This is a genomic window from Actimicrobium sp. GrIS 1.19 (assembly GCF_035984655.1).
Taxonomy (GTDB): domain Bacteria; phylum Pseudomonadota; class Gammaproteobacteria; order Burkholderiales; family Burkholderiaceae_D; genus Actimicrobium.
In genome coordinates, this window is sequence record NZ_JAXCHT010000002.1 from 226,811 (window position 1) to 283,872 (window position 57,062).

The 57,062-nt window shown below is 61.2% G+C and carries 53 protein-coding genes (2 of these 53 running past the window's edge); 28 read left to right on the forward strand and 25 right to left on the reverse strand.

Translation table 11 applies throughout. The features are described from left to right. Positions 1–2,211: the 3' portion of an EAL domain-containing protein gene (locus tag RCH09_RS02690; RefSeq protein WP_326939491.1), read on the forward strand. The gene continues 267 nt to the left of window position 1, outside the view; the window shows 2,211 of its 2,478 coding nt (coding positions 268–2,478); the start codon falls outside the window, past its left edge; the stop codon is at positions 2,209–2,211. A 15-nt stretch (positions 2,212–2,226) separates the two neighbouring features. Here RCH09_RS02690 and RCH09_RS02695 read toward each other — a convergent pair whose 3' ends face one another. Both RCH09_RS02695 and RCH09_RS02700 read right to left on the reverse strand, forming a co-directional pair. Next, positions 2,227–3,561, reverse strand: coding sequence for a putative bifunctional diguanylate cyclase/phosphodiesterase (locus RCH09_RS02695; RefSeq protein WP_326939492.1), 1,335 nt, complete (start codon positions 3,559–3,561; stop codon positions 2,227–2,229). Then, positions 3,561–5,060 carry an HD-GYP domain-containing protein gene (locus RCH09_RS02700; protein ID WP_326939493.1) on the reverse strand — a complete coding sequence of 500 codons (1,500 nt, stop codon included), beginning with the start codon at positions 5,058–5,060 and terminating at the stop codon, positions 3,561–3,563. The genes RCH09_RS02695 and RCH09_RS02700 overlap by 1 nt, the downstream gene beginning before the upstream one ends. Before the next feature lie 199 nt (positions 5,061–5,259). Between RCH09_RS02700 and RCH09_RS02705 the strand changes: the two genes are divergently transcribed. After that, a complete protein-coding gene (locus RCH09_RS02705) occupies positions 5,260–6,141 on the forward strand; it encodes an acyl-CoA thioesterase (protein WP_326939494.1) in 882 nt (293 codons plus the stop codon). On the opposite strand, the gene gshA is transcribed toward RCH09_RS02705, so the two are convergent. The 3 genes from gshA to RCH09_RS02720 are packed head-to-tail and all read right to left on the reverse strand — an operon-like array spanning position 6,115 to position 9,513. Beyond that, positions 6,115–7,704, reverse strand: a complete 1,590-nt coding sequence (gene gshA, locus RCH09_RS02710) for a glutamate--cysteine ligase (RefSeq protein WP_326939495.1) — start codon at positions 7,702–7,704, stop codon at positions 6,115–6,117. The two genes, RCH09_RS02705 and gshA, sit on opposite strands and share 27 nt — an antisense overlap. Next, the gene (locus tag RCH09_RS02715) at positions 7,701–8,000 is read right to left on the reverse strand and encodes a hypothetical protein (RefSeq protein WP_326939496.1); all 300 of its coding nucleotides are present in this window, start codon (positions 7,998–8,000) and stop codon (positions 7,701–7,703) included. Before RCH09_RS02715 ends, gshA begins: the two co-directional genes overlap by 4 nt. Positions 8,001–8,016: 16 nt before the next feature. Further along, the gene (locus RCH09_RS02720; RefSeq protein ID WP_326939497.1) at positions 8,017–9,513 is read right to left on the reverse strand and encodes a glycine betaine ABC transporter substrate-binding protein; all 1,497 of its coding nucleotides are present in this window, start codon (positions 9,511–9,513) and stop codon (positions 8,017–8,019) included. Positions 9,514–9,657: 144 nt separating this feature from the next. On the opposite strand from RCH09_RS02720, the gene RCH09_RS02725 reads away from it, so the two are divergent. The 5 genes from RCH09_RS02725 (at position 9,658) to RCH09_RS02745 (ending at position 13,726) form a co-directional block, all read left to right on the forward strand. Beyond that, positions 9,658–10,854 carry an acyl-CoA dehydrogenase family protein gene (locus RCH09_RS02725; RefSeq protein ID WP_326939498.1) on the forward strand — a complete coding sequence of 399 codons (1,197 nt, stop codon included), beginning with the start codon at positions 9,658–9,660 and terminating at the stop codon, positions 10,852–10,854. A 7-nt stretch (positions 10,855–10,861) separates the two neighbouring features. After that, positions 10,862–12,001 carry an acyl-CoA dehydrogenase family protein gene (locus RCH09_RS02730; protein WP_326939499.1) on the forward strand — a complete coding sequence of 380 codons (1,140 nt, stop codon included), beginning with the start codon at positions 10,862–10,864 and terminating at the stop codon, positions 11,999–12,001. Positions 12,002–12,017: 16 nt separating this feature from the next. After that, the gene (locus RCH09_RS02735) at positions 12,018–12,473 is read left to right on the forward strand and encodes a MaoC family dehydratase (RefSeq protein ID WP_326939500.1); all 456 of its coding nucleotides are present in this window, start codon (positions 12,018–12,020) and stop codon (positions 12,471–12,473) included. 55 nt (positions 12,474–12,528) lie between these two features. Next, complete coding sequence (locus RCH09_RS02740; protein WP_326939501.1) at positions 12,529–12,984, forward strand: MaoC family dehydratase; 456 nt, start codon at positions 12,529–12,531, stop codon at positions 12,982–12,984. 124 nt (positions 12,985–13,108) lie between these two features. Beyond that, entirely contained in the window at positions 13,109–13,726 is a 618-nt protein-coding gene (locus RCH09_RS02745; protein ID WP_326939502.1) for a response regulator, read from the forward strand. A 142-nt stretch (positions 13,727–13,868) separates the two neighbouring features. Here the strand turns inward: RCH09_RS02745 and RCH09_RS02750 are convergent, their stop codons facing one another. After that, a complete protein-coding gene (locus tag RCH09_RS02750) occupies positions 13,869–14,480 on the reverse strand; it encodes a response regulator (RefSeq protein ID WP_326939503.1) in 612 nt (203 codons plus the stop codon). Positions 14,481–14,670: 190 nt separating this feature from the next. Between RCH09_RS02750 and RCH09_RS02755 the strand changes: the two genes are divergently transcribed. From RCH09_RS02755 to RCH09_RS02770, 4 genes are all read left to right on the forward strand, one after another. Next, entirely contained in the window at positions 14,671–16,299 is a 1,629-nt protein-coding gene (locus RCH09_RS02755; RefSeq protein WP_326939504.1) for a methyl-accepting chemotaxis protein, read from the forward strand. 254 nt (positions 16,300–16,553) lie between these two features. Beyond that, positions 16,554–17,408 (forward strand): ABC transporter substrate-binding protein, encoded by an 855-nt coding sequence (locus tag RCH09_RS02760; RefSeq protein WP_326939505.1) that lies wholly within the window; start codon positions 16,554–16,556, stop codon positions 17,406–17,408. Positions 17,409–17,411: 3 nt separating this feature from the next. Continuing rightward, positions 17,412–19,991: a hybrid sensor histidine kinase/response regulator gene (locus RCH09_RS02765; protein ID WP_326939506.1), complete on the forward strand. Its 2,580-nt coding sequence runs from the start codon at positions 17,412–17,414 to the stop codon at positions 19,989–19,991. Continuing rightward, the gene (locus RCH09_RS02770) at positions 19,988–21,022 is read left to right on the forward strand and encodes an HD domain-containing phosphohydrolase (protein WP_326939507.1); all 1,035 of its coding nucleotides are present in this window, start codon (positions 19,988–19,990) and stop codon (positions 21,020–21,022) included. The genes RCH09_RS02765 and RCH09_RS02770 overlap by 4 nt, the downstream gene beginning before the upstream one ends. A 17-nt stretch (positions 21,023–21,039) precedes the next feature. Here the strand turns inward: RCH09_RS02770 and RCH09_RS02775 are convergent, their stop codons facing one another. From RCH09_RS02775 to RCH09_RS02800, 6 genes are all read right to left on the reverse strand, one after another. Further along, positions 21,040–21,996 (reverse strand): chemotaxis protein, encoded by a 957-nt coding sequence (locus tag RCH09_RS02775; RefSeq protein WP_326939508.1) that lies wholly within the window; start codon positions 21,994–21,996, stop codon positions 21,040–21,042. An 83-nt stretch (positions 21,997–22,079) separates the two neighbouring features. Further along, positions 22,080–22,775, reverse strand: coding sequence for a glutathione binding-like protein (locus RCH09_RS02780; RefSeq protein ID WP_326939509.1), 696 nt, complete (start codon positions 22,773–22,775; stop codon positions 22,080–22,082). 80 nt (positions 22,776–22,855) lie between these two features. Then, positions 22,856–24,118: an acyl-CoA dehydrogenase family protein gene (locus tag RCH09_RS02785; protein WP_326939510.1), complete on the reverse strand. Its 1,263-nt coding sequence runs from the start codon at positions 24,116–24,118 to the stop codon at positions 22,856–22,858. A 17-nt stretch (positions 24,119–24,135) separates the two neighbouring features. Then, on the reverse strand, positions 24,136–25,197 hold the full coding sequence (locus RCH09_RS02790) for a phosphotransferase family protein (protein ID WP_326939511.1): 1,062 nt from the start codon (positions 25,195–25,197) through the stop codon (positions 24,136–24,138). Positions 25,198–25,270: 73 nt separating this feature from the next. Beyond that, positions 25,271–25,975, reverse strand: coding sequence for a histidine phosphatase family protein (locus RCH09_RS02795; protein ID WP_326939512.1), 705 nt, complete (start codon positions 25,973–25,975; stop codon positions 25,271–25,273). Next, complete coding sequence (locus tag RCH09_RS02800; RefSeq protein ID WP_326939513.1) at positions 25,972–26,751, reverse strand: oxepin-CoA hydrolase, alternative type; 780 nt, start codon at positions 26,749–26,751, stop codon at positions 25,972–25,974. Before RCH09_RS02800 ends, RCH09_RS02795 begins: the two co-directional genes overlap by 4 nt. 440 nt (positions 26,752–27,191) lie before the next feature. Between RCH09_RS02800 and RCH09_RS02805 the strand changes: the two genes are divergently transcribed. Together RCH09_RS02805 and RCH09_RS02810 are read left to right on the forward strand one after the other, a co-directional pair. Further along, positions 27,192–29,018: a type IV pilus assembly protein FimV gene (locus RCH09_RS02805; protein ID WP_326939514.1), complete on the forward strand. Its 1,827-nt coding sequence runs from the start codon at positions 27,192–27,194 to the stop codon at positions 29,016–29,018. Between the two features lie 64 nt (positions 29,019–29,082). After that, positions 29,083–29,739 carry a glutathione S-transferase family protein gene (locus RCH09_RS02810; RefSeq protein WP_326939515.1) on the forward strand — a complete coding sequence of 219 codons (657 nt, stop codon included), beginning with the start codon at positions 29,083–29,085 and terminating at the stop codon, positions 29,737–29,739. Between the two features lie 17 nt (positions 29,740–29,756). Here RCH09_RS02810 and RCH09_RS02815 read toward each other — a convergent pair whose 3' ends face one another. The 3 genes from RCH09_RS02815 to RCH09_RS02825 form a co-directional block, all read right to left on the reverse strand. Beyond that, positions 29,757–30,896 carry an HD-GYP domain-containing protein gene (locus RCH09_RS02815; RefSeq protein ID WP_326939516.1) on the reverse strand — a complete coding sequence of 380 codons (1,140 nt, stop codon included), beginning with the start codon at positions 30,894–30,896 and terminating at the stop codon, positions 29,757–29,759. A gap of 125 nt (positions 30,897–31,021) precedes the next feature. Further along, a complete protein-coding gene (locus RCH09_RS02820; RefSeq protein WP_442784993.1) occupies positions 31,022–32,197 on the reverse strand; it encodes a pyridoxal phosphate-dependent aminotransferase in 1,176 nt (391 codons plus the stop codon). Next, positions 32,197–32,646 carry a putative toxin-antitoxin system toxin component, PIN family gene (locus RCH09_RS02825; RefSeq protein ID WP_326939518.1) on the reverse strand — a complete coding sequence of 150 codons (450 nt, stop codon included), beginning with the start codon at positions 32,644–32,646 and terminating at the stop codon, positions 32,197–32,199. Before RCH09_RS02825 ends, RCH09_RS02820 begins: the two co-directional genes overlap by 1 nt. A gap of 33 nt (positions 32,647–32,679) precedes the next feature. Here RCH09_RS02825 and yaaA point away from each other — a divergent pair, with 33 nt between their 5' ends. Then, positions 32,680–33,456 (forward strand): peroxide stress protein YaaA, encoded by a 777-nt coding sequence (yaaA, locus tag RCH09_RS02830; RefSeq protein ID WP_326939519.1) that lies wholly within the window; start codon positions 32,680–32,682, stop codon positions 33,454–33,456. A gap of 47 nt (positions 33,457–33,503) precedes the next feature. On the opposite strand, the gene RCH09_RS02835 is transcribed toward yaaA, so the two are convergent. Beyond that, the gene (locus RCH09_RS02835; protein WP_326939520.1) at positions 33,504–34,307 is read right to left on the reverse strand and encodes an outer membrane protein assembly factor BamD; all 804 of its coding nucleotides are present in this window, start codon (positions 34,305–34,307) and stop codon (positions 33,504–33,506) included. 153 nt (positions 34,308–34,460) lie between these two features. Here RCH09_RS02835 and RCH09_RS02840 point away from each other — a divergent pair, with 153 nt between their 5' ends. Then, positions 34,461–35,390, forward strand: coding sequence for an RluA family pseudouridine synthase (locus RCH09_RS02840; protein WP_326939604.1), 930 nt, complete (start codon positions 34,461–34,463; stop codon positions 35,388–35,390). Between the two features lie 55 nt (positions 35,391–35,445). Further along, positions 35,446–36,150 carry a peptidoglycan editing factor PgeF gene (gene pgeF, locus RCH09_RS02845; protein ID WP_326939521.1) on the forward strand — a complete coding sequence of 235 codons (705 nt, stop codon included), beginning with the start codon at positions 35,446–35,448 and terminating at the stop codon, positions 36,148–36,150. On the opposite strand, the gene RCH09_RS02850 is transcribed toward pgeF, so the two are convergent. Beyond that, positions 36,147–36,371: a hypothetical protein gene (locus RCH09_RS02850; RefSeq protein WP_326939605.1), complete on the reverse strand. Its 225-nt coding sequence runs from the start codon at positions 36,369–36,371 to the stop codon at positions 36,147–36,149. The two genes, pgeF and RCH09_RS02850, sit on opposite strands and share 4 nt — an antisense overlap. Before the next feature lie 63 nt (positions 36,372–36,434). Between RCH09_RS02850 and phaC the strand changes: the two genes are divergently transcribed. The 6 genes from phaC (at position 36,435) to RCH09_RS02880 (ending at position 43,076) form a co-directional block, all read left to right on the forward strand. Beyond that, positions 36,435–38,132, forward strand: coding sequence for a class I poly(R)-hydroxyalkanoic acid synthase (gene phaC / locus RCH09_RS02855; RefSeq protein WP_326939522.1), 1,698 nt, complete (start codon positions 36,435–36,437; stop codon positions 38,130–38,132). 26 nt (positions 38,133–38,158) lie between these two features. Continuing rightward, positions 38,159–38,899 carry an acetoacetyl-CoA reductase gene (gene phbB, locus RCH09_RS02860; RefSeq protein ID WP_326939523.1) on the forward strand — a complete coding sequence of 247 codons (741 nt, stop codon included), beginning with the start codon at positions 38,159–38,161 and terminating at the stop codon, positions 38,897–38,899. A 174-nt stretch (positions 38,900–39,073) separates the two neighbouring features. Then, entirely contained in the window at positions 39,074–39,634 is a 561-nt protein-coding gene (gene phaR, locus RCH09_RS02865; protein ID WP_326939524.1) for a polyhydroxyalkanoate synthesis repressor PhaR, read from the forward strand. An 81-nt stretch (positions 39,635–39,715) separates the two neighbouring features. Beyond that, positions 39,716–41,080 (forward strand): 30S ribosomal protein S12 methylthiotransferase RimO, encoded by a 1,365-nt coding sequence (gene rimO / locus RCH09_RS02870; RefSeq protein ID WP_326939525.1) that lies wholly within the window; start codon positions 39,716–39,718, stop codon positions 41,078–41,080. Positions 41,081–41,101: 21 nt separating this feature from the next. Beyond that, on the forward strand, positions 41,102–42,283 hold the full coding sequence (locus RCH09_RS02875) for a cystathionine beta-lyase (protein WP_326939526.1): 1,182 nt from the start codon (positions 41,102–41,104) through the stop codon (positions 42,281–42,283). 52 nt (positions 42,284–42,335) lie between these two features. Then, positions 42,336–43,076, forward strand: coding sequence for a GNAT family N-acetyltransferase (locus RCH09_RS02880; RefSeq protein ID WP_326939527.1), 741 nt, complete (start codon positions 42,336–42,338; stop codon positions 43,074–43,076). A 103-nt stretch (positions 43,077–43,179) separates the two neighbouring features. Here the strand turns inward: RCH09_RS02880 and RCH09_RS02885 are convergent, their stop codons facing one another. From RCH09_RS02885 to RCH09_RS02900, 4 genes are all read right to left on the reverse strand, one after another. Further along, the gene (locus RCH09_RS02885; RefSeq protein ID WP_326939528.1) at positions 43,180–44,298 is read right to left on the reverse strand and encodes a cytochrome-c peroxidase; all 1,119 of its coding nucleotides are present in this window, start codon (positions 44,296–44,298) and stop codon (positions 43,180–43,182) included. A 152-nt stretch (positions 44,299–44,450) separates the two neighbouring features. Continuing rightward, complete coding sequence (locus RCH09_RS02890) at positions 44,451–44,891, reverse strand: FixH family protein (RefSeq protein WP_326939529.1); 441 nt, start codon at positions 44,889–44,891, stop codon at positions 44,451–44,453. A 136-nt stretch (positions 44,892–45,027) separates the two neighbouring features. Next, positions 45,028–45,687 carry a DJ-1/PfpI family protein gene (locus RCH09_RS02895; RefSeq protein ID WP_326939530.1) on the reverse strand — a complete coding sequence of 220 codons (660 nt, stop codon included), beginning with the start codon at positions 45,685–45,687 and terminating at the stop codon, positions 45,028–45,030. Positions 45,688–45,749: 62 nt separating this feature from the next. Beyond that, complete coding sequence (locus tag RCH09_RS02900) at positions 45,750–45,893, reverse strand: hypothetical protein (RefSeq protein ID WP_326939531.1); 144 nt, start codon at positions 45,891–45,893, stop codon at positions 45,750–45,752. A gap of 215 nt (positions 45,894–46,108) precedes the next feature. Between RCH09_RS02900 and RCH09_RS02905 the strand changes: the two genes are divergently transcribed. After that, positions 46,109–47,287 carry a tetratricopeptide repeat protein gene (locus RCH09_RS02905; protein ID WP_326939532.1) on the forward strand — a complete coding sequence of 393 codons (1,179 nt, stop codon included), beginning with the start codon at positions 46,109–46,111 and terminating at the stop codon, positions 47,285–47,287. 215 nt (positions 47,288–47,502) lie between these two features. After that, complete coding sequence (locus RCH09_RS02910; RefSeq protein ID WP_326939533.1) at positions 47,503–47,943, forward strand: hypothetical protein; 441 nt, start codon at positions 47,503–47,505, stop codon at positions 47,941–47,943. A 22-nt stretch (positions 47,944–47,965) separates the two neighbouring features. Here the strand turns inward: RCH09_RS02910 and RCH09_RS02915 are convergent, their stop codons facing one another. From RCH09_RS02915 to mfd, 3 genes are read right to left on the reverse strand one after another with little or no spacing between them, the layout of a single operon-like run. Further along, a complete protein-coding gene (locus RCH09_RS02915) occupies positions 47,966–48,841 on the reverse strand; it encodes a putative bifunctional diguanylate cyclase/phosphodiesterase (protein WP_326939534.1) in 876 nt (291 codons plus the stop codon). Positions 48,842–48,851: 10 nt separating this feature from the next. Then, positions 48,852–49,697, reverse strand: coding sequence for a phosphoserine phosphatase SerB (gene serB, locus RCH09_RS02920; protein WP_326939535.1), 846 nt, complete (start codon positions 49,695–49,697; stop codon positions 48,852–48,854). A gap of 24 nt (positions 49,698–49,721) precedes the next feature. Continuing rightward, entirely contained in the window at positions 49,722–53,168 is a 3,447-nt protein-coding gene (gene mfd / locus RCH09_RS02925; RefSeq protein ID WP_326939536.1) for a transcription-repair coupling factor, read from the reverse strand. Here mfd and RCH09_RS02930 point away from each other — a divergent pair. From RCH09_RS02930 to ispF, 3 genes are read left to right on the forward strand one after another with little or no spacing between them, the layout of a single operon-like run. After that, positions 53,149–53,361, forward strand: a complete 213-nt coding sequence (locus RCH09_RS02930) for a hypothetical protein (protein WP_326939537.1) — start codon at positions 53,149–53,151, stop codon at positions 53,359–53,361. The two genes, mfd and RCH09_RS02930, sit on opposite strands and share 20 nt — an antisense overlap. Next, positions 53,358–54,053, forward strand: coding sequence for a 2-C-methyl-D-erythritol 4-phosphate cytidylyltransferase (ispD, locus tag RCH09_RS02935; protein ID WP_326939538.1), 696 nt, complete (start codon positions 53,358–53,360; stop codon positions 54,051–54,053). The genes RCH09_RS02930 and ispD overlap by 4 nt, the downstream gene beginning before the upstream one ends. After that, positions 54,050–54,541, forward strand: coding sequence for a 2-C-methyl-D-erythritol 2,4-cyclodiphosphate synthase (gene ispF, locus RCH09_RS02940; protein WP_326939539.1), 492 nt, complete (start codon positions 54,050–54,052; stop codon positions 54,539–54,541). Before ispD ends, ispF begins: the two co-directional genes overlap by 4 nt. A 54-nt stretch (positions 54,542–54,595) precedes the next feature. Here ispF and RCH09_RS02945 read toward each other — a convergent pair whose 3' ends face one another. After that, complete coding sequence (locus tag RCH09_RS02945; RefSeq protein WP_326939540.1) at positions 54,596–55,753, reverse strand: iron-containing alcohol dehydrogenase; 1,158 nt, start codon at positions 55,751–55,753, stop codon at positions 54,596–54,598. 213 nt (positions 55,754–55,966) lie between these two features. Here RCH09_RS02945 and RCH09_RS02950 point away from each other — a divergent pair, with 213 nt between their 5' ends. After that, positions 55,967–57,062 carry the 5' portion of a DUF1800 domain-containing protein gene (locus RCH09_RS02950; protein ID WP_326939541.1) on the forward strand. The gene runs 476 nt beyond the window's last position, so only the first 1,096 of its 1,572 coding nucleotides appear in the window; the start codon lies at positions 55,967–55,969; its stop codon lies off the right edge, out of view.

Genomic DNA, 57,062 nt, shown 5'->3' on the forward strand with positions numbered 1-57,062 from the left:
GCCACCGGCTGGCTGCGCGCCGGATTCGATGATGTCTTGCGCCTGCCGTTGAACAAGGATGACTTGCTGGCGCGCCTGGAAGCCTTCCTGCGCTTGCGACAGCATTCCGCCGACCTTCTTACCGAAGGCAGATTGCGCTACCAGGCAACCTTCGATCTGGCCCCGGTGGGGATCGTACATGCCTCGCTGGGTGGCAAGATCACGCTCGTCAATCTGCACGTCGGCGCGATTCTGGGCATGACGACGGCGATGCTGTCCGGGCGCCGGCTGGTCGATCTTGTCGAGGCCGCTCACTGCGCCACGATGCAGGCCGCGCTGGACGCCGTCCTGGTGGCGCCGGGTGCGCAGCCCGCCTTCGACCAGCTCCTGTGCCGTCACAATGGCGCGCCGCTGTGGAGCAGCGTGACGGTGTCGCTGGCGCGCGACGCCGACGGCGTGCCACGCTACCTGATCGTCATCATTGAAGATATCAGCGTGCGCAAACAACTTGAGCTGGAGTTGCGTGAATCGGAGCGCTTCGCGCGCGCCACGATCGATGCCCTCAACGAGCAGATTTGCGTGGTTGACGAGACTGGCAGGATCCTGGCTGTCAACAAGGCGTGGAACCGCTTCGCTGACGACAACGGCATGCAGGGCCAGACGAAGTGGGTCGGCACGAACTACCTCTCGATCTGCGACCGGGCTGCCGCGTGCGGCAACGAGGAGGCCCGGCTATTTGCGACCGGCATGCGGGACGTGATCACGCTGGCACAGGATGAATTCAGCATGGAGTACCAGTGCGACGATGGTGGCGACGAGCGCTGGTTTATTGTAAAGGTCACCCGCTTTCCGCACGGCGGACCGGTGCGTCTGGTGGTCTCCCATGAAAACGTCACGCATGCCAGGCTGGCCCAGCGGGATTTGAGCTGGCTGGCGCATAACGACAGCTTGACCCGATTGCCAAACCGGGTGCTGATCGACCTGCAGTTGAAACAGACCCTGTTGCAGGCCGAGCGCAGCCACTGGATCGTGGCGGTCATGTTCATCGACCTCGATCATTTCAAGATGATCAACGACACGCTCGGTCATGCTGCCGGCGACCGTCTGCTGCAACTGGCGGGCCAGCGCATCGTCGGTTGCCTGCGCGTCAATGACACGGTGGGCCGCCTCGGTGGCGACGAATTCTGCGTGATCCTTCCCGATCTTGCCACGGTCTGTGATGCCGCAATGCTGTCGGAAAAAATCATGCATGCACTGGCGCAGCCATTTCATCTGATGGGCTCTGAAGCCTTCGTTACCTCGAGCATCGGCATTGCGATGTATCCCAGCGACGGACTGGACGCCGACACGCTGCTGCGCAGCGCCGATATCGCGATGTATCGGGTCAAGAAACAGGGCCGCGATGGCCATCAGTATTTCGTACCACGCATGACGACGCAGCTGGCCGAGCAAGCCCGACTCGAAGGCGGCCTGCGCAGGGCGCTGGAGCGCGGCGAACTGTCGATGCACTATCAGCCGCAGATCGATATCGCATCGGGCCGGATTGTCGGCGTCGAGGCCCTGATGCGCTGGCAGCATCCGGAGCTGGGCATGATTTCTCCGGCGGTGTTCATTCCGATTGCCGAAGAAACCGGCCTGATCGTCTCGATCGGCGCGTGGGCGCTGCGCACCGCATGCAGCCAGAACCGGCGCTGGCAGGAAGCCGGAATCGCGCCCATCGTCATGGCCGTCAATATGTCGTCGCGTCAGTTCAAGGAGCGTAATCTGCACGCCATGATCGACCTCGCGCTGCAGGAGAGCGGGCTGGAGGGGCGCTACCTGGAGCTGGAGCTGACCGAGGGCATCATGATGGAAAACGTGGCGGTGCTGATTGATACCTTGAACCGCCTGAAGACACTAGGCGTGCGCCTGTCGCTGGACGATTTCGGCACCGGCTACTCGAATCTGGCCTACCTCAAGCGCTTCCCGCTGGACATGATCAAGATCGACAAGTCCTTCGTCGACGATATCGACGCCGGCGGCGACGCCAGCCTGATCGCTGCCGCAGTAATCACGCTCGGACATGGACTGCATCTCAAGGTCATCGCCGAAGGCGTTGAAACGCAGGAGCAGCTGGCCGTGCTGCGCATGCTCGGATGCGACATGATCCAGGGTTACCTGTACAGCCGTCCGTTGCCGCACGATGCGATGACCGCCTTGCTGTGTGCCAGCGTCCGGCCGCAACTGGCTTGAGGGCCGGCCCGTGGATTACCGTACCGCTAGCTGCGCCGCGGCCGGCGCGCCCGTAAAGTTCGCCAGCCATTGCACCAACTCGCCCGCCGGCATCGGCCGCGCGTACACATAGCCCTGGATCTGGTCGCATCCCATCGCGGCCAGCAGCGCGAGGATTTCTTCGTCCTCGACGCCCTCTGCCACCACGTCAAGATGAAAATTGTGGGCCAGGTTGATGATCGTGCGTACGATCTGCGCGTCGGGAATCGAGGTCGCCATGTGCTGCACAAACATCTTGTCGATCTTCAGTTCCGTGATCGGGAAGCGGCGCAAATACGCCAGCGACGAATAACCGGTGCCGAAGTCATCGATGGCCAGTGCGAAGCCATGCTGTGACAGCGCATGCATCATCGCGATCGACTGATCGATATCGCTGGCAAGCATGCTTTCGGTCAGTTCGAGACCGATCATTGCCGGCGTCGCCGACCAGATATCGAGTGCCTGCTGCAGGAAGTCGAGCAGGTCGGGATCGGTCAGCATCTTGGCCGACAGATTGATCCAGATCCGGTTGATGCCGGCGGCGGCCAGCACGGATGATTGTTCACGCAGGGCGGTGTGCAGCACAAAGCGCGTCAGTTCGCGGATCATGCCGAACTGCTCGGCCAGGTCGACCAGCATCATTGGCGTCATGGCGGGTTTCAGGCCGGCCGGCCAGCGAATCAGTGCCTCGACACTGACCACCTGTCTGGTCAGGATATCGACCTTGGGCTGATACGCCAGCGTTGGCAGATTGTGCGCCAGCGCGTTTTCCAGAGCGACGACCAGGTCCTTGTTGTGCAGGTCGACGCCCTCGACTTCGGTCACCACGAAATACGGCTGATTCAGGTTGCGCGCACGGCGGCTGGCTTCTTCGGCGGCGCGCAGCAGATGCAGTGCGATGCCGCCCGCATCCGACGCCAGCGCGATGCCAATGCGTGGGCGCAGTGTCAGCGGCATCCGGAGCGATACGATGGGCGCTTCCAGCACGCGCATGATGTTGTTGGCGGCCAGATTGGCCAGCGCGGCAGAGGCCAGGCGCGGCAGGATCACCCAAATTTCATCGGCACTGGCCTGCGCCAGGTAGTCGCCCGGCCGCAGCGTATTGGCGACGCGCTGCATCATTTCGATGCTGATGCGGTGCGAGTCGGCCTGGCGCAGCGTGGCGTCGACGATGTCGCTGCGCGCCAGCGAGACGATCAGCACCGCCAGCGTGGCGGTGCCGTCGGCAGCGCGCAGGTCGATCTCAAGCCGCTGGCAGAGCATTTCAAGATCACTGGCGCGCGCCTGCGGTACAGGGCGGAAGACTGCGGCGAGACGTTGCAGCACTCCCATCAGGCCGGCCTCAAATAATAATCCTGCATCTCGATGCCGAAGGCGCTGTCGGGCAGTCCGTTGGCAATGCGCAGCACCTTGGGCGCCATCGAAAAATTGTGCTTGAGCATATCGAGTTCGGTCGGCTGGGCCAGCAGGCCCTTGGCCGCATCGGTCAGGATCAGGATCAGCGGCTCAAGCCGGCGGTAGCGATTGTGCTGCACCACGATGGCCACTTCGCCGGTCGACAGCTCGACCAGCGAACCGACCGGGAAAATGCCGATGGCCTGCACGAACTGTTCGATCAGCGGTGCAAACCAGCGTGTGTCGCTCTCGGCGAACAACTGCTTCATCGCGTCATACGGCGCAAATACCGGGGCGTACGGGCGTGGATTGACCATCGCGGAATAGGCATCGGCAATCGCCGCCATCTTCCCGAAGATGTTGATCGATGCGCCCGCCAGTCCGGCCGGATAGCCGCTGCCATCGATGTTCTCGTGGTGTTCGGCGATCGCCCGCAACACCAGCTCGGATGTCACGCCGGCGCCAGCCAGCATCGCCACGCCGCGGTCAACATGGGTTCGCATCGCACGGATCTCTTCCGCATCGAGTTTGCCCGGCTTGTCGAGCATGGCACGATCGAGGTCGAGCTTGCCGAGATCAAGCAGCAGACCGATGGTGGCGAGGTCGGCCAGCTGCTCGCGCTGAAAACCGAGCTGCCGTCCGAGCGCCGTCAGATAGATCGCCACACCGATGCCGTGCTGGTACATGCGGTCGTTGCGGTCGCGCATCTTGGCCGCCCAGATCATGGTGCCGGGGCGCCGGATCATGTTTTCGGCCAGCACGTTCGAGGCCGCCTGCAACGCATCGGTGTCGATATCGCGCTGCGCAGCGAGATCGTCGGAGACGCGCTTCAAGGCGTCTTCGCCCGCATCGCAGGCGGAGATTGCCTGCGTCAGGCCGACCTGGGTTGCTTCGGACGGCGGGTAGAGCACCAGCTGGAGGTTGTCGGGAATATAGTCGGGGCGCTGCTGCGCCGGCATTGCAGGCGGGGCACTGCGGCTGAACGACAGGCCCGGCAAGGTGCGCAATTGCTGCAGCAAGGACTGCCACCACAGCTTGAGCAGCAGTCCGCGGCTGGCGCGATTGCCGTCATGCTGCTGCAGCGCGAGGCGGTAATTTTCCAGCTTGTGCTGATCGGCCCCGGCCGATTGCAATGGTTTTGACGGCGCCGCCGCCGCGCTGGTCGCGGCCGGTTCGGTGATTTCATAGACCAGGCTCTCGTCCATGCCGTCGAAGGCGTCCGGCCGGCTGCGGCTGGGGTCGATGGTTACATGGCGCGCCAGCCGTGTAATGGTGGCGATTTCGTGTGCGTTGGTCAGCAGCAGTCCCTGCAACAGGAACGGCGTACTGTTCCATCCGCAGTCAAGGTCTGCGACAAACATGCCGGGCCGCAGTCCGGACGTTGCCAGCGGCAAGGTCGAGCGGAGCACTTTTTTACTGACCGGCGTATCGTTCAAGATCAAGAAGCCTTTGAAGTGAGGTAATGCCAGAATTGATCGACCGAAGGTCGTTGGCGTGAACAAACCAGATACTACTTTGGCATGGCAAATTATTCCGATTTTATTTCACTTTGGTTACAGTATCGCGCGGGAGCGCTGTGTAAATCCGCGGCGTTACGGGATAATCATCCTTTCTCATTTACATATCGGCCCGCCCATGCTTGATTCGACACTGTACAACACGCCGGAAATTCTCGATCTGCTCAAGCTCGACGCCGCCGGGACCGATCGCTTTGTCGGACAGAGCCATTTCATGGGCAGTCCCAATGTATTCGGCGGCCAGGTGCTGGGCCAGTCGTTGTATGCGGCGACCCAGACGGTGCCGCACCGTCGTGTGCATTCGATTCACTCACTGTTCATCCTGCCCGGAAATCACCGATTGCCGATCGAATTCGAAGTGGAGCGGGTGCGCGATGGCGGCAGCTTCAGCACGCGCCGGGTGGTGGCGTTGCAGGAGGGCCGGCGCATCTTCGTGATGTCGGCATCGTTCCAGGAAGCCGAGGAAGGCCTGTCGCACCAGAAGCCGATGCCGCCCGCGCCCGATCCTGACACGCTGGCGTCGAGCATCGCGGTCTGGAAGGAACGCGCCACTGCCAGCGGCCGGACCTTTGTCCAGGTGCCGGTGGATTTCCGCTCGGACGGTCCGGGCGATCTGTACAACAATCCGTCGCGCGGCACCGACAAGCAAATCTGGATGCGCGCGCCGATGGCGCTGCCTGACGATCCGCTGACACATGAAACGCTGTTTGCCTACGTGTCGGACTATGGCTTGCTGTGGACCGCGTTGCAGCCGCATGGCGTGATGATGGGCGACAAGCGCTTGCAGATCGCCAGCCTCGATCACACGATCTGGTTTCATCGGCCATTCCGCATGGACCAGTGGCTGTACTTTTGCATGGATAGCCCGAATGCCTCCGGCGGTCGCGGCCTGACCTTTGCGCATGTCTACACGCAGGACGGCGTGCTGGTGGCAACCGTGGCGCAGGAAGGCTTGATCCGGCTGCGCGAAAAATCAGTAGCAGCGGGTACTGGTCAATGAGCGCTCGCGGTAGGCTTCGATGAACTCGTCGAAACTGCCGGTCTGCTCACGCTCCAGGCGCGCCTGTTCGTCGAGCGACTGTTGCGCGGCGGCCTGAAACGAGGCCAGCTCGGCGGCACTCACGCCGCGTGCGCGAAACTGCGCCGCATGCGCCAGGCTCTGCTGCATCGCAAAGCGCTTGAATGAGCCGCCCTGTGCCGCGATCTCGCGCAGCACCCGGGCCGACGGCGTGCGGTCCGGATCGTTCAACTTGATGCGTTGATTGTCCAGCGCCGCGCGGTGCGCATGATCGTCGCGCTGTGCGTCGAGCAGACTGGCTGCGGCGCTGATCTGCTCCAGCAATTCCAGTCCCCATGCCTTGAGCGCGATGGGATGGCCCTGACGCTGCAATTGCAGGCCGGGCAGGCGTCCCTGCTTCACGGTCAGGGCAAAATTGTCGGTATTTTCGTGGCCCTCTGCCTCGTTGGTCAGGGCGCTCTGATCGAGCGCGCAAAACAGCAGGAACGCATCCATGAAGCGGCCCGTCTCCAGACTCACGCCAACCGGCTCGAACGGATCGATGTCAAGGCAGCGCACCTCAATGTATTGGACGCCGCGACTGCAAAGCGCCTCAACCGGGCGCTCACCGGAATTGATGACGCGCTTGGGCCGGATGGTCGAGTAGAACTCGTTCTCGATCTGCAGCACCGCGGTGCTGATCTGAATCCATTCTCCATCGCGCTTCGCGCCGATCGCCTCGTAGGCGGGGTAGGGTTGCCGCACCGCGTTGACCAGATTCTTCATGTAACTGGACAAGTCGTTATACGGCGGCACCAGGCCGACCTGCGCGTTGTTCTGGTAGCCCAGGTCACTCATGCGCAGGCTGGTGGCATGCGGCAGATATAGCGTGTCGTCGGACAGGGTATCGAGCGTGTGCGGGCGCCCGCGCAGGAAATCGCTCGACAGTGCGGGTGAGGCGCCAAACAGATACATCAGCAGCCAGCTGTAGCGGTGAAAGTTGCGGATCAGCGCGATATAGCTTTCGGACTGGAATTCGATGGCCGATCCTGCCGTGCCCTCGGCGTGCTGCAGCACGGCCCAGAGCGGCTCGGCCAGTGAAAAGTTGTAGTGCACCCCGGCGATGCATTGCATGGTCTTGCCGTAGCGCAGCGCCAGGCCGCGTCGATAGACATGCTTGAGCATGCCGATGTGCGAGTTGCCATACCAGGCAATCGGAATCTGCGCCTCATCCGGCAGATGGCACGGCATCGACTCGCTCCACAACAATTCGTCGGTGCCGGTGGCGTAAAAATAGCGGTGCGCCGCATCCAGCTGCGCGAGCGCGTCGGTGATGTCATGCTCGGCGGGGGTGATGAATTCGACCAGCGACTCGGAGTAATCGGTGGTAATGGTCGGATGGGTCAACGCAGACCCCAGCGCCACCGGATGCGGTGTCAGGGCCAGCTCGCCCGAACTGTCGACGCGCAAGGTTTCCCGTTCGATGCCACGTCGGCCCTGGGACAGCAATGCGCGGTGCGCATCGGTCGCCAGCAGAGCCAGGCGTTGTTGGAGAAGAATGCTCAATTAGGTTTCCTTTGAAAAACATCGTGCGGACAGATTCCGGCCTTGTGGTCGCAGAGAATAACCGAAATCGATGCCGCGGGTTTGCCCGCCATCGCTGCAGTTTGCGCAGGCAAAAAAAAAGCCCGCGGGCCAATCGGCGCGCGAGCAAAACCCTGAAAGAAGACAGCCGGAGAATAGCGTTCCCAGATGACCTCATCATGACAATGCGGCGGCGCTCGCAATGGCCGGCGCTTCGGGTTGCCGGCACAGGCCGGGTACATGCCCGGTACCGGCCGGCACACCATGCCGACTTCCATTTTTGCGGACCGCTGGCTAGGCGCGCGTTTGCGCTGTGCCGCGCACCGTCAGGCGCTCCAGTACCGCGAAGCCCCATTGGGTCAACAGGGCCAGCGCGGCTGCCGGCAAGGCGCCGGCCAGCAGCATCTGGTTGTCGTTGAGCGCCAGTCCGATCGCGATGCGTTCGCCATAGCCACCGGCGCCAATAAAGGCGGCAATCGTCGCGGTGCCGACGCTGAGCACGGCGGCAGTCTGCAGGCCCGCCAGGATCACCGGCAAGGCCAGCGGCAGATCGATTTTCAGCAAGCGCTGTCGCGGCGTCAGGCCAAGCGCCAGCGCCGCCATGCGCAAGCCGGCAGGTACCTGCAGCAGGCCGATGCAGGTATTGCGCACGATCGGCAGCAGCGCGTACAGCGTCAGGGCGATCAGGGCCGGGGTGGTGCCAATGCTGCCCAGCAGCGGAATGAGCATCGCCAGCAGCGCCAGCGACGGCACGGTCTGCAACATGCCGACGATGGCCATCAAGGCGCCGTGCGTGCGCGGCACCAGCGCGGCGACAATGCCAAGCGGAATGCCAATCAGGCTGGCCGCGCCAACGGCGACCAATACCAGCAACACGTGCTGCCCGGTGAGCCGCCAGAAATCCGGACCAAACAGTTTGTCCAGAAAGCCGTCCCGAGGCGTGGCGACAGCGCCTGACGGCTTGAGGAACTGCCCGGCCACTTTGGCGAACGACTGCCCGTCGAGCTCGACCGCGCCATTCATGGCGATCATGTGTGCCGTGTCGATTTTTCCTTCCAGCTGCCGGATCGCCCGCCATGCCTGCGGAAAGCGCTGCGGCAGATCGAGCCGATACAGCAGCACGGCGTCATAGCGCGGGAAGTAGTGGGCATCGTCGGTCAGCACATGCAGTCCGAGCTTGCCGATCTTGGCGTCGGTCGCATAAATGTCGATCACATCGACCTGACGCGCGCTCAGCGCTTCGTAGGCGATGCCGTGGTCGAGCCCGACCGGCCGTTGTGTCAGGCCGTAGCGCTGCGCCAGCCCGGGCCAGCCGTCGACGCGCCCGAGAAATTCATGCGACAGGCCAAGCCGCAAGTTCGGCTGCTGCGCCAGCGCGCTCAGCGTGGCCGGTGCGCCGGGCGTGTCGCCGCGCATCGCCAGCGCGTAGGTGTTATTGAATCCCAGCGGCACCGCAACACCCAGCCCGAGCGGCGCCAGTTCGCGCTGGATCTGCGCCAGCGTGGAAGCCGTCGTGTGCTTGAGGATCTCGGTGTCGATGGTGCCCAGATATTCCGGATAGACGTCGATGCTGCCGGCCTTGAGCGCATTGAAGACGATTGCCGTATTCCCCAGCCCTTGCTGGTGTCGCACCGGTGCGTACGGTTTGGCGGTCTGCGTCAGGATTTCTGCCAGCACGTACGATTCGGTAAAGCGCTTCGAGCCGATCTCCAGCGTGCTGCCCGCATGCACGACGGCGGCCTGCGCACACCCCAGCAGGGCGGCAGCGAGGTAGCGGCGCCAACTTGTCATTCCAGCCAAATGAATTCTCCATGATTGAACGGGCAACCCGAGGTTACCGCACCAGCGGATCGGCGCGCCGGATAAATAATTTTGCACGGTCGTGCTATTCGACGCAAAAACGGGCATGATGCTGAAACAACAGGAGGAGACCGTATGGACTTGAACTACACCGCCGAAGACGAATCATTCCGCGCCACCGTGCGCAGCTATCTGGACGACAATCTGCCGGCCGATTTGCAGCACAAGGTACTCAATCATCAGCGCCTGTCGCGCGACGACTTGGTGCGCTGGCATCGGATCGTCGCCAAACAGGGCTGGGTCGCCACCGGCTGGCCGGTGGAATATGGCGGTACTGGCTGGAGTCCCGTGCAGCGTCATATCTGGGAGGAAGAATGCGCGCGCGCCGGCACGCCGCCGATCCTGCCGTTCGGCGTGAACATGGTTGCGCCGGTCATCATGGCATTTGGGAACGAGGCGCAAAAACGCTATTACCTGCCGCGCATCCTCAGCTGCGAAGACTGGTGGTGCCAGGGGTATTCCGAGCCGGGTTCGGGTTCCGATCTGGCTTCGCTGAAGACCCGCGCCGAGCGCGATGGCGATTTCTACGTCGTCAACGGACAGAAAACCTGGACCACGCTGGGCCAGCACGCCGACATGATTTTCTGCCTGGTGCGCACCGACAGCGGCGGCCGCAAGCAGGAAGGCATTTCATTCCTGTTGATCGACATGAAAACGCCCGGCATCACGGTGCGTCCGATCATCATGCTCGACGAGGACCATGAAGTGAACGAAGTCTTCTTCGACAATGTTCGCGTGCCGGTGCAGAACCTGATCGGCGAAGAAAACAAGGGCTGGACCTACGCCAAGTATTTGCTGGGACACGAGCGCACCAACATCGCCGCTGTCGGCCGTGCCAAGCGTGAACTGCAATTCCTCAAGCGCATCGCAGTGAAACAACAGAAGAACGGCGCCCCCTTGCTGGACGATCCGGTATTCGCCGCCAAGGTGGCCTCGCTTGAAATCGAATTGATGGCGCTGGAAGTCACCGTGCTGCGCGTGATCTCGCTCGACAATGCCAAGCGCGGCCCGGGACCGGAGGCCTCGATGCTGAAGATCAAGGGCACCGAAATCCAGCAGACCCTGACCGAACTGATGCTGGAAGCAGTCGGCCCGTATGGGATGCCGTTTGATCCCGACTATCTGCACGGCACCAATGAACACAGCGTGGCCGATGACGACGATGCCGCACCGCTGGCGTCGTATTACTTCAATTTCCGCAAGACGTCGATCTACGGCGGCTCCAACGAGATTCAGCGCAACATCATCACCCAGATGATTCTGGGACTGTGAGGACGACATGGACTTCAACCTGACGCAAGAACAGCAGCAATTCTCCGATGCCCTGCGGCGCTGGACCGAAAAAGACTACAGCTTCGAGACCCGCAAGAAGATCGTGCTGTCCGACACCGGGACGTCCGACGCCGCCTGGGCCGCGCTGACAGAACTGGGCATGACCGCCTTGCCGATCCCGGAAGAGCAGGGTGGTTTCAGCGGCAGTGCGCTCGACATGCAGGTAGTCATGCACGAGATCGGTCGCGGCCTGGTCATCGAACCGTATTTCGCGACCATGCTGGGCGCGCAATTTCTCAAGCTCGCTGGAGGTCATGGTTTGCTGCTGGAGCAGATCGCTGCCGGTGAATTGAAACTGGCCTGCGCACTCGGCGAAAAACAGGCGCGTCACGACCTGTTCGATATCACCACGAGTGCCACCCCGAATGCCAATGGTTTCGTGCTCAATGGCGCCAAGACGGTGGTTATCCATGGCGCGCAGGCCGATATGCTGATCGTTTCGGCGCGCACCGGCGGCGCCCAGCGTGACACGGATGGCATCTCGCTGTTCGTCATCGCGGCCGACAGTGTGGGCGTACAGGTGCGTGATTACCGAACCATCGATTGCCAGCGCGCCGCCGATATCCATTTTGAAAACGTCCATGTCCCGCCCACCGGCTTGCTTGGCACGGTTGGCAACGGCTGGGAAATCCTGGATGCGGCGGGTGACTACGGCGTCGCGCTGTTGTGCGCCGAAGCGGTCGGTGCGATGGAAGCGCTGAACATGGCGACACTCGATTACCTGAAGACGCGCCAGCAGTTCGGCGTCCCGATCGGCAAATTCCAGGCCCTGCAGCACCGCATGGCCGACATGTTCATGCACCTCGAACAGGCGCGTTCGATGGCCACGCTGGCGGCGGTCAAGATCGCCTCCGACGATGTCACGGAACGGCGCCGCACGGTATCTGCTGCCAAGGCCCGGATCGGCCAGGCCATGAAATACGTCGGTCAGCAGGCAGTGCAATTGCACGGCGGCATGGGCGTCACCAACGAACTGCCGGCTGCGCATCATTTCAAGCGGCTGACCATGATCGAGGTGATCCTGGGCGACACCGACCATCATCTGGCACGCTTCGTCGCGCAACCCGGCTTTCGGCAGGCGGCGTGATCTTTCGGAGAACAGCATGACAGCGCATCGATTCTATTTCGAAGATTTTCTGGTTGGTCGCACGGTCGAGGTCGGGCAGGTGACAGTGGACGAAGCGGAGATCATCGAATTTGCCACCCGCTTCGATCCGCAACCGTTTCATATCGATCCGGTAGCGGCAGAGAAGTCGATGTTTGGCGGCATCATCGCCAGCGGCTGGCATACCTGCAGCATGATGATGCGGGCCATGGTCGACGGCTATCTGGCCGATTCGGCCAGCCTCGGTTCCCCCGGTGTCGACGAGGTGCGCTGGCTCAAGCCGGTGCGCGGCGGCGATGTGCTGACCATCAGCAGCACGGTGCTGGAATCGGTGCCATCGACCAGCCGGCCGGATCGGGGCGTGATCTTTACCAGTTGGGAAGCGCGTAACCAGAATGATGAACTGGTTGCCACCATCAAGGGGCGCGGGATGTTCCTGCGCCGCCCGGCGTAACGCGCCTGTTCAACCGCCTTTTGTCAGGCGCCAATCCCGTTCACAAGGACAATGCATGCGTGAAATCGCTTCGCTGGAAGAATTAAAACAGTTGGTTGGTCAGGAAGTGGCGGTGTCGGACTGGGTCGAGATTACCCAGCAGCGCGTGCAGCTGTTTGCCGAGGCCACCGATGATCATCAGTGGATTCATCTCGATGTGGATCGCAGCAAGGCCGAGTCGCCGTACGGCGGCACCATCGCGCATGGTTTCCTGACCCTGTCGCTGCTGCCGATGCTGATGGCGCAATCGATTCACATGACCGATGTCAGGATGGCCGTCAATTATGGTCTGAATAAGGTGCGCTTTCCGGCGCCGGTACCGGTAGGCAGTCGGGTGCGCGCGCGCATGACGCTGCTGGAAGTCGAAGACATCGCCGGCGGCGCGCAGATCGTCTGGCAGGTGACGATCGAAGCCGATGGCAGCAGCAAACCGGTGTGCGTTGCCGAGTCCATCGTGCGGCGCTACACCTGAACCGCTTGCAGTGACCCCGCGTCGCCGAAGACGAAAAGGCCTAAATAATTAATTAAATCAGTTTAATTGGTCTTTTCGGTTTTTCTTTGTTAGGATGCGTGGGTCCGTATCGCTGAAAGCTCCAATGTCATCCTCTGATGTTTGCACCACCCAAAAAGCCGCATCGATTCTCGGCATTTCTGTCACCTCGGTTCAGCAACTGGTCGAGTCCGGCTCGATTCCGGCCTGGAAGACCAGTGGCGGCCATCGCCGTATTCCGTTGCAGGCAGTACTTGAATACAAGGCATTGCAGGCGACCGCAAGCGTGATCGGGCCGACCTCGCGCGCGCCGAAAATGGACCGATTGATCTCGATCATGGTGGTCGAAGACAACGAAATGCAACGTGCCCTGTACGAGCGACAGATTCTGTCGTGGCATTTGCCGGCGACCTTGCGGTTTTGCGAAAACGGCTACCAGGCGCTGGTTGAAATTACCCGCCGCAAACCGGATGTGCTGGTGTCCGACATCATGATGGATGGGATCGATGGCATCCAGGTGATCAACACCATCCTCGCGTATCCCGACCTGGCCGATACGCAGATTGCCATCGTGTCGAGCCTGTCGCCGGAGGCGCTGGCCGAACGGGGCGGTGTGCCCGAGGGCGTGGTGTATTTTTCCAAGCCGATCAACTACGATGAATTGCGCGGTTATCTGCGCGCTTGCTGTGCCAAGGGCCGGCGCGGGGTCGAATCGGTGACATAGCAGGTGCCGGGGCGGTTGCGCTGACAGTCCTTGATGCGCAACGGGAAGTCATTCGGAACGGGGCAATCCACCAATGTGGATTGCCCCGTTTTCACGTGAGGCATGCCCGGGCCCTTGCTGCGGCGTTGACTGCATTGCCGCATCAGCGCGGTCCGGCCGTCGGCAAGCGCTCCTGACCGCATCCAAGAAGATAGCCACGCAGCGCGTCGAGGTTGACTGGCTTGGAGAAGAAAACCACGCCCGCCGGCACCCCGCCGCGTTGGCTCAGATCGCCTGGAGCCAGACCCGACAGGATGGCGATATGCATGTCGGCCAGATCGGGATATCCAAGGATGGTGCGGATCACATCGAAGCCGTCGATACCCTTCATGACGATATCAATCAGCAACACATCGGGTTTGCTGTGCGCAATTTCCACCAGCGCCTGATACCCATTTTCGCAATACCTCAACTTGATGGGCAAGTTCCACGAAGCGATCTGCGCGCCAAGAACGGTGCGCTGCATCTGATTGTCTTCCACCAGCAAGATCGAGCAAGGCCGATCCAGCACCGCTCCGGTCGACGCGCCTGAACTGGCGGTGGCTCGCGCTGCCTTGTAGTCGTGCACGTCGGCGAGCGAGATGCGGCGGTGCCCTCCGCTGGTGGTCCAGGCCGGAATCACGCCGGATTTCACCAACTGCTGTACCGACGTGACCGAGATGCCAAGAATCGTCGCAGCTGTTTGGGTGGTGCAGATGTCGGATGAAGAAGCCATGCGTTCTTTCAGGAAGGATGAAAACGGTATCTTAGCAAGAAATACCGAAAGGAACAAATAAAACAAATTACACAAATTCGACAAAGCATTGTATTATAAATGCTCTGTAGAAACAAATGCGCTGAATTCCAGCTGCACTGCAGCCCTCTCTTCATCCACCGCTCGGCCACCAGGACTCTTTGCGCCCCCCATGAAAATCACACTTAAAACGCGCCTGACTTTGGTCATTGCTTCACTGTTGTTGGCGGGCGTCATCGTGGGCCTGCTCGGCCTGTACGGGATGCAGCAGACCCAGGCCAGCCTGAAGACGGTGTATGAAGATCACACGGTGGCGCTGGAGCAGGTTTCGCGGATTGATCGGCTGTTGCTGGTCAACCAGCTCGCCTACATGGAAATGTTGAACAGCAACATTGTCGCCAATATCGCCAGCCGAACTGCCTTTATTGGCAAGAACCGCGCAGAGATCGACCAGACATGGAAAGACTACATGGCGACCTATCTGCTCCCGGAGGAAAAGCTGCTGGCGGACAAGTTCGAGCTTGATCGGGCCAAATTTCTGGCGGAGGGGCTGGTGCCGGGCCTGGCGGCGTTTAGCGATGGAAAACTCGACGCTGCCATCGCGCTTGCCGCCACGATCAGCAACCTTGGACTGACGGTTGCCAACGACGTAGCCGGCTTGCGCAAGATCCAGGTCGACGAGGCGCGCAACCAGTATCTGGTCTCCGCGGCGCATTTTCAGTCGATGCGCGTGGCCGTTGCTGCTGTGATCGCCTGCGGCGCGCTACTCGGTGCACTGTGTGGATTTTTCCTGATTCGCTCCATTTATCGCGAACTCGGCGGCGAACCATCTTATGCCGGCGCTATCGTGCGGCGCATTGCCGCTGGTGACTTGACGGGTGAGGTCGTCACCCGGGCCGGCGACGAAGTCAGCCTGCTGGCGGCAATGCGCACGATGCAGCAAAGCCTGGCCAGCACGGTCGGCCAGATTCGCCAGTCCACCGATACGATTGCCACCGCCTCGACCCAGATCGCGTCGGGAAATCTCGATCTGTCGTCGCGCACCGAACAGCAAGCTGGCGCGCTGGAAGAAACCGCGTCCTCGATGGAGCAGCTGACCGCCACCGTACGCCAGAACGCCGACAATGCCCGTCAGGCAAATCTGCTGGCGCGTTCCGCATCCGAGATTGCCAGCTCGGGCGGCCGGGCCGTAGCGCACGTCGACACGACCATGCAGAGCATCAATGCATCCGCTAAAAAAATTGTCGACATCATCACTGTGATCGACGGGATTGCCTTCCAGACCAACATCCTTGCCTTGAACGCCGCCGTGGAAGCTGCGCGGGCGGGCGAGCAGGGGCGCGGCTTTGCGGTGGTCGCCACCGAAGTGCGCAGTCTCGCGCATCGTTCGGCGGCGGCCGCCAAGGAAATCAAGTTCTTGATCGATGCCTCGGTCGAGAGTGCCGATGAAGGCGCGAAACTGGTCGACCAGGCCGGTTCGACCATGCGGGAAATTGTCGCCAGCGTGCGCCAGGTTAGCGACATCATTGCCGACATCACCAACGCCAGCGATGAGCAGTCGGCCGGAATCGGGCAAATCAATCAGGCGATCACCCAGATGGAGCAGGTCACCCAACAAAATGCGGCGCTGGTTGAAGAAGCGGCGGCAGCATCGGCGTCGCTGCAGGACCAAGCTACCGAACTGGCCGATGTAGTGAGTATTTTCAGGCTGGCGTCGGCGCCGGGTGCAGGACGCGATGGTGGCTCCGGGCGATCAGCGGATCGCCAACCGGCGTTGCGCCTGACGACTGCAGCTTGTTGAATCCCCTTGGTGCCAGGAAGGGGTAGCGCGGGCCTTTGCATTGTTCATGGGATGCGGTGTTAGCGTTAAAAATAACAAATTAAAATAAACAAAAAAACAGAATTATCGTTATAATTGTTTTGTGATTCTTTGTGGAAACATTTGGGTAACCACTGCTTCGCTGCCGGTGTGCCGTTCTCGTACCGGCTCTTCGGCGAATGGCGTTTCCCCAAATCGCTTCTTCGCATCGTTCCATCAAACATATTGGACCTATCTTGCGTACTTTCCTGAAAATTAGCGCCGGCGCGAAAGCCTGCCTGAGTGTTGTCCTGATGGCGGCGCTTGTTCTGCCGCTCATCGCCCACGCCGCCACGCCGTCGCAGTTGCAACGGGTGATGCTGGCGGGGGAGCTGCGCGTCTGCATTTGGCCAGACTATTACGGCATCACGTATCGCAATCCAAAGACGCGCCTGCTCAACGGCATCGATATCGAGATTGCCACCGCGCTTGGCCAGGAGCTGGGGGTGCGCGTGCGCTATGTCGACAGCTCGTTTGTGGCGCTGACCGAGAATCTGCTGACGGACAAATGCGACATCGCCATGCACGCGGTCGGCATCACTCCCGAGCGCCGCGCGCGGCTGGCGTTCACCCAACCCTATTTACGTAGCGACATCTATGCCGTCACGTCGGCCAACGCGGGTGTCATCCTGAACTGGGACGACATCGACAAGCCGGGACGTGTGATCGCGGTGCAGGCCGGAACAGTGATGGAATTGATCATGCAACGCACGCTCAAGAACGCCTCCGTGCTGGTGGTCAGGCCGCCGATGAAACGCGAGACTGAACTGGAGTCGGGCCGGGTGGATGCCTTCATGACGGATTACCCGTACAGCAAGCGCATGCGCGACATGACCGACTGGGCCCGGGTGGTCGCGCCACCGCAGCCGTTTCACCTGACCGACTATGCCTACGCGCTGGCGCCGGGTGACACGTCGCTGCTGGACCGGGTCAACCGCTTCATGACCACCATCACGACCGACCGGCGCTTGCAGCAGTTCGCGCACACCTACGGGCTCGACCCGATCCTGATCCCTGCGCCCGGTGCAAAGCCTGCCGGCGCCGGCGGCTGACCAATGGAGCGCACGGTACGGTTCCTGCGCCGGCAGCTGATGCAGCTGCAGATGCGTCACTTCTTCATGGTGTCGGGTCTGCTGTTTGCATTCGTGATTCTGCTGGTGACGGCGCTGCTGGTGGCCCACGAAAGCAAGCAGGCACTGGCAGCCGACACCGAACACGGGCGCCTGTACGCCGCGGCCTTGGAAAACCACGTGTCAGAGGCCCTGTCGGCGATCGACAGCCTGATCGACCGGCTGCCCGGAAGCGCTGACGGCACAGGGGTAGCGCAGGTGGCGACATTGATCAACGCGGCCGTGCGCGATTCGACCCGGCTGCGTTCGCTGTCGGTGCTCAGTCCCTCCGGCGTGGTGCTGTTGAGTTCGAATCCACGCCTGACCGAGCGCAAGCTGGACCTGGCCGCGCTGGGTTTTCACGCCCCCGTCGGCAGCATTCTTGAGCCTGGTGCGCCGCAATTCGTGCGTGACCTCGATCTGCCAGCGTCCAGACTGGCCGGCGCCAGCGGGCCAATTGGCGCCATCCCTTTTGCCCGCGCCATCACCTTGAAGGGCAAGCCGGCGATTGCGTTGCTGATGGTCAGTCCCGGCGCCTTGTTCCCCGAATACCGCGATGAACTTGGCACGGATGCCAACTATGCTGCGCTGTTCGACTACCGCGGCAATGTGCTCGGGGCAACCGCAAATTCACAGTTCGTGGTCAATCAGCGTTACCCGGTGCTGCCGATGTTCGACTGGTTGCGACATGATCGCGATCATGGCCAGTTCCGGGCAGAACGGCCAGCCTCGATTGGCAGTGCCGGCTTCTACAGCATCAATTACCGCGCCACGCGCAAGTATCCATTGGTGGCGGTGATCGGCATGTCGGAAGCGCAGGCCATCGAGCACTGGGGTGGCGGGTCCGGGCAACTGGCGTGGCTTGGCCTGCTGGCGGCCTGCATTGTGCTGCTGTACACCGCGGCGTTGTGGTGGGTGATGCGGTTTCGTGAAAATACCGAACGTGAACTGCAATTGGCCAAGGTGGTCGCAGAAGATGCCAACGCCGCACGCGGTGCATTCCTGTCCACCATGAGTCACGAGATCCGCACGCCGATGAATGCCGTGATCGGCATGGCCGGCCTGTTGCGCGAGACGGCGCTGAATGGCGAGCAGACTGAATTCACGCAATCGATCGAGGAGGCCGCCAGCGCACTGATGGTAATCATCGATGAGATTCTGGATTTTTCGCGCATCGACTCCGGCAACTTCAGCATCGACAGCATTGACTTCCCTCTGCTGGCGATCGTCGAGGGCAGCGTTGAGGAATTGTCCGGCAAGGCGCGTCGACAGGGTTTGTCGCTGCTGACACACATCGACCCGTCCTTGCCATTGATGGTGGTGGGCGATCCCGGGCGGGTGCGTCAGATTCTGCGGAACCTGATCGGCAATGCGATCAAATTTACCCCTGCCGGTGAGGTCACGGTGCGGGTACGGGTGATCGGTCGACAGCGCGGCAATTGCCGGATCCGGTTTGACGTCTCGGATTCGGGGATCGGGGTTGCCGCCGACATGATCCCCAAGTTGTTCATGCCATTCAGGCAGGCCGATGGTTCGGTGACCCGCAAATATGGCGGCACCGGGCTGGGCCTGTCGATCTGTCGCCGGCTGGTCGACTTGATGGGCGGCGCAATCGGTATCGAAAGCCAGCTCGGCAGTGGGTCGACCTTCTGGTTCGAGCTGCCGTTGCGGGTCGTCAGCGGAATCCCCAGTGCGCCGGGCAGGTTGCCAAATCCGCCGGCGCCGACAGCCCCGCGACGCGGCGGCGCTGCGCCGATCGATGCCGCGCGGGAGCAGAAAGAAAACCGCCTGGTGCTGCTGGTCGAAGACAACCTGATGAATCAGAAAGTGGCGCTGCGGCAGCTGCAAATCCTTGGCTACGCCGCGGATGTTGTCAACAATGGGGCAGAGGCGCTGGACGCCTTGTCCAGCGTTCCTTACGCGCTGGTGTTGATGGATTGCCAGATGCCGGTGCTGGACGGATACGCCGCCACACGCCAGATCCGGCAGCGCGAGCTGCTCCATGGCGGTCACGTCCAGATCGTCGCGATGACAGCCAACGCCATGCAGGGTGACCGCGAACGCTGCCTCGACGCCGGCATGGATGGTTACCTCACCAAACCCATCAGTAACAAGCTGCTGGCGGCGATGCTGCAGCAACGACTGCCGCGCGACCGTGATCAGCCGGCGCCTGTGGCATTCGCCCCAGTCATGCTCGACACGGTGCGTTTGACCGACATGTTTGGCGCGGACCGCGCTTTTCAGCACGAGATGCTGGTGCTGTTCATCAACAGCACACGACCGCTGCTCGGCCAGCTCGAACGGGCAGTCATCGGCCGGAACTTCCTCGAAACGCAGGCGTTGGCACATCGGCTGAGCGGCTCCTGCGCCAACCTCGGGATGGATGAATTGGCCAACCTGGCACGATTGACGGAACAGGCCGGCAAGACCGGCGACTACCGCAGCGCGCAGCAGTTGCAGTCCATGATGCAGCCGGCGTTTGATCGCCTGTGCAATTTTGTTAACCATAGCGAAAGCACCGCATGAATGTACTCATCGTCGACGATGATCCGACCAATTTGTCACTGTTCAGCCATTTGCTCAACACGATTCCCGACCTGTCGCTGGTGACCTCGGACGATCCGGTCGACGCGTTGGCGTGGTGCGGCGAACAGGCGCCGGATCTGGTGCTGGTCGACTACATGATGCCGGTAATGGATGGCCTGCAATTCCTGCAGGGATTGCGCGCCCTGGCAGGATGTCACGCCGTTCCGGTGATCATGATTACCTCGGATATGCAAAGCAACGTGCGGCATCAGGCGCTGCAGATGGGCGCCAATGATTTTCTGACCAAGCCGGTCGACAAGATTGAACTGCGGGCGCGCGTGACGAATCTGCTGGCGCTGCACAAGGCGCAACAGCAACTGGCCAACCGCGCCGAGTGGCTGGCCGACGAGGTGCGCGCCGCCACCCGCGAAATTCTTCTGCGCGAGCGCCAGGCGATTTACCATCTGGCGCGCGCCGCTGAATATCGCGATCCGGAAACCGGTGCGCACCTGCTGCGCATGGCAAACTATGCGCGCTTGCTGGCCGCCAACCTGGGGTTGTCCGTGGCCGAACAGGAATTGATTTTCGAGGCGGCGCCGATGCACGATATCGGCAAGGTCGGCATTGCCGATGCGATCCTGCTCAAACCCGGCCGTTTCACCGACGAGGAGATGGCGATCATGCGCACGCATTCACAAATCGGTGCAGATATTCTCAGCGGCAGCAGCTCGCCCTTGCTGCACGCAGCCAGCGTGATCGCGTTGACGCATCATGAAAAATGGGATGGGAGCGGCTACCCGAACGGCCTGCGTGGCGAACGCATTGCGCTGCACGGTCGCATCGTCGCGGTGGCTGATGTGTTTGATGCGCTGACCTCGGTGCGGCCCTACAAGCCCGCGTGGGAGATTGACCGCGCGGCCGCGCTGATACGCGACAGCGCCGGCACCCATTTCGACCCGGCCTGCGTTGCCGCGTTCTTCAAGGATTGGGATGCCATCCTCGACATTCACAACACGCACGGCGATCCGTAACCGCCGCGCGCGTTTGACTATGCGTTGAGCACCTTGCGGATGGTTGCGGCCAGCTCTTCGGCCACGAATTTGGCGACGTAGGCATCTGCGCCGACGCTCTTGACGTGATCTTCGTTGGTGGCGCCGCTGAGCGATGAGTGAATCACCACCGGGATGCCGGCATAACGCGGATTCTGCTTGATATTGCGGGTCAGCGTGAAGCCATCCATCTCAGGCATCTCAAGATCGGTCAGCACCAGCGCAACCTTGTCCTGAACGGTCTTGCCCTCGGCTTCGGCGGCACTGGCGATCGACTGCAGTTTTTCCCAGGCTTCCTTGCCGGTCTTGGTCATGACCCACTGCACGCCCATGGCATCAAAGCCGGCTTCGATCAGCGCGCGCGCCACGAACGAATCGTCGGCTGCCAGAATCACACTGCCAGGTTTGAGGATCACTTTCGGACCGATGGTTTCCGGGTCGGCCTCGACACTGGAATCGGGCATGATCTGCCGCAGAATCTGCTCCACATCCAGCACCTGTGCCAGCCGGGTTGGTTCGCCGGGCGCTTCCAGCCGGGCGATGCTGGTGATCATTCCGCCGACGCCGCTGGCTTCCGCCGACAACACCTGGCTCCATTCCAGTCGCACGATTTCTTCCACTGCCTCGACGGCAAAGGCCTGGGTAGAGCGGGCGAATTCGGTGACCAGCATGATATTCAGACCGGTCTTCGGCGTGCAGCCGATCAGCGCCGGCAAATCGATCACCGAAATGATCTGCCCGCGCAAATTCACCACCCCCAGCAAATTCGGATGCGCGCCCGCCACCGCGGTGAGCTCGGGCATGGCAACGATTTCGCGAATCTTGAACACGTTGATGCCATACAGCTCGGAACGGTCACCCCGGGCGTCGCCGCCGAGGCGAAACAACAGCAATTCGAACTGGTTGGTGCCGGTCAGATTGGTGCGTTCGTCAACTTCTTGCTGTACTGATTTCATGGCGTCCCTTTGGTTGCATATGAGAAACAAAATTCGTCCCCCATTATGCATTCATATCGGGTCCAATGACGCACTGTTGTGGCTTAACGTTTGGTGGCGTATTGCAGCGAACCGAACAGGACTTCGGTGGCTTTCGCATCGGTCAGCGGCTTGCGCAAGTTGGCCAGCACCGCCACGCCGCGTTGTACCGCAGGGCGCGCGCTGATGTCGCTGAACCAGCGCTGCACATGCGGGTAGTCGGCCAGCGTGATGCCCTGGTTATCGTGCGAACGCAACCATGGAAAGGTGGCGATGTCGGCGATGGTGTAGTCGCTGCCGGCCAGATACAGATGCTCGGACAGGCGCTTGTCCATGACGCCGTACAGCCGCTTGGCTTCGTTGCTGTAGCGATTGAATGCATAGTCGATTTTCTCGGGCGCATAAATGCGGAAGTGGTGCGCTTGCCCGAGCATCGGGCCGACCCCGCCCATCTGAAACATCAACCATTGCAGCGTGGTGAATTTTTCACGGTCCGTCGCGCCGAGGAAGCGACCGCTTTTGCTGGCCAGATAGACCAGGATCGCGCCGGATTCGAACAAGGAAATCGGTGCGCCGTCAGGACCGTCGGCATCGACGATGGCCGGAATCTTGTTGTTGGGCGAGATCGCCAGGAAATCGGGTTTGAATTGGTCGCCAGCGCCGATATCGACGTGATGAACGCGGTACGGCAAGCCAAGTTCTTCGAGCAGGATGTGGACTTTGTGGCCGTTCGGGGTGGCGGTGGAATAGACGTCGATCATGGAAGCTCCGTGGGAGTGGGATGCGATCCGGGATTATGCAATGGTTTGGTACGGGCCGTTGCAGCCCGTACCCATGCCGCTTACGAGCGCGTGATCGGCAGCTCCAGGTCCTCGCCTGGCAGTGCCATGTGCTTGGCCAGTTCCAGCTTGGCGATGGCATTGCGATGCACCTCATCCGGACCATCGGCGAGCCGCAGCGTGCGGTTGCCGGCCCACATGTAGGCCAGCGGGAAGTCATCGCAGACACCGCCGGCGCCATGCGCCTGGATGGCCCAATCGAGCACCTGCTGCGCCACCGTCGGCGCCAGTACCTTGATCATCGCGATCTCGGCCTTGGCGTGCTTGTTGCCAACCGTGTCCATCATGTAGGCGGCCTTGAGCGTGAGCAGACGGGCGCTGTCGATCTGGATGCGTGACTCGGCGATGCGTTCGCGCCAGACGCCTTGTTCCGAAATCTTGCGGCCAAACGCGACCCGTTCGTTGAGGCGCTTGCACATCAGTTCGAGTGCGCGCTCGGCCACACCGATGGCGCGCATGCAGTGATGAATCCGGCCAGGCCCAAGACGTCCCTGCGCGATTTCAAAGCCGCGTCCTTCGCCCAGCAGAATGTTCGAGACCGGCACCCGCACATTCTCGAAACGGATTTCGCAATGGCCGTGCGGGGCATCGTCGTAGCCGAACACCGGCAGCGGCCGGACAATGGTCACGCCCTTGGTGTCGGAGGGAACCAGAATCATCGATTGCTGCGAATGACGCGGCGCATCGGGATCGGTCTTGCCCATCAGGATGAAGATCTTGCAGCGCGGATCGCCGGCGCCGGAGATCCACCATTTGTGGCCGTTGATGACGTACTCGTCGCCATCGCGCTCAATGCGGGTTTCGATATTGGTCGCGTCCGACGAGGCCACGCCCGGTTCGGTCATCGCAAAGGCGGAGCGGATTTCGCCGCGCAGCAGCGGTTCGAGCCATTCGCGTTTGTGCGTCTCGTTGCCATAGCGCTCGATGGTTTCCATGTTGCCGGTGTCGGGCGCGCCGCAGTTGAATACTTCCGGCGCCCAGCCGACCCGGCCCATGATTTCGCACAGTGGCGCGTAATCCAGATTCGACAGGCCTTCCGGCGCACGCGGCGACTCCGGCAGGAACAGGTTCCACAGGCCCTGTTCGCGCGCCAGCGGCTTGAGCCGTTCGATCAATGCCGTCGGAATCCAGCGATTGCCCTTGTCGGTGCCGTTGCTGTCGATTTCCTGCTTGTAGGCTTTCTCGTTCGGGTAGATGTGCTGATCCATGAAGGTCAGCAGTTTGGCTTGCAGGGATTTACAGCGTTCCGAATAGTCGAATTCCATGTCGTCTCCTTGTGAAATTATTTGCCCTGGCTGGCGTAGCGCCAACCCATTTCAGCCATCGGACGTGCCGCCTGGCCGGATTTGAGTGCCTGTGCGCTGGACGCCGTGCCATCGACGTAGCGCTTCATGATGCCCTGCAGGATGCCGGCCATGCGAAACATGTTGTAGGCCAGGTAGAAATTGAAGTCTTCGGCACGAATGGTCTTGCCGGTGCGGGCGCAATAGGTGGCGATGTACTCGGCCTCGGTCGGGATGCCGAGCGCCTTGTGATCCAGTCCACCGATGCCGCGGAACTGGCCGGGCGGAATGTGCCAGCTCATGCAGTGATAGGAAAAGTCGGCCAGCGGATGCCCCAGCGTCGACAGTTCCCAATCCAGGATCGCCAGGATGCGCGGCTCGGTCGGATGAAACATCATGTTGTCGAGTCGGTAGTCGCCATGCACGATACTGGTTTCGTCGCCGGGTGGGATATTCAGCGGCAGCCATGCCATGAGCTGATCCATCGCATCGATCTTTTCGGTTTCCGAGGCTTTGTACTGGCGCGTCCAGCGATCGATCTGACGGCCGAAATAATTGCCGGGCTTGCCGAAGTCGGCCAGGCCGATGGCGGCGTAATCGATGGTGTGCAGCTGGGCGATGACGCGATTCATTTCATCGTAATAGGCGGCGCGCTCGACTGGCGTCATGCCCGGCAGGGATTGATCCCACAGCACCCGTCCCTCGACATATTCCATCACGTAAAAGGCGCGTCCGATGACGGCTTCGTCGGTGCACAGCAGATATTGTTTTGCGGCTGGAAAGCCGGCCTTGCTGAGCGCATCCATGACGCGATATTCGCGGTCGATGGCATGCGCCGAGGCCAGCAGTTTGTCGGCCGGGCCGGGTTTGGTGCGCAGCACGTAATGCTGGCCGTCACTGCTGATCTTGAAGGTGGGGTTGGATTGGCCGCCCTTGAACTGTTCGACCGTGATCGGTGCGGAAAAGCCGCCAAGATGCTGCTGCAGATACGCCTGCAATGCCGCGACATCAAATTTCTGGCGATCGGCGACCGGCATGGTCCCCATGAAGTCTTCGTACATCGTGTCTCCTTCGTTTTGCTTTTTTGTATTCTATCCGAATGAATCGTACGGTCGTACTATTTCTTCCGGAGTCTCACAATCCGCGGAATTTTCGGTATTGGTCGAGCAGCGCTTCCATCGTGGTGCCGCGATAGTCGGCCTGTAGCGTTGCGGGCGGCGCAAAGTTCATCATGCGCACCACGCAGTCGGAAGCGGTCTCGCCGAGATCGAGGACATTGATGCAGCCGGCCGTCTGCGCCAGATTGCCCAGGTATAGCCGTTGCCCGGTCAGGGCGTACGACAGGATGGCGCGGTTGACGCCGCCATGCAGTACCAGCAGCACGGTGTCCCACGTAGTATCGGTACGCAGCCGGTCGATGGCGGGGTAGACGCGGTCGAGCAGGGCGCCAATGGTTTCACCGCCGAGGAATTGCTTGTGCTCGGGCACGACACCTTCGAATGCGCCGGTAAACGCCTCCTTCAGGTCGGCGTCGGCGATGGCTGCCAGCTTGCCGCCCTTGAGCTCCTGCAGATCCGGCCATGGTTCGAGGGCGATCTGCTGGCCGGTCTCGGTCAGCACCCGCTGCGCGGTTTCCATCGTGCGCGGCAGTCCGGAAACGATGACGCGATCAAACTGCACGCAGCCGTTGGCGAACACCTTGCCGGCGGCGCTGGCCTGAATCCTGCCCTGCTCGTTGAGCGGCACCGATTCCGGCGGGTAGGGCTTGCCGCTGGTATCGAAATAGCTCACGCTGCCATGTCGCATCAAATAGATGCGCCGCCGGGTCGGGCTGCTCATCGGTAGTGTGGCGCGCGTTTTTCAAAGAAGGCAGTGATGCCTTCCTGGGCGTCGCGATGATGCAGGCTTTCGATGAAATTGTCCTTTTCGGCCGCGAAGTGTGTGGTCAGCGAATTGCCTGGCGCATCGCGCAGCAAGCCCTTGATGCGTTCCACGGCATTGGGCGAGCGGCCCGCCAGTTGTTCGGCCCAGGCCAGGGCCGCATCCAGCGCGCTGCCGTCTGGCACGACCCGGTTGACGATACCGAATTGCTGCAACCGTGCGGCGCTGACCGGCTTGCCATCGAGCAGAATCTCACTGGCCAGCTGGCGCGGCAAACTCTGCCCGAGGAACCAGGAACCACCGCCGTCCGGCGTGAGTCCGACGCCAATGTACGCCATCAGAAATTGGGCGCTGTCGGCAGCGACGATCAGGTCGCAGGCCAGCGCGAGCGAGAATCCCGCGCCGGCAGCGCCGCCTTCGACAGCTGCAATCACGGGTTTCGGGCAATCGCGCAAGGCTTCGATCCAGCCATGCAACGCATCGATCGACGCGGCTTGCTCGCCCTTGGGTTGCGAACGCCGCGCCATCAGCTGGTTCAGATTGCCGCCGGAGCAAAAGAAACCGTCGGCGCCGGTCAGCACCACGGCCCGGATTGCATCTTCGCGTTCCGCGGTGGCGAGGGTTTCGATGGCGGCGGCAGCCATCGCCGGATCCAGCGCATTGCGTTTGCCCGGATTGGACATCGTCAGAATCAGGGTGGCGTCGCGGCGCGTGGCGGTGAGTTCTGCGGACATGGTCAGGAATTCAGGAAGAGAAACGATCAAGGAGTCGACCAGCGCCTTTGGTTTTCGGCGCGGGCTGTTCGGGAGTAATGGAAGCTTGCTTGCAACTTCAACATAAATCCATGAGAATGCATTTAAACACACTGATGACGCGGGCTGAAGCCCTTTTGCCAATGATTCTTTGCCTTCTCCCACCGAATAATCCATTGCCATCTGCGTGGCCAGATCCAGCACCTGCGTCAACTCCATCCCGCCAATCGCATTCCTGGTCGCGTTTTCCAGCGTCTCCCGCGTGAACTATCAGTCGTTGTTGATGCCGCAGACGCACGCGCCGTTTTCTTTCCCAGAATGTTATTTCTTTTCTGCTGGCCGGATTTTGTGTATATGATTGGTGTGGATTCATAGTAACTATTGGTTGTAAAAAGAGGCAATTGAAAAGGGAACATGAGAAGATGCTGCACCAATTGCGCACGCCGGAATTGACCCGTATTGCGTTCGCCGTACTGGCCGCGTGGATCGGCACCGCGCAAGCGGTGGGTCTGGGTTCAGCGCGCGTGCAGTCCGCTCTGGGCCAGCCGCTGCAAGTAGTGATCCCCCTGATCGGCACTGTCGGCCCGGATCTGACATCGGCCTGCATCAAGGCCCGTCTGGAATCGTCTGACGGCGCATTCATGAGCAGTCCCAACGTGGCATTGCGGCGTGCCGGAGCTGGCTCGGTCATCCTGTTGTCGACACGTGCGACCGTAAATGAACCGGCATTGACGATCTCCGTTGACCTGGCGTGCGGCGCGGTCGTGCACCGCGAATTTCAGGTGCTGCTCGATCCGGTCGGCAACCTGCCGACGCTTGCCGATGCCGCCGACTTGCCGCTGCTCGACACCGCTCCAGTCGCTACATCGTCCCGTACTGAAAATATCCCATCCACAGTGGGTCGTGCCCGCAACCTGAACCCAAGGGCGCGCACGAATTCCGCTATCGCCGGCACCGCTAACAGCAACGCGCCCGCCAAACTGACGCCGGCCGCAACGCTGGCGCCCATCGGCGCACCGCGCAGCGTGCTCAAGCTGAGCAGCGACAGCTTGAGCAACGAAGACCTGGCCGCGCTCGGTCATCTGAAATTGAGCGGTGCGCTGGTCGATGCCGTCAGCAGCTCCGATGAAGTGCAGCGCCAGGAAATCCGTGACGCCCAGCGGCGCTTTGCGATGATCCTGCGCGGTGAAGATCCGCAGCGGGTTGCCGAACAGGCGCGTGCAGCAGAGCAGAGTCGCAATCTCCAGTTGACCCAGCAGGCGGCAACCAGTGCCAAACAACGCGACGCCGATCGCGTGGCGCTGGACGACCTGCGCCAACGCACATTGCCGTTCGGCTGGATGGTCGGGCTGGCGGCCTTGTTGCTGGCCAGTCTGGGTGCGGTTGGCTGGCTGTCGTGGCGCCTCTCTGCGCTGCGCAGGCAAGCGGTCAACGAGCCGTGGGATCGGACCGCGGCCTTCACCGAGCCCGAGCCGGAATTCATCCATGACGAACCGGAAGCGGACGTGTTCAGTCCCAACGAGTCTCAGGGTGTCGCCGGCGCAAGGCTGTTTGCCGACAGCGCCAAGGCGCCGGCCGATCTGGGTTCGGTGCCGGAATTCCTGCGCACGTCCGCCAGCCCGGCCCCTACGACCGGTACCATGGAATACACGCCGTCGCCCTTGCTGTTGTCGGAGATGGTTGAGTCCTCAAGCGGGGCGGCCGCGGCTGCACAAGTCGATGCATTGCAGTTTTATCCCGGCAAGGTGGAACACCTGAAGGTGGAAGAAATTTCCGACGTGATGCAGGAAGCCGAGTTCTGGATGTCGCTCAATGACCCGCAGCGTGCCATTGAAATTCTTGAGCCGTATGGCGACGTCGAGCGGCCGGAGTCGCCGATGCCGTGGTTGTTTCTACTCGACCTGTACCGGTCCAACCACGAGCAGGCCAAATATGAGGCGCTGCGCGAGCGTGCCGGGACGGTCTTCAATGCGCGCATCCCGCCCTGGTCCGATGAAGGCAGTGAGATAGTCGACGGTCGCTCGGTGGAGGATTTTCCGCACATGATCGAGCAGATCTGCGCATTGTGGGAGACCGACCAGATCGTTCCGTATCTCGAATCGCTGGTGTTCGACAATCGCGAAGGTATTCGCACCGGCTTTGATCTGTCCGTTTATCAGGACATCATGATGCTGATGGCGATTGCGCGTGGATTTGACCGAACCCGTCGCACCCAGCCGTTCGGTGATCCACAATTGGCCAATGAATAAGAACGGCGGATAACACGCCGGACAGCTTTGATAACCAGCATACAAACGAAGGAGACTGGCGCAAATGATCAAGTTAGGCGGTTTTGCACTGAGCAATTATTACAACAAGGTCAAGCTGGCCTTGCTCGAAAAAGACATTCCTTTCGAAGAGGTACTCTACTGGGCGGATCGCTCGCCGGCCCTGCTCGAACGCTCTCCGCTGGGGAAAATACCGTTCATCGAAACCGAGCAGGGTACGCTGTGCGAATCCCAGGTGATCGTTGATTATCTGGAACAGCAATTCCCGCAAGTGCCCCTGCTGCCGGCCGATCCGTTTGCGGCGGCCAAAGTCAGGGAGTTGATCGTATTTCTGGAGCTGCATCTGGAACTGGTCGCGCGCGAGCTGTATTTCGAAGCGTTCTTCGGCGGCAGCGTGTCCGACAGCATCAAGGCGCGCACGCACAAACTGTTGACCCGCAACGTGAAGGCATTCACCCGCATGGCCAAGTTCGGACCCTACCTTGCTGGCGCCGAATTCACGATGGCAGATTGCGCGGCGCTGGCACATTTTCCGTTGATTGCAATGGCATCGAAAAAAGTGCTGGGCGAGGATGTGCTGGCGGACTTGCCGGTGCGGGAGTATCTGGCGATGCTGGCGGAACGGCCACACGTACAGCGCGTCAATGCAGACCGCAAGGCCGCACAGGCGCGCGCAGCAGAGAACAAACCGAAGCTTGATTGAAGTCGTGCGGGCAGGATCTACAGGATCGCTTCGCTGCCCCACAGTTGCTGCATGCTGAAGCGTACCGCAGCGTTTTCAGCATGAATCACTTCCCGGATCGCCAACAATGACTTGGACGAATCGCGCTTGATCGGAAATGACAGCGGGGCGCCACGCGGCCCCAGCAATGCATGCACGATCGGCGCGGTAGTGGTTGATCCTTTGGCGGTAACGACGCCGACTTCACCGTTCTCCAACCGAACAAACGTGCCGCACGGATAAACCCCCAGTTCATTGATCAGGGACTTGGCCATGCGCTGGTCGATGTTCTCCTTGTCGACAATCAGAATGTCGCGCAACGCAGCGTTCGGCAGCATCGGCTTGCGATAATTGCGGTCCGACACCCGGGCGCAGTAGCGGTCGGCGATGGCAATGATCTTGGCGTTGTCCGGCATCTCGGCGCCAGTTTTGCCAAACGGATAGCCACTGCCATTTTCGTTTTCGTGGTGCAGCAGAATGTAATTGAGCCAGTCCTGGTTGGTCACGCCGACATCGCGCAATAACTTGACCGTTTGCTCGGGGTGGGCGTGGATGGCCTGTCGATCCGGTTCCGCCAGCGGCTCCTGCCGTGCCTGGAATTGTTCCTGCTCGCGCAACATGCCCAGATTCATGGTCAGCGCAGCGGCTGCAATGACGGTGGTTTCTTCCTTTGACTTGCCCATGCCGCGCGCGATCAGGATCGATACGATGGCGGTGTCGACGCAGTGGCGCACCGGGTAATGTCCGGAGTCCTGATTGAGCAAAATGGTGGCCATCGCAATGTCGCGATTGAGCGTCGTGGCAAACTGGAGCGCATTGGCCACCTCCAGGAATTTTCCCTGAATGTCCGGTTCGTTGCCGAGATTGAACTGCAGCCGTTCGAGCCGCTTTTCGGCCAGATTGATCATGCGCAGGATCGAGGGCGGTTCGCGCAATGTCGCCGCCGCTGGCGCCTTGCTGCCACCCCCATTACGATCGCCATCAATGAACATGCCACGTGAAATCAGCGTGTCGATCTGCTGTTCGCGCTGGATGACCTGGCCGCGCTTGAGCAGCAGGTTGCCGGAGGCGTCAGTAACGTCCCACTGTAGCGGTTGCCCCAGCGTGATGTCGGACATACTGATGCGGCGTTGTTCCATGTTTTATCCGGTTAGAGACTGAATTGCAGAAAATTGCCTGGCTGCGATCTGTGGGAACGAGTACCGGAAACCGGCTCTTCGTAGATGAATAATAGGCAGTTGCCGTAAAAAATGCACTAAAGAAACTAAACTGTCGATAACAATCCAACAGAAACGGCTAATGTTGTCTCTTTTTTTGCAAAACAGAACCGTACGATGCCCGATTCGCGGGGCTGGCTGTAAAAGGCTGACACCGGAATGGCTGCGACGCCGACTTTGGTTGTCAGCCAACGCGCAAAGTCGACCTCACCCAGCGTCGAGACGGCAGAATAATCCACGCACTGGAAGTAAGTGCCGTCGGCTGGCAACAGGCGCAAGCGGCTGTTGGCGAGGCCGGCACGAAACAGATCCCGCTTGCGCTGATAAAACGCCGGCAGGCCCAGGTAGGCGGCGGGGTCGAGCAGGTACTCGGCGATGCCGTATTGCATGGGAGCGTTGACGGTAAACACGTTGAATTGGTGCACCTTGCGAAACTCCGCCGTCAGTGCGGCCGGGGCGGCAACGTAGCCAACCTTCCAGCCCGTGACATGGAACGTCTTGCCGAAGCTGGACACCACAAAGCTGCGCGCTGCCAGCAGCGGGTGGCGGCATACCGATTCGTGCCGGGCGCCGTCGTAGACCATGTGTTCGTAGACTTCGTCGGACAGGATCAGGATATCGGTGTCCTGCACGATGTCCGTCAGCGCGAGCATGTCGGATTCACGCAGGATCGAGCCGGTCGGATTATGCGGGCTGTTGATCATGATCAGCCGGGTCTTGCCGGTGACTGCTGCGCGAACCGCGTGCCACGGCACTTCATAACCGTTCTCACCCAACTGCATCTGCACAAACACCGGGATGCCGCCGGCCAGTTCGATGGCCGGTGCATAGCTGTCGAAGGCTGGCTCAATGACGATGACTTCGTCGCCCGGATGCACGCAGCACAACAACACCGTCAGCAATGCCTGGGTTGCGCCGGCCGTGACGGTGATTTCGTCGGTGGCGTCATAGCTGGTGCCATATAGCGATGCAATTTTTGCGCCGATGGCCTCGCGCAATGGCGCCACGCCGGCCATCGGCGGGTATTGGTTGAGCCCGCGCTGCATCGCGCGTGTCACTGCATCGACGAGGGCCGGGTCGCAATCGAAATCGGGAAATCCCTGCCCGAGATTGACGGCATTGTGTTGGGTCGCAAGTGCCGACATGGTACTGAAAATGGTTGGGCCGACATGCGGCAGGCGTGATTGCAGGGCAGGTGTTTTCATGGTCGGGACGACGTTCATCAGATGGAATTGGTACTGCTCGGCGCCACCCAGGCTTGCGGCGGAAGGATCAGAAACAGACCCGCACGACGGGTCTTGCCGGCCAGTTTGAGCAACGCCTTGTCCTTGGTGATCAGGACTGCCGCCTGCGCGTCGCGCGCCAGTTCGAGGAATTTCTGATCATCGGGATCACGGCAGATCGGCAGCCTGACGGCATCGACATCGACCGGCTGCGGCAGGCACATGATCAGGCGGTCAAACTCGGCGCCGCAGCGCGCGCGTGCCGCTGCGTCGAGCTGCAGGTGCGCATAGCCCAGAACGATCAGCCACTCCATGCGGCAGTCGGCGCGCGTGACTGCTTCGACCGAGCCATCGTTCAGCGCGGCCAGCAGCGCGTGCCAGCGCGGGTCGCAAAACACAAACAGGTCGAGACAGACATTGGTATCGATGACGATGCGATTCGGTATCATTGCGGGTCGCGTCTTTCCATCGGATTATTTTTCATGCTCATTGTTCTGTCGCCAGCCAAAACGCTCGACTATGCCACACCAGTCAACACCGAAGTTTTTACCCAGCCCGATTTTGTCGAACGTTCCGCCATGTTGATCAAGGCCCTGCAAAGTTTGAGCGCCGCTGAAATCGGCGCATTGATGCACATCTCGGACCCGCTGGCCGAACTCAATGCGACGCGTTATGCCAGCTGGAACAGGAAATCGACAGTCAGCAATGCGCGCCAGGCGGTGTTGGCGTTCAATGGCGACGTCTACGAGGGGCTCGGCGCCAGCAGTATGGAACCGGCCCAGCTGGATTACCTGCAGCGACACCTGCGCATTTTATCCGGGCTGTATGGCGCGCTGCGCCCGTTGGATCTGATGCAGCCGTATCGCCTCGAGATGGGCACCCGGCTGGCAACGTCCGGGGCGCAGGATCTGTACGCGTTCTGGGGTGACCGTGTCAGTACCGCGCTCAATGCCGTGCTGGCTGAGCGACAGTCCAGCGCGCTGGTCAATCTCGCGTCGGCCGAGTATTTCAAGGTGGTTCGCCCCGGTCTGCTGCGGGTGCCGGTGATTACGCCGGTATTTCAGGACTGGAAGAACGGCCAATACAAAGTCATTTCATTCCATGCCAAACGGGCGCGCGGGCTGATGGCGCGCTATGCCGCGCAGCATCAGATCACTGAGGTCGAGCAACTGCGTGACTTCAACCAGGCCGGTTACGCATTCGACGCCAGCGTGTCCGAACCAGCGAAATGGGTGTTCCGGCGGGGCTTGGCGGAATAAAAAAAGGGCCGCAATGTAGCGGCCCTTGTTTGTTCGCAGTTGGCGAGTTACCAGAATTTCCACCATGGGTCGGTCTTGCCGGCCTTGTTTCTGACGATGTCGCTCTCGGCGTTCGGATAATTCTTTTTCAGTACCCGATCGGTGTCGTCGCGCAATTCCGGCAATCCCAGCGCGTCATAGCTGCGCTTCATGACGAACAGGGCTTCTTCGGTGGCGGGCGCTTCCGGATATTCCTTGACGGCGAACTGTGCACGGTTGACCGATGCCACGTAAGCCCCGCGCCGATAGTAATACTTGGCGACATGGACTTCGTGTTGCGCGATCGCGTTCACCAGATAGCGCATGCGCAGCCGGGCATCCGGCGCATAGACACTGTCCGGGAAGCGTTCGACCAGCTGCTTGAATGATTCAAACGCTTCGCGCGCCGCTTTCGGGTCGCGCTCGGTCGGATCCTGGCGCGAGACAAAATCGAACAGGCCGAGTTTGTCGTTGAAGTTGATCAGGCCACGCAGGTAGTACATGTAATCGACATTCGGATGATTCGGATGCAGCTTGATGAAGCGCTCCGTCGCCGCCAACGCCTGTGGCTGGTCGCTCTGGCGATAATAGGCGTAGGCCACTTCCATCTGCGACTGCTGGGCGAACGTGCCGAACGGATAGCGTGATTCGAGCTTCTCAAAATATTTGATTGCGCTGTCGTAGTTTCCGCTTGCCAGTTCATCGCGCGCCTCCGCGTATAATTTGGACGCAGACCAGTTTTGCGTTTCGTCTATTTTTTCAGGAAGCAAACCGCAAGCCGAGGTTGCCAGGACAAACGCCAACAAGGCGCACTTCATTAAATTTTTTTGCATAGTCTTTGCAAGAATCAATCTGTTTCACCACAAGAGGCTGATTATAGCCGATGGGACTTTTCAGTGAAACTAACTCCACCGCTGCAAGATGCGGAACCCGTGATCGAGCTCGATTCAGACGATCAGGAAGACTTTCAGGCCGGCTTGCCGGTCATGGCGCCAATCACCCTCGATCTGACTCCGGGCGATTGCGGCGAACGACTCGACAAGGTAGTTGGCCGGCTGGTGCCGCAGTTTTCGCGCAGCCGAATGCAGCAATGGATTGACGACGGTTTCGTCACCGTCGACGGCAAGGTCGGCCGCACGCGCATGACCGTGTACGGCGACGAGCACATCGTTATCCTGCCGCAGGCCGCGCCGGAAGACACGGCCTTTGCGCCGGAACAGATGGCACTCGATATCGTGTTTGAAGACGATGCCATCATCGTCATCAACAAGCCGGCCGGACTGGTGGTCCATCCGGGTGCCGGGAACTGGTCGGGCACGCTGCTCAATGGCTTGCTGCATTACCTGCCGGCGCTGACCGGCGTGCCGCGCGCGGGAATCGTGCATCGACTCGACAAGGACACCAGCGGACTGATGGTGGTCGCCAAGACGCTGGAAGTGCATACCGATCTGGTGCGGCAGCTGGCGGCGCGTTCGGTGCACCGCGAGTATCTGGCGCTGGTGTGGGGCACGCCCAACCTGTCGGGCACCATCGATGCCGCAATGGGCCGGCATCCGCGCGACCGCATCAAGATGGCGGTGCTGGAAAGCATGACCGCGAAACCGGCGATCACGCATTTCGAACGGCTGGCGTCTGGCATGCTGGACCGGCGTCCGGTGAGTTTGATGCGCTGCCGGCTTGAAACCGGCCGCACCCACCAGATCCGCGTGCACATGCAGTCGATCGGCTTTGGCCTGGTGGGCGATTCCCTGTATGGCAAAGCCCACCTGGCGCCGGTGTTCCACCGCCAGGCGTTGCAGGCGTGCCGGTTGGGCCTGGTCCATCCGGTGTCGGGCGAGGATGTCGAGTGGCACGTCGCGCTGGCGGCCGATTTCGCCGGCCTGATTGCCGGTGCCGGCATTGACGAGCCGGAGTAAGGCGAGCGCGCTTCTGCAACCGCAGTGGCCGCATGCGCCAGACCGGATTCGCGCATTGAGCACCCGGCGCGGTGCTGGCGTAAGCCGGCCTCCGTTTGACGACGGCGCCGGTCACGGTGGCTTCAATCTGGGGACGCATGTGGGCGACCTGCCAGCGCATGTCGCACAGAATCGCGCCAGCCTGCGGGCGCTGTTGCCGGCCGATCCAGTCTGGTTGATGCAAGTGCATGGCAGTAACGTGATCGATGCGGCCGATGCCGTTGGCGTGCCGCAGACCGACGCCAGCCTTACGACCCGGCCCGGCGTCGTGTGCGCGGTCATGACTGCAGATTGCCTGCCGGTGCTGTTCTGTGATTTCGCGGGAACGGTTGTCGCTGCGGCGCATGCTGGCTGGCGCGGTTTGGCCGGTGGAGTGCTGCAGCAAACCATCGCGGCAATGCGTGCGGCGGGCGCCGGCGACATCACGGCATGGCTCGGTCCGGCCATCGGGCCGCAGCACTTCGAGGTTGGCGACGATGTGGTGAGTGCGTTTGACGGCAGTGATCCGGCGGCGCGCAACGCCTTCGTTGCGTCAGCCGGAAAACCCGGCAAGTACCTCGCGGATATATATCAGTTGGCGCGCCTGATCCTGCATGCGCAGGGCGTGTCGTCGATCAGCGGCGGGGACCGCTGCACGGTGCGCGAGCAGCACGAATTCTTCTCGTTCCGGCGCGACGGACAAACTGGCCGGATGGCGTCGCTGATCTGGATCCAGCCCTAGTTGTTGGGTTCGGTTTGGTCTGCGGATAACGCTTGTGTTTGGCGCGATTTTTCTTGCGCTTGACGGTTCCGCTTGCGTTGCGGTGTCCCCATCACGTATAAAATGATTGACAACGGAAACACGCAATAGAACAAGAACGTCATCACTCCGGCGACGATCGTTTGCTCCGTCATCGACATCAGCAGCACGACGTAAATCCAGGCGATGGCAACCATGATCATGGCCATATTCATTCCGATCGAAACCGATAAACCGCAACGATACGCCCAAATGAAAAGGCCAGCATGACTAGTCCTGATCCACTTGCCGCTATCCCTGACTGGATGGCACAGTTGGCCGACCCGGCCCACTGGCAGCATTTCCTGACCCCGATGCAGAACGCGCCGCTGCCCGATGGCGCGGCGATTGCCATCGATCCGGCCGCGTTGGCCAAGATGCAGAGCGAGTACACCGAGGCGCTCGGCAAATTGTGGCAGGACACGATGGCGTCGCGCAGTCCGGTGCTGGCCGACAAGCGCTTCGGTGCGCCGGCCTGGCAGGCCAACGGGTTGAGCGCTTTCAATGCCGCGGCCTATTTGCTCAATGCACGCTTCCTCAATGCAATGACCGATGCCGTCAAGGCGAGTCCCAAGGTCAAGGAAAAGATCCGCTTCACGGTGCAGCAGATGACGGATGCGATGTCGCCGGCAAACTTTCTGGTGACCAATCCCGAAGCGCAGCAAATGCTCATCGATACCAAGGGCGAAAGTCTGACCCGCGGCCTTGCCAACATGCTCGCAGACATGCGCAAGGGCCGTATTTCGCAAACCGACGAGACTGCCTTTGAAGTCGGCAAGAACGTCGCCACCACGGAAGGTGCGGTGGTGTTCGAAAACGCGCTGTTTCAATTGATCCAGTACAAGGCGTTGACGAAAACCGTCCATGAGCGCCCGCTGCTCATCGTGCCGCCCTGCATCAACAAGTTTTACATTCTGGATCTCCAGCCGGACAATTCGCTGGTGCGCTATGCCGTCGCCGAAGGGCACACGGTATTCCTGGTGTCATGGTGTAACCCGGACAGATCGCAGGGTGATCTGACCTGGGATGACTACATCGAACACGCAGCGTTGAAGGCCATCAGGGTGGTGCAGGAAATCTCTGGCCAGAAGCAGATCAATGCGCTGGGATTTTGCGTTGGCGGCACGATCCTGTCGACCGCGCTGGCCCTGCTGTTCGCCAGGGGACAAAAGCCGGTCGCGAGCCTGACGCTGCTGACATCGTTCCTGGATTTCTCGGATACCGGCATCATCGACGTCTTCATCGACGAGACCCAGGTCGCCTTGCGTGAACAGCAAATTGGCAAGGGCGGCCTGATGGAAGGCAAGGATTTCGCCTCGACCTTTTCCAGCCTGCGGCCGAACGATCTGGTCTGGAATTACGTCAAGGCGAATTATCTGAAAGGCGAAGAGCCGGCGGCCTTCGACCTGCTGTACTGGAATTCCGACAGCACCAATTTGCCTGGCCCGATGTTTTGCTGGTATCTGCGCAACATGTATCTCGACAACAGCCTCAGGCACAGTGGCAAGCTGCAAGTGCTGGGTGAGCCGGTGGACCTGTCGAAGATCGCCGCGCCGACCTTCATCTACGCATCGCGTGAAGACCATATCGTGCCGTGGCATGGGGCCTACGCATCGACCGCGCTGCTCAATCCGAAGCATCCGGAACTGAACCAGTTCGTACTGGGCGCCTCGGGCCACATTGCCGGGGTGATCAATCCGGCATCCAAGAACAAGCGCAATTACTGGACCTGCGAGCAAGCGGCGCTTTCGGCCGATGACTGGCTGGCCAAGGCCACCGAGCATCCCGGCAGCTGGTGGCCGCAATGGTCCGCGTTCCTGAAAAAACATGCCGGCAAACAGATCAAGCCGCCGCGGCAATATGGCGACGCGCACTATCAACCGATCGAACCCGCCCCGGGCCGTTACGTCAAGGTCAAGGCCTGATCCGGTCGGCAACCAAGGAGACAGCAATGAAACAGCATATTGCATACGTCACAGGGGGCATGGGAGGAATCGGCACCGCGATCTGCAAGCGGTTGTGCCGGGAAGGCCATCTGGTCATCGCCGGTTGCGGGCCAGGTTCCGCGCGCAAGGACAAGTGGATGGCGGACATGCGGGCGCAGGGGTTTGCGATCCAATGTTCCGAAGGCAACGTGGGTGACTGGGACTCGACCACGCAGGCGTTCGACAAGGTCAAGGCAGAAATCGGCCAGGTCGACATCCTCGTGAACAACGCCGGCATCACGCGTGACGGTCAGTTTCGCAAAATGCAAAAAGCCGACTGGGATGCCGTCATCCAGACCAATTTGAATTCGCTGTTCAATGTCACCAAGCAGGTGATTGATGGCATGGTCGACAATGGCTGGGGCCGGATCATCAATATCTCGTCCGTGAATGGCCAGAAGGGCCAGTTCGGGCAAACCAACTACTCGACCGCAAAGGCCGGATTGCACGGCTTTACGATGGCGCTGGCGCAGGAAGTCGCGACCAAGGGCGTCACTGTCAATACCGTGTCGCCAGGGTATATCGGAACCGAAATGGTGCGCGCAATTCGCGCCGACGTCCTCGAGAAGATTGTCGCCGGCATCCCGGTCAAGCGCCTGGGCGAACCCGAGGAGATCGCGTCGATCGTTGCGTGGATCGCGTCCGACGAAGGCGGCTATGCGACCGGGTCCGATTTTTCGCTCAATGGCGGGCTGCACATGGGCTGATTTCCTGCATGGCGAAACGGGATTTCATGGAAGTGTGAAACCTTTCGGAATTGCCGAAATGGGCGATTTCTGGCCCTATAATGCCGAAGCGCAAAACGCAGCACAACGCGAAACACGATTCAGTTCGATGACGATTAACGATGATGCGCTCCGGCGCCCACAGTAGGAATTGCAATGACCAGTGTGAAAAAAATTTCCGAGCGCTTGATCAAGAAATATCCGAACCGCCGTTTGTATGACACGCAAACCAGCTCGTACATCACGCTGGTCGATGTCAAGCAACTGGTGCTCGACAACGAAGAATTCACTGTCGTTGACGCCAAGAGCAGCGAAGACCTGACCCGCAGCATTCTGTTGCAGATCATTCTGGAGGAGGAATCCAACGGCACGCCGATGTTCTCCAGCGGCGCGCTGTCGCAGATCATTCGCTACTATGGCCACGCGATGCAGGGCATGATGGGGTCGTATCTGGAGAAGAACATCCAGGCCTTCATCGATATCCAGAACAAGCTGACCGAAAATTCCAAGGGCCTGTACGAAGGCAAGCCGTTCAGCCCGGAGATGTGGGCGCAGTTCATGAATGTACAGGGCCCGATGATGCAGGGCATGATGGGCAACTATATCGAGCAGAGCAAAACCCTGTTCATGCAGATGCAGGAGCAAATGCAAACCCAGACCAAATCGATGTTCGGCGCATTCCCGTTCAATCCGCTGGACCCGACCGGCAAGAAGTAACACGCTTGCAGGGCGAAGCGGGGGCAGAGGGTACAATGGCGGCTTCGCCGTTGTGCTCTTTTTTTTTGCCCCCTCCATTCCATGTCCAGTCCATCAGTTGCTACCCCCAAAGTCGGTTTTGTCTCGCTCGGTTGCCCCAAGGCGCTGGTCGACTCCGAACAGATCCTCACCCAGTTGCGCGCCGAAGGTTACGAGACCGCCAAGTCGTATGACGGCGCCGACCTGGTCATCGTCAACACCTGCGGCTTTATCGACGCCGCCGTGCAGGAATCGCTCGATGCCATTGGCGAGGCGCTGCATGAAAACGGCAAGGTCATCGTGACCGGCTGCCTCGGCGCCAAAAAAGACGCGCAGGGCGAGGACATCATCCTCAAGGTGCATCCCAAGGTATTGGCCGTGACCGGCCCGCATGCGCTGGCCGAAGTCATGGATGCCGTGCATATTCACCTGCCCAAGCCACACGCCCCATTTTTCGACCTGGTGCCGGCGCAGGGCGTCAAGCTCACGCCGAAGCACTTCGCGTATCTGAAGATCTCCGAAGGCTGCAACCACCGCTGCAGTTTTTGCATCATCCCGTCGATGCGTGGCGACCTGGTGTCACGGCCGATTGCCGATGTCATGCTGGAAGCCGAGAACCTGTTCAAGGCAGGTGTGCGCGAACTGCTGGTGATCTCGCAAGACACCAGCGCGTATGGGGTGGATGTCAAATTCCGCATGGGATTCTGGAACGGGCGGCCGGTCAAGACCCACATGACGCAACTGGTCGAAGCCCTCGGCGAACTTGCCAAGAGCCATGGCGCCTGGGTGCGACTGCATTATGTCTACCCGTATCCGCATGTCGACGCCATCATCCCGCTGATGAACCAGGGCCATGTGCTGCCGTATCTGGACGTGCCGCTGCAGCATGCGCACCCTGACGTACTCAAGCGCATGAAACGTCCCGCCAATGGCGAAAAAAATATCGAACGCATCCAGGCCTGGCGTGCCATGTGCCCGGACATCACGATCCGCTCGACCTTCATCGCCGGCTTCCCGGGCGAGACCGAGGCCGAATTCGAGTACCTGCTCGACTTCTTGAAAGAAGCCGAGATCGACCGGCTGGGCTGCTTCGCCTATTCGCCCGTCGAGGGCGCGACCGCCAACGCGCTCGACAATCCGGTGCCGGAAGCCTTGCGTGAAGAACGCCGCGGCCGGGTGATGCAATTGCAGGAAGGTATTTCGGCCAAGCGCCTCAAGGCCAAGGTCGGCAAGACCATCCGTGTGCTCATCGACAGCATGGACCGCAGTGGCGGCGTCGGGCGAAGCTCGGCCGACGCGCCGGAAATCGATGGCGTGGTGTACGTCAAGCCACCATTCGAACCGCACCGCAAACTGCAGGTCGGCGAATTTGTCGATGTCAGGATCACCACCTCCGACGCGCACGACCTGTGGGGCGAGGCGCAATAACCGAACCCTGAAAGTAGCCGCATGACCGTCAAGAAATCGCTGCAAACGCTGCTGGCCCATAGCGACTACGCCGCCCCGGAAGGCTTTGACGCCTTTCCGGTGGCGATCCACCATGCCTCGACAGTCGTGTTCAAGGATGTCGCGGCGATGCGTTCGCGCGCCTGGCTCAGCAAATCCGCCTACACCTACGGCCTGCACGGCACCCCGACCAGCTTCACGCTGGAAGCGCGCCTGGCCGAGATCGAAGGCGCCAGCCACTGCCTGCTGGCCCCGAGCGGGCTGGCGGCGATCGCGCTGGTCAATCTCGGTCTGCTCAACAGCGGCGACGATGTCCTGTTGCCGGACAACGTGTATGGCCCCAATCGCGACATGGCGCAGTGGCTGTCGGAGGGCCACGGCATCAGCGTGCGTTTGTACGATCCCATGATCGGCGCCGGTATCGGCGCGCTGATTCAGCCGAATACGCGCCTGCTGTGGGCCGAGGCGCCCGGCTCGGTGTCGATGGAAGTGCCCGATCTGCCGGCTTTGTGTGCCGCCGCGCATGCACGCAATGTGCTGGTGGCGCTCGATAACACCTGGTCGGCCGGACTGGTGTTGCGCGCCTTCGATCTGGGCGTCGACATCATCATGCAGGCGCTGACCAAGTATCAGTCAGGCGGATCGGATGTGCTGATGGGCGCGTTGCTGACCCGCGATGACAACGTGGCGCGGCAACTGAGCCTGACCCATATGCGCCTGGGCATGGGCGTTGGCATGGACGATGTGTACATGGTGTTGCGCGGCCTGCCGAGCATGCCGCTGCGGTTTCGTGCGCACGAGCAGGGCGCGCAGATGGTCGCGACCTGGCTCAAGGCGCGTCCCGAAATCAGCAAGGTGCTGCATCCCGCCTTTGAAGATTGTCCCGGTCACGCCTTCTGGAAGCGCGATTTCACCGGTGCGGCGGGATTGTTTTCGGTCATCTTCGATGCCCGCTTTTCGCAGGCGCAGGTCGACCTCTTCGTCGACAGCCTGACGCTGTTCAAGATCGGCTTTAGCTGGGGTGGCAGCAACAGCCTGTGCGTGCCGTACCAAATGAGCGGCATGCGCGCGAACTGGACCGAGGCCGGACTGTTGGTGCGATTTAATATCGGACTGGAAGACCCGCACGACCTGATCGCCGACATCGCGCAGGCGATGGCGCGGGGCGGGATCGTGGCCGGCTGAGCGGGACGCGTTCCGGCGTGCGGGCGGCATCGTCGTTGCACAGGAGGTTGCAGTGAATACACCCGACAACCAGGACGGCGCTGTGTCGGTGCCGGCGCCCGACGCGCCACACCCGCTTGACCGGGTGGTGTGGAACGCACTCACGACGCGCCATCGCAGCCTGGCCGAGGGCGGCGGTCGCGCACTACGCTACCCGCCGGAGGTTGCGTCATTTGGTGCGCTCAGGGACAACGCGCCCGCGAGTTTCCAGGCGCTGGCCGATCTGGTGCCGGCGGGACAGCAGGTCGCGCTGCTCAGCGTCGAGGCGCTGCCAGTGGCGCCCGGTTTCGAGCTGGCCCGCAACGGCATCCTGGCACAGCTGGTCATGACCGCGCCGCGCGACGTGCCGGTCAACCGGACCCCGGCAGTCACGCTCGGTGCTGCGGACGTAGCGCAGATGATGGAACTGGTCGCATTGACCCAACCCGGACCCTTCAGCGCAGCGACGCATACGCTCGGACGATATCGCGGCATCCGTATCGACGGACAACTGGTGGCGATGTCAGGTGAACGACTTTGCCTGGATGGCTTCACCGAAGTCAGTGCGGTCTGCGTCCATCCCGCCCATCAGGGCCGCGGTCATGCCGCACAGCTGGTGCAGGACATCTCGACCGCGATCCTCGCACGCGGCGAGACCCCGTTCCTGCACTCCTTCAATGACAACCACGCGGCACTCGGCGTGTACCGCAAGCTCGGCTTCACGGTACGGAAAAGCATGTGCCTGACGGTTCTTCAGCGCGTTCAGCCGATGTGACTTTTGCGGCCGGCGCCCGGGCCGGCCAGCGCACGGCAGCATCCTCGCTGGCGTCGATTCCGGCACGTCGTTCAAACCTCCGCAAAGCATCGGTGTGCGCGTTTTACTTCACACCACTTTCCACGATTTGTCCGGACAGCGTTGCAAGAAACGCTGCCAAATCGCGGATTTCTGTCTCGGACAGGTTCATTGGCTGACGCTCCGAGTGTCCAAGCACCGCAGCAGGCGCCTTGACATAGTGTCGAACCACGTCCGTGAGCGAGGCTAACTGTCCCGCGTGCATGTAGGGCGATCTCAGCGCCACGTTGCGCAGAGCCGGGGTCTTGAAGGCGCCAGCGAGATGCGGATCATCGGTCGCCATGAAGCGGAGTTCCTGGCAGTGTTCGGGCTTTGCATCGCTATAGCGTCCAAGACAGTTAAATTCGTCTTGCAGCACCTTGGCAGTCGCGCCACCTCGTCCGATATCCGGCTGTTCAGGGTTCCGCGACGGGACGCCAGTATTATGAAAATGCTGGTCCGTCAGCAAGGGGCCGTTATGACAGGTGATGCACTCGCCTCGTCCAATAAAAATGCGCAGGCCATTTTTTTCCTGGGGATTGAGAATCTGCAACGCGGCAATGTCACCGCTTTGCACGCCGTCGATATAACGGTCCAGACGGGCCGCGCCGTACTGCAATGTCTTCTGGTACGCCGCAAGTGCTTTCCCCATATTGGCAAATATGCGGGATACGTTGTCCTGCGTCTTGGGGACGATCGCATTCCACGCCATTTTTTCGGCGCGGGACCCGAGCGGGCTGGCATCCCGGGGCAGGTCTGCGAGCTCGGGCAGCTTGCCAAATGAGGCCTCGTAGTCGCGTCGATAGTGGGTCGCCATCAGATGCGCATACTGGAGGCGATTGCCGCCATGTTCGGCGGCATCTTCAAGCGGCCCGAGTGCCTGCGACCAGACGCTGTCCTTGCGACCATCCCAGAAGAGCCACGGACTGTGACCTGCGGCAACCACGGGCATGGTTCGGCGCGCGCTGGTGCCAACCCCGGTGCCGACGGGCCGTCCGTCCTGAAATTGCTTGTCCGGATCATGGCAGCTGGCACAGGATACCGCCTGGTTGCTGCTGAAACGACGATCGAAAAACAGCTTTTTGCCAAGTGCCGCCGCTGCAGGCGTGTTTTCGACCAGATTGGACGGATCGTTCGGCGCCGGCGGCAGTTGGGCAATGTGCAATGAGGCCAGAACACGCCGTTCATTTTTGCTCCAGCTATCATCGCCGCGCCAGGGCGAAACCGGTGCGCCGTCCGGTGAGAGAGGCGCAGCCGACAGGTGATCGGTCAGGAATACGCTGCCAAGTGCAAGCAGGGCAAAGGCACATGTCGCTCTCATTTGTTCGCCGGCGCCGGGACTGGAATGACGGTATTGAAAGTGACCTTGTCATCGCCATTGATCGCGTGAATGTTGAGCTTGATTTCCCACCAGCCCGGCATGCTGAATTTCATTCCCTCCAACAGATAACGCCCGTCTCCCAGTTCGCGTGTGACGCGGGGGCTGGTCGGAAAGCCGTGCCCATGTTGTGGCATGCCGCCGCCAATGTCGATCTGCGCATGCGTAATCGGCGCGCCTGCAGGGGTGCTTAATCTGATCTCCCACGCATGCATCTGATTGATGCGGATCGGTTCGGCGAGTGGGTGCAGTTCAACCATGTAGCGTTGTTGTGCCGTGGCCCGCCGCAAGGCAACGTCCAGGTCTTGCGGCGGCGTCATGCATGCCGACAGGGCCAACAACAACCCGGGGAGTGCCAGTGCGTACAATTTCTTGAGCATGTTGATTTCTCGATTTAAGGTAACAGGGATCAAAGGAAGTCAGGCCGTCGGCATCAGGCCGCGTCGGCAGCGCTTCAGGCGCGCTGCCGCTGCGTTACCGTGCGTCACAGCAGGCGGCTGTAAAACCGCACCGGGTTTAGCTCAACGCTGGCAGTGACGGTCGCCCGATGCGCGTATCGGGGGCGCGGCTGACAATATGGTGACCGTCGGCCACCTGGTGGAGCCAGTCATATTCCATGTAGGTGGCGGTTTCCCGCGCCGCATCGAGGCCATGCTGTTTTGCGACCAGATACAGGGAGGCATCGATGCCCATTGAAATGCCTGCCGAGGTGATGATCTTGCCGTTGTCGACGACGCGTGCGTCCGGCCACACGGTGCAAGTCGGCTCATCCAGGGTCAATTCGCCGAGCGCGCCGCGATGGGTGGTTGCCTGAAGTCCTTGCAGCAAGCCGGCCTTCGCCAGAATCAAGGCGCCCGAACAGACCGATAGAACGCATTGCGCGGCCTGCGCCCGCTGCCTGACGAACTCCAGTACCGGAAGGCAGAGCTTCTGGCGTCGGGCGCCAAAGCCACCTGGAATGACCAGGATGTCGGCATGCGGCATGGTGTCGAAGGTGTAATGCGGATTCACACTGAGCGCGTTGCGGGCCATGACCGGACCGGCAAATTGCGCTACCGTAAAGACCTCATACAAACGCTGGTTGCCCCGGCCTCCGGCAACGCCGAATACTTCGAAGGGGCCTGCGAAATCAAGCACCTCGACATTGTCAAAAATTAAAACGGCGACTGTTCTCATGGTTTCTTTCTTGAACAACTTGTTCATCAATGTTTTTCGTGCCCGCATCACGTCAGGTGCTGTCAGTTCGCCGCCGCAGCGCAGCCGGCGCCGCAGATTCCGGCAGACAGCTCGGCGGCCGACATCGGGAGCAGGCAAGTGATGGCGATGGCCGCCAGAATGGCGATGACACAGGTACCCAGATAACTCCGGACGGGATGGCGCACGATCAGATCCTTCGAAACGACAATTCCTGAAGCAGAAGCCTGAATTATCCGAAAACGCGACGCCGGTAAATGGCCATTAAACGTGCATTTACTGCCAGTTCCGGTCGTCGATCGTTGCTACAAGGTGCGACCCGAAAATCGGCCGTCGGCGTGGCAACCCTTTGACTTGCGCTGTCACCGGGCCGATACTGCAGACGCGGCCCCGGAGGTGTGTGATGAAAACATGGTTGATTCTGCTGTCTTTCCTGCTACTGGCTGGTTGCGCTGCGCCGACGCCACGCGGCTTGCCGCCGCTTTCGCAATTGTTCCGGGATGCCGAATTCGGCGCGCCGACGGAACGCATCAGCGCCGACGATGTGTTCACGCTCAGTCCGGCCATGCTGGACTATGCCCATAGCAACGCGTTGGCCCGGCAAATGCGCACGCGCGGCCTGGAGCAAGGCCTGCTCGAGGCGCTCTACAAAAAAGGCGAACTCAAGCTCGACTACGACGCCACCATGACGCGCACCGCCGCCCAGGCCTTCGACGCGCGCTCCGGCAACTGCCTGTCGCTGGTCATCATGACGGCGGCGTTTGCCAAGGAGTTCGGCATTGATGTCGAATACCACACGGTGCTGGTCGATCCATCCTGGAGCCGGGAGGGCGCCTTCTATTTCGCCAGCTCGCACGTCAATCTGAGCCTCAAGGTTGGCAAGGCCGATCGCCTGCGCGGCATTAGCGCGACCGGACAAAGCCTGACGGTTGACTTTCTTGGTGGCAGCGATCTCGACCATTTCCAATCCCTGTCCCTTGATGAAGACAGCATCGTTGCGATGTTCATGAACAATCGTGCCGCCGAGACGCTGGCGCAGGACCGGCTCGCCGATGCCTACTGGTGGGCGCGCGCCGCCATCGAGCGCAACCCGTCGCTGGTCATCGCGTACAACACGTTGGGAGTGATCTACCAGCGCCACGGCAATGCCGCACAGGCAGAGCGGGTGTTCAACACCGCGCTGGTGCGCGAGCCGGAAAACACTACCTTGCTGCAGAATCTGGTGCCAGTGCTGGCGGCGCTCGGCAAGCCCGAGGAATCGCTCGCGTTGGCCGCGCGCATGCGCAGCATCGAGCCGAATCCGCCGTTCTATTTTTTCAATCTGGGCCGCAACGCGCTTGAACGCGGTGATCTCAAGGCCGCCAAGGCGCTGTTTGCGCGCGAAGTGAAACGGGCGCCGTATTATCACGAATTCCATTTCTGGCTGGCGGTGACCAATTGGCGACTTGGCGAGGCCGAGGCGGCGCGGGACGAGTTGCGTCTGGCGGCAGAAACCAGCACCACGCGCGACAACAGCCGCCGTTATTCTGCCAAGCTGGCGCATCTGCGCGGCTTGAAACCGGTGCCGTCCGAGACCTACTGACCGGGTCGTTCCCCATCGTCGTCGTCAAGTCCAGATCAGATTGGCGGCGAATGCCGGGCAATCTGTCTGAACTGACGCGTCTTCGCCGCACGCTCTGCAAAAAAAGGGTGACCGACGTGATGCGGTCGAGCCCGGCTGCTACGCTGCTGGGCAGCACGACGGCACCGACGCGGTCGCTGCGTGCCCACTTCCCCATTTACTTTTGGAGTTTGCCCATGAAGTTGTCGTTTCCGCTCGTCCTGATCACCGCCGCCGTGCTGTCTGCCTGCGCATCACAAAAAGCCAACGATGCGCCGGCGCCACAACCTGCTGCAACCAGCGCCACGTCGGGCGCCCCGGTAGCCAAGGTCAAGGAAGGCTCGGCCGAAGGCGAAATCATCGGCACCATCCGGCCAGGCAGCAAGTTCGCCAAACTGAGAATCGGCATGGATGTACAGAAGGTGCAGTCGCTGATCAAGATTCCCGACGAAATGCACCGCTACGAATCCGGCAAGCGCTGGATTCCGTTTTATTTTGGTGATGACGCGCAGCGGGTGCAGACCTACTACGAAGGCGAGGGATGCCTGACCTACACCGGTGGTGGTGTATTCGGCGGCACCGGCGGCCAGTTGATCAAGATTGAAGTCGACACGACCAGCGGCTGTTTGCACCAATAACCGGAAACCGCGCCAGCGCGTCTTACCGTGCCAGGTTCTTCTTGACCAGCCTGGCAAACGCCGCCGCTTCCAGCGGCTGGCTGCAGAAGAATCCCTGCATGTCATCACAACGCCGTCGCTGCAGGAACGCGACCTGTTCGGCGGTTTCGACACCTTCCGCGACCGCCCGCACATTCAACTTGCGCGCGGTATCGAGGATCGCCTCGGTCATCGACGTGTCGGCCAGATCGCCCGGCACGTTTTGAATCGCGCTGCGATCAATCTTGACGATGTCGATCGGGAATTCCTGCAGGTGCGACAGCGATGAATAGCCAATGCCGAAGTTATCCAGCGCGATGCGGATGCCGGTCTTTTTCAGCGCCGCCAGGATCACCAGCGTCTTCGGCGGATCGTAGGACATGATGCTTTCCGTGATTTCAAGTTCCAGCCGATGTGGTTCCATGTCGACGTCATACAGCAGTCGTGCGGCGCTCGCGCTCAGGCGCGGATCGTTGAACTGGCGGGCGCTCAGATTGACCGCCATGCGCAATGGCGGCAGGCCCATCCGCTCCCACAGCATGTTCTGGCTGCAGGCATGTTGCAGCACCCAGCGTGACAACGGCAGGATGACGCCGGTGTCTTCGGCGTAGGGAATGAATTGCGCCGGCTGCAGCAGACCGAGTTCAGGATGCTGCCAGCGCAGCAGCGCCTCGCCGCCGGTAATGCGGCCGGTGCGGGTTTCGAATTTGGGCTGATACATCAGGCGCAGTTCGTCACCGACGATGGCCCGTCCAAGGCTCGCTTCGAGCGCCTGCATTTCGCTGGTCTTGAACGGGCTGTCATCACTGTCGATGGCCGCGGGCTTGCGCGTTCGAAAACGGTTCAGGCTGGAAAAAAAGCGATGGTAGGGCGGTCGCATCGGCGCGCTTTCAGGAGGCGAACAACGGCAGAATGCCGTCGAGTCCGACGAAGTTCAACGCCACGGTGGCTTGCGCGCGCACCACCGGCTTGGCGCGAAAAGCCACCGACATTCCGGCAATCCCCATCATCGCCAGATCATTGGCGCCATCACCCATCACGATGGCCGCCGCTGGCGCGACGCCGAGTTCCGCGCAGGCGCGTTCGACCGCGCGCTTTTTTTCGTCTGCATTGACGATCGTGCCGAGCACGCGTCCGGTGAGTTTGCCGTCGATGATTTCGAGCGTGTTGGCATGCGCGTCATCCAGCCCCAGCCGGGCCTTGATGCGCTCGGTAAAGAACGTGAAGCCGCCCGACACCAGCAGCGTCTTCAGTCCAGCTGCCCGGACTGCTGCCAGCATCGATTCCGCACCGGGCGACAGCCTGACACGCGCGTCATAGACGCGCTGCAGCGCCCCGGCATCAAGTCCCTTGAGCAGCGCCACCCGTCGCGTCAGGCTCTCGTTGAATTCAATCTCGCCGCGCATTGCAGCCTCGGTGATCGCGGCGACCTGCGGTTTCAAGCCCTGCATGTCGGCGATCTCGTCGATGCACTCGATCGTGATCAGGGTGGAGTCCATGTCCATCGCCAGCAGCTTGAAATCAGACAGGTGCTGGCCCGGCAACACGAACGCGCAATCGAGTTGCGCCGCGAGGCAGGCCTGCTCGACCGCAGCCCGGATCGCGACCGAATCATGCACGTCTTCGCAGCGAAATGCGTGTGCAGACAGCGGCGCGATGCGCTGCGCGTCGGCCAGTTCGGCGATCGGTGCGACGGTCTGGAAATCGGTGGACAAGCCTTGCAGGATCAGATGCATGATGTGAATTCTTGTTGAAAAAGGTCAGCCGGTCAGTGCGCGAATGGTCGCCTTGATTTGTGTCACGCGCGCCGCCAGGTCCGGCATGTTTGCGGTGATACGCAATTTATCCTGTCCATTGAGTTTGATGTGACGATTTTTTTGAATCAGCTCGATGATGCGCAACGCGTCAATCGGCGGATTCGGTTCGAACTGCAGCAGGGCCGCCTCGCTGTGGGCGTCGATCTTGACGATGCCGACCGGCTTTGCCGCCACGCGCAGCCGATGCGTTTCGATCAGCGCCCTGGCCGGCTCCGGCAGTTTGCCGAAGCGATCGATCATCTCTTCCTGCAAATCGTCGATGGCCTCGAACTTGCTGCAATTGGCCAGCCGCTTGTACAGCGACAGCCGCTCGTGCACGTCGCCGCAATACTCGGCCGGCAGCAGCGCTGGCACATGCAGGTTGATTTCGGTGGTGGTCGCCAGCGGCGCTGCCAGATCGGGCTCCTTGCCGTTGCGCAGCGAGCGCACCGCTTCGTTGAGCATGTCGGAGTACATCTGGAAACCGATCTCGGTCATCTCGCCGGACTGGTTATCGCCCAGCACTTCACCGGCGCCGCGGATTTCCAGATCGTGCATGGCCAGGTAGAAGCCGCTGCCGAGTTCTTCCATCTGGACGATCGCATCGAGCCGGCGCTGCGCCAGTTTGGTCAGGCCGGAGACGTCATGCACCAGCAGGTAGGCATAGGCCTGATGATGCGAGCGACCGACCCGCCCGCGCAACTGGTGCAGTTGCGCCAGTCCGAATTTGTCGGCCCGATGCATGATGATGGTGTTGGCGGTCGGCACGTCGATGCCGGTCTCGATGATGGTCGTGCACAACAGGATGTTGAAGCGCTGCGCGACGAAATCGCGCATGACTTTTTCCAGTTCGCGTTCGTGCATCTGGCCGTGCGCGACTGCCACCCGGGCTTCCGGCAGCAGCGCTTCCAGCATCGCCTTGCGGTTCTGGATGGTCTCGACTTCATTGTGCAGAAAATACACCTGGCCGCCGCGCTTCAATTCGCGCAGGCAGGCTTCGCGGATCACCGATTCGCCTTCGCTGCGCACGAAGGTCTTGATGGCCAGACGCTTTTGCGGCGCCGTGGCAATGATCGAGAAGTCGCGCAGGCCTTCGAGCGCCATGCCCAGCGTGCGCGGAATCGGCGTGGCCGTCAGCGTCAGCACGTCGACTTCGGCGCGCAGGGCCTTGAGCGCCTCCTTTTGCCGCACGCCGAAGCGGTGTTCCTCGTCGATGATGACCAGCCCCAGACGCGAAAACTTGACGTCGTCGGACAGCAGCTTGTGGGTGCCGATCACGATGTCGAGCGTGCCGTCGGCCATGCCCTTCATCGCCAGCGTGATTTCCTTGCCGGAGCGGAAGCGCGACAGCTCGGCGATCTTTACCGGCCAGTCGGCAAAACGGTCGGCGAAGGTCTGGGCGTGCTGTTCGGCCAGCAACGTGGTCGGGGCAAGGATCGCCACCTGCTTGCCGCCCAGCACGGCAACAAAGGTGGCGCGCAAGGCGACTTCGGTCTTGCCGAAACCGACATCGCCGCAGATCAGCCGGTCCATCGGTTTGCCGCTGGTCATGTCACCGATGACCGCGTTAATCGCGGCGGCCTGGTCGACCGTTTCTTCAAAGCCGAAACTGTCGGCGAAGGCGGCGTAATCATGCGCTGAATATTCGAACGCATGGCCCTGGCGCAGCGCGCGGCGCGCATACAGGTTGAGCAATTCGGCAGCCGTATCGCGTACCTGCTGCGCGGCCCGGCGCTTGGCTTTTTCCCACTGGCCGGAGCCGAGCGAATGCAGCGGCGCGTCGTCCGGCGAGGCGCCCGAGTAGCGCGAGATCACGTGCAGTTGCGACACCGGCACATACAGTTTGGTGTCCTTCGCATATTCCAGATGCAGGAACTCGGTCTCGCCTTCGCCCAGGTCCATGCTGATCAAGCCCATGTAGCGGCCGATGCCATGGTTGCTGTGCACGACCGGGTCGCCGATCTTGAGTTCGGACAGGTCGCGCACCATCGATTCGACCTGGGTCGGCGCTTCCTGCTTCTTGTGGCCAACTCGGCGACCGGACCCTGCATACAGCTCGGTTTCGGTGATGAACACCAGGCCGCCCATGGCCTGGCCGAGTTCAAATCCTGCCTGTAACGGCGCCACGCCCAGCATCAATGGCGCCGAGCCCTGCAGGAAACCGGCGTAGCCCTCGCACGGGGTCAGGTCGAGTTCGTATTCATTGAAGTACTGCAGCAGGGTTTCGCGCCGGCCGTTGCTCTCGGCGCAGATCATCACGCGCGTCCGGCTGCGCGCCAGATAGGCGCGCAGGTTGGCGAGCGGGTCGTCCATGCGGCGATTGACGGCGATGTTGGGTAGTGCCGACGACAGCTCCGACGGCTGGTCGTCGGGCCGCAGCACCCAGCGCGCGAACGGCTTGGCACAGCCGAAAAAGTCTTCGCTGGTCAGGAACAGCTGTTCCGGCGGCAGGATCGGACGTTCGCGGTCGGCCTTGAGAAACTGGTAGCGCGAGCGCGTGTCGTTCCAGAAGCGCGCAATGGCGTCATCGATGTCGCCGCACAGCGCAAACGTGGTGCTCTCGGGCAGATAGTCGAACAGCGTGCGGGTGTCGTCGAAAAACAGCGGCAGATAGTATTCAATGCCGGCGGCGGCGATCCCGTTGCCGATGTCCTTGTAGACCGAGGAGCGCGACGGATCATTTTCGAACACTTCGCGCCAGCGGCTGCGAAACGCCGTGCGGGCCGCTTCATCCATCGGGAATTCGCGTCCCGGCAACAGCCGCACTTCGCGCACCGGATAGAGCGAGCGCTGGGTGTCGGCGTCGAAGGTGCGGATGGTTTCGATGGTGTCGCCGAACAGGTCGAGCCGATACGGCAAGGCCGAGCCCATTGGAAACAGGTCGATCAGGCCACCGCGCACCGAGTATTCGCCGGGTGACATGACCTGGGTGACGTGGGTGTAGCCGGCCAGGGTGAGCTGCGATTTCAGGCGTGTTTCGTCGAGCTTCTCACCCTGCTTGAAAAAGAATGTGTAAGCGGCCAGGAAGGACGGCGGCGCCATTCGCACCAGCGTCGTGGTGGCGGGAACAATCAGGACATCGCATTGACCGTTCTGCATTTCGTGCAGCGTCGCCAGCCGTTCCGAGACCAGATCCTGATGCGGCGAGAAGGCGTCGTACGGCAGGGTCTCCCAGTCCGGCAGCAGATGGCAGCGCAGCGGCTCCGCGCCTTCCTCGGCGAACCAGGGAATCTCGGCCAGCAGGCGCTGTGCGTCGGCGGCATTGGCGACCACGATGGCCAGCATCTTCTGTTGTGCCTTGAGTGCCGCGCCGGCTTGCGCCAGCACGCAGGCGTCGGCGGAGCCATGCAAGGTCGGCAATGCGAACCGTTGGCCCGGTTTTGGAAGCGATTTGAGTAGTTGGAATGCCATTGTTGAGGTGAGTTTGCCACGCGGTTCTGCGCCGGGAAAATGGCGTTCCGGCTTTGAATTGACACTGAAATTTTATGGTGCGATTATAAACGAAGCCGTTCGTTCTGCTGCCGACACCTTTCACCCAAGAGCTTCCATCATCGTTTCCACAATTCGCACCGTTGTCTTTCGCCGCCTGACCGCCGCAGCATGAGCGCCGTCCGTTGTTTTGCACTGATTCCCGCCGCCGGCGTCGGCGCCCGGATGGGCAGCGACGTTCCGAAGCAGTACATGGCGCTGGGGGCGCGACCAATGCTGCGTCATGTGCTCGATACCTTTGCCGGCGCCGCGATGATTGCGCATGTGTTCCTCGTCGTCAGTAATGACGATGCATTCATTGCGCCGTTGCTGGACGACGCCGCCAATCTGCGCGAGCGGGTCACGTTGTTGCGTTGCGGTGGCGCGACCCGGCAGGCGTCGGTGTTGAACGGATTGGACGCCGTGCGCGATCGGGTCGATGCGCACGACTGGATGCTGGTCCACGACGCGGCACGGCCCGGGCTGACGATCGATCTGATTGCCCGGCTGGTGGCGGCGGTCGGAGACGATGATGTCGGCGGCTTGTTGGCGCTGCCGGTGGCCGATACCCTCAAGCGCGGCGCTGGCGGACGCAGCGTCAGTACCGTCGATCGGGTCGCCCTCTGGGCTGCACAGACACCGCAGATGTTCCGCCACGCCTTGCTGACCAAAGCGCTGCGCAGCGCGACTGGTGCCACCGACGAGGCCAGCGCCGTCGAAGCGCTCGGACTGCAGCCGCTGCTGGTCGAGGGCAGCATGCGCAATTTCAAGGTAACGCTGCCCGACGATGCCACACTGGCCACGTCGATGTTGAAAGGAACGCCATGAACCATCCACCACCGTTTCGTATCGGCCAGGGCTATGACTGCCATGCCCTGGTTGCCGGCCGCAAGCTGATCATCGGCGGCGTGCTGATTCCGCATGTCACCGGGCTGCTTGGCCATTCGGATGCCGACGTGCTGCTGCACGCGATCACCGATGCCCTGATCGGCGCGGCCGCATTGGGCGATATCGGCAAGCATTTTCCCGATACCGACCAACGGTTCGCCGGCGCTAACTCGATGGAATTGCTGCGCGAGATCGCGCTGCGCGTGCATAAATCCGGGTACGCGGTGGGTAACGTCGATGCAACGATCATTGCGCAGGCGCCCAAGATGGCGCCGCACATCGGTCAGATGGTCGCCAATATCGCCGATGCGATCGGCGTGCCGATCGGCCGCGTCAACGTCAAGGCCAAGACCAACGAACGGCTTGGCTATCTGGGCAGGGAAGAGGGAATGGCGGCGGAAGCCGTGGTGCTGATTTATCACATCTGAAGCGAATTGCCGAAACCGGTGCGGCGACCGGTTTCGGCATGCATGCAATTACGTTTACAGGCTCAATTCAAGTACCTGACGGCTGACCGCGAGGGTCACGTCGCGGCGCTCGCCGAGCATGGTCATCTTGTGGCTTTCCAGCTGTCCCAGCACGGTCTCGATGTTGTCCGCCGTGACGCCATAATCGCCGAGGCGGGTCTTGACACCCATCTGCTCAAAGAATGCCTGGGTCTTCTCAATCGCCGCGTCGATGCGCGCGTCTTCGTCGCCGGTCGTCAGGTTCCAGACCCGCGCAGCGTATTGCAGCAGCTTCGCGCGTTTGCCTTCCTTGCGGATCCTGAGCATGCTCGGCAACACGATGGCCAGCGTTTGCGCGTGATCGAGGTTATACAGCGCCGTCAATTCATGGCCGACCATGTGGGTCGCCCAATCCTGCGGCACGCCCGCACCGATCAGACCGTTCAATGCCAGCGTCGCGCACCACATGATATTGGCGCGCACGGCGTAGTCGTCCGGTGTGGCCAGCGCCTTCGGGCCTTCCTCGATCAGCGTCAGCAAGATGCCCTCGGCGAAGCGATCCTGGATTGGCGCATCGGCGGGGTAGGTCATGTATTGCTCCATCACGTGTGCATACGCGTCGACCACGCCATTGCCGATCTGCCGGGTCGGCAGCGTGAAGGTCTTGGTTGGGTCGAGGATGGAGAATTGCGGGAAGCAGTGACGGCTTGAGAACGCCATCTTGGCCTTGAGCGATTTGCGCGTGACGACTGAACCGTTGTTCATTTCCGAGCCGGTGGCCGGTAAGGTCAGGATCGCGCCGAACGGCAACGCGCTCGTGATGTTGGCGCCGCGCTTTTCGAGGATGGCCCACGGATCGCCCTCGAAGTTGACTGCCGCCGCGATGAATTTGGCGCCGTCGATGACCGAGCCGCCGCCGACGGCAAGCAGGAAATCGAGCTTTTCGCGTCGTACCAGCTCGACTGCCTGCATCAGGTTTTCATAGCTTGGATTCGGCTCGATGCCGGAGAACTCCTGGAAGCTGCGGCCGGCCAGCGCTGCATGCACTTCATCGAGTACGCCGTTGTGCTTGATGCTGCCACCACCCGACAAAATCAGTACGCGCGCGTTTGCGGGAACCACTTTGGCGAGGTCGGCAATGCGGCCTTTGCCAAACAGGATCTGGGTAGGGTTATGAAAGTCAAAATTGAACATGATGTTTTTTCCGGTCAGGTTGGGCTGCGACTATCGAAGTGACAACAACAGGCATCATATGACGCCTTGGCGAATCGTGCTTTTGCCGGCGTCACGCGACCACTGACAAGTTGTTACAAAGAAATGGACCTGTTGATTTCGCGTCGGTAGAGAATGCAGCTCATGCGCCAATCGCTGCTGCGGCTGGCATTTTCCGCAAATGAGGAGCAAGCGATGACATGGACGGTTCGATTTCTGCTCACGGCATTGGCCCTGGGTGCGATGGGCGGCGCCGGCGCGGCCGAACTGGCCGGCGACGCCTGGGCCACGCATGTGTTGAACCGTCTCGGCTACGGTCCGGCTCCCGGTGATATCGAACGCGTCACCGCCATGGGTGTCGAACACTACATTGATACGCAACTCCATCCCGAAACCATTCCGGTGCCGCCTGCGCTGACGCAACGCCTGGCGGCATTGCCCGCCACCAGCATGAGCGCAGGGGAATCGCTGGCCGAATTCCTCAACGCGCAAAAGGCGGCAAAACAAGACGACGCTGGCAAGCAGCAACGACGCGAAAGCTACCAGCGCACGGCGCTGCGAACCGCCGAGGCGCGCCTGGCGCGCGCCATCGGCAGTCCGCGCCAGCTGGAAGAAGTCATGGTGGATTTCTGGTTCAACCACTTCAACGTCTTCGCCGGCAAGGGTCTCGATCGCGCCCTGGTCGCAAGTTACGAACGCGATGCGATCCGCCCGTTCGCACTGGGACGTTTCCGCGATTTGCTGGGCGCTACGGCAAGCCATCCCGCCATGCTGTTCTATCTCGATAACTGGTTGTCAGTCGCGCCCGGTTATGAAGCGCCGCGTCGGTTCGGCAAGTCGCCGCTGGCCAAGGCGAGCGGATTGAACGAAAACTATGCGCGCGAATTGATGGAGCTCCATACGCTGGGCGTGGACGGTGGCTACAGCCAGAAGGATGTCACCGAACTGGCGCGCATGCTGACGGGCTGGACGTTTGTGCCACGCGACATGGCGCGCCAGGATGGCGGCTTTACGTTCGATGCGCGCCGCCATGACAATGGCGACAAGGATTGGCTCGGCAATCATGTCGGCCCGCGTGGTCGCAATGAGGGGGAGTTCGCACTCGACACGCTGGCCGCGCATCCCGCCACGGCACGTCATATCAGCTATCAGCTGGCGCAGTATTTCGTCACCGATAATCCGCCGGTTGCGCTGGTCGATCGGCTCGCCCGGCGCTTCACCGAAACCCGCGGCGACATCCGCGCCGTGCTCGGCACCTTGTTCGCCAGCGCCGAGTTCCGCGATCCCGCCG

Bases quoted from the DNA above. Each gene is read 5' to 3' on its own strand.
- ispF (WP_326939539.1), top strand. From the start codon at position 54,050: ATGAACCATCCACCACCGTTTCGTATCGGCCAGGGCTATGACTGCCAT.
- RCH09_RS02770 (WP_326939507.1), top strand. From the start codon at position 19,988: ATGAATGTACTCATCGTCGACGATGATCCGACCAATTTGTCACTGTTC.
- RCH09_RS02730 (WP_326939499.1), top strand. From the start codon at position 10,862: ATGGACTTCAACCTGACGCAAGAACAGCAGCAATTCTCCGATGCCCTG.
- yaaA (WP_326939519.1), top strand. From the start codon at position 32,680: ATGCTCATTGTTCTGTCGCCAGCCAAAACGCTCGACTATGCCACACCA.
- RCH09_RS02915 (WP_326939534.1), bottom strand. From the start codon at position 48,841: ATGCGACCGCCCTACCATCGCTTTTTTTCCAGCCTGAACCGTTTTCGA.
- RCH09_RS02810 (WP_326939515.1), top strand. From the start codon at position 29,083: ATGATCAAGTTAGGCGGTTTTGCACTGAGCAATTATTACAACAAGGTC.
- RCH09_RS02775 (WP_326939508.1), bottom strand. From the start codon at position 21,996: ATGAAATCAGTACAGCAAGAAGTTGACGAACGCACCAATCTGACCGGC.
- ispD (WP_326939538.1), top strand. From the start codon at position 53,358: ATGAGCGCCGTCCGTTGTTTTGCACTGATTCCCGCCGCCGGCGTCGGC.
- RCH09_RS02825 (WP_326939518.1), bottom strand. From the start codon at position 32,646: ATGATACCGAATCGCATCGTCATCGATACCAATGTCTGTCTCGACCTG.
- RCH09_RS02765 (WP_326939506.1), top strand. From the start codon at position 17,412: ATGGAGCGCACGGTACGGTTCCTGCGCCGGCAGCTGATGCAGCTGCAG.
- RCH09_RS02875 (WP_326939526.1), top strand. From the start codon at position 41,102: ATGACCGTCAAGAAATCGCTGCAAACGCTGCTGGCCCATAGCGACTAC.
- rimO (WP_326939525.1), top strand. From the start codon at position 39,716: ATGTCCAGTCCATCAGTTGCTACCCCCAAAGTCGGTTTTGTCTCGCTC.
- RCH09_RS02715 (WP_326939496.1), bottom strand. From the start codon at position 8,000: ATGGAAGTCGGCATGGTGTGCCGGCCGGTACCGGGCATGTACCCGGCC.
- RCH09_RS02735 (WP_326939500.1), top strand. From the start codon at position 12,018: ATGACAGCGCATCGATTCTATTTCGAAGATTTTCTGGTTGGTCGCACG.
- RCH09_RS02890 (WP_326939529.1), bottom strand. From the start codon at position 44,891: ATGCTCAAGAAATTGTACGCACTGGCACTCCCCGGGTTGTTGTTGGCC.
- serB (WP_326939535.1), bottom strand. From the start codon at position 49,697: ATGCATCTGATCCTGCAAGGCTTGTCCACCGATTTCCAGACCGTCGCA.
- RCH09_RS02705 (WP_326939494.1), top strand. From the start codon at position 5,260: ATGCTTGATTCGACACTGTACAACACGCCGGAAATTCTCGATCTGCTC.
- RCH09_RS02780 (WP_326939509.1), bottom strand. From the start codon at position 22,775: ATGATCGACGTCTATTCCACCGCCACCCCGAACGGCCACAAAGTCCAC.
- RCH09_RS02795 (WP_326939512.1), bottom strand. From the start codon at position 25,975: ATGAGCAGCCCGACCCGGCGGCGCATCTATTTGATGCGACATGGCAGC.
- RCH09_RS02800 (WP_326939513.1), bottom strand. From the start codon at position 26,751: ATGTCCGCAGAACTCACCGCCACGCGCCGCGACGCCACCCTGATTCTG.
- RCH09_RS02750 (WP_326939503.1), bottom strand. From the start codon at position 14,480: ATGGCTTCTTCATCCGACATCTGCACCACCCAAACAGCTGCGACGATT.
- phaC (WP_326939522.1), top strand. From the start codon at position 36,435: ATGACTAGTCCTGATCCACTTGCCGCTATCCCTGACTGGATGGCACAG.
- RCH09_RS02820 (WP_442784993.1), bottom strand. From the start codon at position 32,197: ATGAACGTCGTCCCGACCATGAAAACACCTGCCCTGCAATCACGCCTG.
- RCH09_RS02850 (WP_326939605.1), bottom strand. From the start codon at position 36,371: ATGATCATGGTTGCCATCGCCTGGATTTACGTCGTGCTGCTGATGTCG.
- RCH09_RS02725 (WP_326939498.1), top strand. From the start codon at position 9,658: ATGGACTTGAACTACACCGCCGAAGACGAATCATTCCGCGCCACCGTG.
- RCH09_RS02755 (WP_326939504.1), top strand. From the start codon at position 14,671: ATGAAAATCACACTTAAAACGCGCCTGACTTTGGTCATTGCTTCACTG.
- RCH09_RS02745 (WP_326939502.1), top strand. From the start codon at position 13,109: ATGTCATCCTCTGATGTTTGCACCACCCAAAAAGCCGCATCGATTCTC.
- RCH09_RS02840 (WP_326939604.1), top strand. From the start codon at position 34,461: ATGGCGCCAATCACCCTCGATCTGACTCCGGGCGATTGCGGCGAACGA.
- mfd (WP_326939536.1), bottom strand. From the start codon at position 53,168: ATGGCATTCCAACTACTCAAATCGCTTCCAAAACCGGGCCAACGGTTC.
- RCH09_RS02815 (WP_326939516.1), bottom strand. From the start codon at position 30,896: ATGGAACAACGCCGCATCAGTATGTCCGACATCACGCTGGGGCAACCG.
- RCH09_RS02740 (WP_326939501.1), top strand. From the start codon at position 12,529: ATGCGTGAAATCGCTTCGCTGGAAGAATTAAAACAGTTGGTTGGTCAG.
- phbB (WP_326939523.1), top strand. From the start codon at position 38,159: ATGAAACAGCATATTGCATACGTCACAGGGGGCATGGGAGGAATCGGC.
- RCH09_RS02895 (WP_326939530.1), bottom strand. From the start codon at position 45,687: ATGAGAACAGTCGCCGTTTTAATTTTTGACAATGTCGAGGTGCTTGAT.
- RCH09_RS02805 (WP_326939514.1), top strand. From the start codon at position 27,192: ATGCTGCACCAATTGCGCACGCCGGAATTGACCCGTATTGCGTTCGCC.
- RCH09_RS02695 (WP_326939492.1), bottom strand. From the start codon at position 3,561: ATGGGAGTGCTGCAACGTCTCGCCGCAGTCTTCCGCCCTGTACCGCAG.
- RCH09_RS02835 (WP_326939520.1), bottom strand. From the start codon at position 34,307: ATGCAAAAAAATTTAATGAAGTGCGCCTTGTTGGCGTTTGTCCTGGCA.
- RCH09_RS02905 (WP_326939532.1), top strand. From the start codon at position 46,109: ATGAAAACATGGTTGATTCTGCTGTCTTTCCTGCTACTGGCTGGTTGC.
- RCH09_RS02720 (WP_326939497.1), bottom strand. From the start codon at position 9,513: ATGACAAGTTGGCGCCGCTACCTCGCTGCCGCCCTGCTGGGGTGTGCG.
- RCH09_RS02910 (WP_326939533.1), top strand. From the start codon at position 47,503: ATGAAGTTGTCGTTTCCGCTCGTCCTGATCACCGCCGCCGTGCTGTCT.
- RCH09_RS02945 (WP_326939540.1), bottom strand. From the start codon at position 55,753: ATGTTCAATTTTGACTTTCATAACCCTACCCAGATCCTGTTTGGCAAA.
- phaR (WP_326939524.1), top strand. From the start codon at position 39,074: ATGACCAGTGTGAAAAAAATTTCCGAGCGCTTGATCAAGAAATATCCG.
- RCH09_RS02785 (WP_326939510.1), bottom strand. From the start codon at position 24,118: ATGGAATTCGACTATTCGGAACGCTGTAAATCCCTGCAAGCCAAACTG.
- RCH09_RS02790 (WP_326939511.1), bottom strand. From the start codon at position 25,197: ATGTACGAAGACTTCATGGGGACCATGCCGGTCGCCGATCGCCAGAAA.